General features: G+C 72.5%; 45 protein-coding genes, 3 tRNA genes and 2 pseudogenes (2 of these 50 only partly in view). 25 read left to right on the top strand and 25 right to left on the bottom strand.

Going from position 1 to position 56,997, the window contains the following annotated elements:
- The 4 genes from ACFYXA_RS16130 to ACFYXA_RS16115 form a co-directional block, all read right to left on the bottom strand.
- Positions 1 to 412, bottom strand: partial view of an NAD(P)/FAD-dependent oxidoreductase gene (locus tag ACFYXA_RS16130; RefSeq protein WP_389032999.1) — the beginning only. Its footprint begins 800 nt before the window's first position; 412 of the gene's 1,212 nt are visible here — the first part of the coding sequence; the start codon lies at positions 410 to 412; the stop codon falls past the left edge of the window.
- A gap of 138 nt (positions 413 to 550) precedes the next feature.
- Complete coding sequence (locus tag ACFYXA_RS16125) at positions 551 to 1,189, bottom strand: class F sortase (RefSeq protein ID WP_352245034.1); 639 nt, start codon at positions 1,187 to 1,189, stop codon at positions 551 to 553.
- A 114-nt stretch (positions 1,190 to 1,303) separates the two neighbouring features.
- The gene (locus ACFYXA_RS16120; protein WP_351335260.1) at positions 1,304 to 1,828 is read right to left on the bottom strand and encodes a hypothetical protein; all 525 of its coding nucleotides are present in this window, start codon (positions 1,826 to 1,828) and stop codon (positions 1,304 to 1,306) included.
- Between the two features lie 272 nt (positions 1,829 to 2,100).
- Complete coding sequence (locus ACFYXA_RS16115; RefSeq protein ID WP_389032994.1) at positions 2,101 to 2,568, bottom strand: gamma-glutamylcyclotransferase family protein; 468 nt, start codon at positions 2,566 to 2,568, stop codon at positions 2,101 to 2,103.
- Between the two features lie 172 nt (positions 2,569 to 2,740).
- Between ACFYXA_RS16115 and ACFYXA_RS16110 the strand changes: the two genes are divergently transcribed.
- Positions 2,741 to 4,387 carry a M4 family metallopeptidase gene (locus tag ACFYXA_RS16110; protein WP_389032991.1) on the top strand — a complete coding sequence of 549 codons (1,647 nt, stop codon included), beginning with the start codon at positions 2,741 to 2,743 and terminating at the stop codon, positions 4,385 to 4,387.
- Between the two features lie 135 nt (positions 4,388 to 4,522).
- Positions 4,523 to 5,239, top strand: coding sequence for a DUF6215 domain-containing protein (locus tag ACFYXA_RS16105; protein WP_389032988.1), 717 nt, complete (start codon positions 4,523 to 4,525; stop codon positions 5,237 to 5,239).
- Positions 5,240 to 5,344: 105 nt separating this feature from the next.
- Here ACFYXA_RS16105 and ACFYXA_RS16100 read toward each other — a convergent pair whose 3' ends face one another.
- A complete protein-coding gene (locus tag ACFYXA_RS16100; RefSeq protein WP_389032985.1) occupies positions 5,345 to 6,847 on the bottom strand; it encodes an MFS transporter in 1,503 nt (500 codons plus the stop codon).
- Between the two features lie 226 nt (positions 6,848 to 7,073).
- Here ACFYXA_RS16100 and ACFYXA_RS16095 point away from each other — a divergent pair, with 226 nt between their 5' ends.
- Entirely contained in the window at positions 7,074 to 7,802 is a 729-nt protein-coding gene (locus tag ACFYXA_RS16095; RefSeq protein ID WP_352245029.1) for a TetR/AcrR family transcriptional regulator C-terminal domain-containing protein, read from the top strand.
- A gap of 7 nt (positions 7,803 to 7,809) precedes the next feature.
- On the opposite strand, the gene ACFYXA_RS16090 is transcribed toward ACFYXA_RS16095, so the two are convergent.
- On the bottom strand, positions 7,810 to 9,906 hold the full coding sequence (locus ACFYXA_RS16090) for a molybdopterin oxidoreductase family protein (protein ID WP_389032981.1): 2,097 nt from the start codon (positions 9,904 to 9,906) through the stop codon (positions 7,810 to 7,812).
- Between the two features lie 334 nt (positions 9,907 to 10,240).
- Between ACFYXA_RS16090 and ACFYXA_RS16085 the strand changes: the two genes are divergently transcribed.
- The 3 genes from ACFYXA_RS16085 to ACFYXA_RS16075 are packed head-to-tail and all read left to right on the top strand — an operon-like array spanning position 10,241 to position 13,970.
- Entirely contained in the window at positions 10,241 to 11,758 is a 1,518-nt protein-coding gene (locus ACFYXA_RS16085) for an amino acid adenylation domain-containing protein (RefSeq protein WP_352245027.1), read from the top strand.
- Positions 11,755 to 13,185, top strand: a complete 1,431-nt coding sequence (locus ACFYXA_RS16080) for a hypothetical protein (RefSeq protein WP_389032977.1) — start codon at positions 11,755 to 11,757, stop codon at positions 13,183 to 13,185. The genes ACFYXA_RS16085 and ACFYXA_RS16080 overlap by 4 nt, the downstream gene beginning before the upstream one ends.
- A gap of 17 nt (positions 13,186 to 13,202) precedes the next feature.
- Entirely contained in the window at positions 13,203 to 13,970 is a 768-nt protein-coding gene (locus ACFYXA_RS16075; RefSeq protein WP_389032974.1) for an enoyl-CoA hydratase-related protein, read from the top strand.
- A 79-nt stretch (positions 13,971 to 14,049) separates the two neighbouring features.
- Here ACFYXA_RS16075 and ACFYXA_RS16070 read toward each other — a convergent pair whose 3' ends face one another.
- A complete protein-coding gene (locus ACFYXA_RS16070) occupies positions 14,050 to 14,727 on the bottom strand; it encodes a vancomycin high temperature exclusion protein (RefSeq protein WP_389032971.1) in 678 nt (225 codons plus the stop codon).
- Positions 14,728 to 14,929: 202 nt separating this feature from the next.
- Between ACFYXA_RS16070 and ACFYXA_RS16065 the strand changes: the two genes are divergently transcribed.
- The 5 genes and pseudogenes from ACFYXA_RS16065 to ACFYXA_RS16045 form a co-directional block, all read left to right on the top strand.
- Positions 14,930 to 15,763: a sirohydrochlorin chelatase gene (locus ACFYXA_RS16065; RefSeq protein WP_389032968.1), complete on the top strand. Its 834-nt coding sequence runs from the start codon at positions 14,930 to 14,932 to the stop codon at positions 15,761 to 15,763.
- Between the two features lie 57 nt (positions 15,764 to 15,820).
- Complete coding sequence (locus ACFYXA_RS16060) at positions 15,821 to 17,116, top strand: deoxyguanosinetriphosphate triphosphohydrolase (protein ID WP_389032965.1); 1,296 nt, start codon at positions 15,821 to 15,823, stop codon at positions 17,114 to 17,116.
- 149 nt (positions 17,117 to 17,265) lie between these two features.
- Entirely contained in the window at positions 17,266 to 18,531 is a 1,266-nt protein-coding gene (locus ACFYXA_RS16055) for an NAD(P)/FAD-dependent oxidoreductase (protein WP_389032962.1), read from the top strand.
- A gap of 55 nt (positions 18,532 to 18,586) precedes the next feature.
- Positions 18,587 to 20,491 carry a DNA primase gene (dnaG, locus tag ACFYXA_RS16050; RefSeq protein WP_352245020.1) on the top strand — a complete coding sequence of 635 codons (1,905 nt, stop codon included), beginning with the start codon at positions 18,587 to 18,589 and terminating at the stop codon, positions 20,489 to 20,491.
- Positions 20,492 to 20,634: 143 nt separating this feature from the next.
- Positions 20,635 to 21,836: pseudogene (locus ACFYXA_RS16045) on the top strand (RNA polymerase sigma factor); the annotation flags it as partial.
- Positions 21,837 to 22,344: 508 nt separating this feature from the next.
- On the opposite strand, the gene ACFYXA_RS16040 reads toward ACFYXA_RS16045, so the two are convergent.
- The 4 genes from ACFYXA_RS16040 to ACFYXA_RS16025 form a co-directional block, all read right to left on the bottom strand.
- On the bottom strand, positions 22,345 to 24,273 hold the full coding sequence (locus tag ACFYXA_RS16040; protein ID WP_352245019.1) for an ABC transporter ATP-binding protein: 1,929 nt from the start codon (positions 24,271 to 24,273) through the stop codon (positions 22,345 to 22,347).
- The gene (locus tag ACFYXA_RS16035; protein WP_389032957.1) at positions 24,273 to 26,006 is read right to left on the bottom strand and encodes an ABC transporter ATP-binding protein; all 1,734 of its coding nucleotides are present in this window, start codon (positions 26,004 to 26,006) and stop codon (positions 24,273 to 24,275) included. Before ACFYXA_RS16035 ends, ACFYXA_RS16040 begins: the two co-directional genes overlap by 1 nt.
- 128 nt (positions 26,007 to 26,134) lie before the next feature.
- Positions 26,135 to 27,586, bottom strand: a complete 1,452-nt coding sequence (locus ACFYXA_RS16030; RefSeq protein ID WP_352245017.1) for an FGGY family carbohydrate kinase — start codon at positions 27,584 to 27,586, stop codon at positions 26,135 to 26,137.
- 87 nt (positions 27,587 to 27,673) lie between these two features.
- Positions 27,674 to 27,979, bottom strand: a complete 306-nt coding sequence (locus ACFYXA_RS16025) for a YtxH domain-containing protein (protein ID WP_130436903.1) — start codon at positions 27,977 to 27,979, stop codon at positions 27,674 to 27,676.
- Between the two features lie 161 nt (positions 27,980 to 28,140).
- On the opposite strand from ACFYXA_RS16025, the gene ACFYXA_RS16020 reads away from it, so the two are divergent.
- The 3 genes from ACFYXA_RS16020 (at position 28,141) to ACFYXA_RS16010 (ending at position 28,569) form a co-directional block, all read left to right on the top strand.
- Positions 28,141 to 28,213 (top strand) — tRNA-Asn (locus tag ACFYXA_RS16020).
- A gap of 5 nt (positions 28,214 to 28,218) precedes the next feature.
- A tRNA-Asn gene (locus ACFYXA_RS16015) sits at positions 28,219 to 28,291 on the top strand.
- Positions 28,292 to 28,492: 201 nt separating this feature from the next.
- Positions 28,493 to 28,569: transfer RNA gene (locus tag ACFYXA_RS16010), tRNA-Ile, on the top strand.
- Positions 28,570 to 28,747: 178 nt separating this feature from the next.
- On the opposite strand, the gene ACFYXA_RS16005 is transcribed toward ACFYXA_RS16010, so the two are convergent.
- A complete protein-coding gene (locus ACFYXA_RS16005) occupies positions 28,748 to 30,667 on the bottom strand; it encodes a hypothetical protein (protein ID WP_389032952.1) in 1,920 nt (639 codons plus the stop codon).
- 253 nt (positions 30,668 to 30,920) lie between these two features.
- On the opposite strand from ACFYXA_RS16005, the gene ACFYXA_RS16000 reads away from it, so the two are divergent.
- On the top strand, positions 30,921 to 32,399 hold the full coding sequence (locus tag ACFYXA_RS16000) for a hypothetical protein (RefSeq protein ID WP_389032949.1): 1,479 nt from the start codon (positions 30,921 to 30,923) through the stop codon (positions 32,397 to 32,399).
- Here ACFYXA_RS16000 and ACFYXA_RS15995 read toward each other — a convergent pair.
- From ACFYXA_RS15995 to ACFYXA_RS15975, 5 genes are all read right to left on the bottom strand, one after another.
- Positions 32,349 to 33,875, bottom strand: a complete 1,527-nt coding sequence (locus tag ACFYXA_RS15995; RefSeq protein ID WP_389032946.1) for a hypothetical protein — start codon at positions 33,873 to 33,875, stop codon at positions 32,349 to 32,351. The two genes, ACFYXA_RS16000 and ACFYXA_RS15995, sit on opposite strands and share 51 nt — an antisense overlap.
- A 3-nt stretch (positions 33,876 to 33,878) precedes the next feature.
- The gene (locus ACFYXA_RS15990; protein WP_389032943.1) at positions 33,879 to 34,385 is read right to left on the bottom strand and encodes a hypothetical protein; all 507 of its coding nucleotides are present in this window, start codon (positions 34,383 to 34,385) and stop codon (positions 33,879 to 33,881) included.
- A gap of 12 nt (positions 34,386 to 34,397) precedes the next feature.
- Positions 34,398 to 35,627: a CHAT domain-containing protein gene (locus tag ACFYXA_RS15985; protein WP_352245012.1), complete on the bottom strand. Its 1,230-nt coding sequence runs from the start codon at positions 35,625 to 35,627 to the stop codon at positions 34,398 to 34,400.
- A 331-nt stretch (positions 35,628 to 35,958) separates the two neighbouring features.
- Positions 35,959 to 36,939, bottom strand: a complete 981-nt coding sequence (locus ACFYXA_RS15980) for a polyphosphate kinase 2 family protein (protein WP_389032939.1) — start codon at positions 36,937 to 36,939, stop codon at positions 35,959 to 35,961.
- 666 nt (positions 36,940 to 37,605) lie between these two features.
- Positions 37,606 to 38,484, bottom strand: coding sequence for a LysR family transcriptional regulator (locus ACFYXA_RS15975; protein WP_389032936.1), 879 nt, complete (start codon positions 38,482 to 38,484; stop codon positions 37,606 to 37,608).
- A gap of 130 nt (positions 38,485 to 38,614) precedes the next feature.
- Here ACFYXA_RS15975 and ACFYXA_RS15970 point away from each other — a divergent pair, with 130 nt between their 5' ends.
- The 3 genes from ACFYXA_RS15970 to ACFYXA_RS15960 all read left to right on the top strand — a co-directional run bounded on the left by ACFYXA_RS15970 (position 38,615) and on the right by ACFYXA_RS15960 (position 40,375).
- Positions 38,615 to 39,004, top strand: coding sequence for a VOC family protein (locus ACFYXA_RS15970; RefSeq protein WP_389032933.1), 390 nt, complete (start codon positions 38,615 to 38,617; stop codon positions 39,002 to 39,004).
- A 245-nt stretch (positions 39,005 to 39,249) separates the two neighbouring features.
- Positions 39,250 to 39,858, top strand: coding sequence for a hypothetical protein (locus ACFYXA_RS15965; RefSeq protein WP_389032930.1), 609 nt, complete (start codon positions 39,250 to 39,252; stop codon positions 39,856 to 39,858).
- 157 nt (positions 39,859 to 40,015) lie between these two features.
- Complete coding sequence (locus ACFYXA_RS15960) at positions 40,016 to 40,375, top strand: hypothetical protein (RefSeq protein ID WP_352245007.1); 360 nt, start codon at positions 40,016 to 40,018, stop codon at positions 40,373 to 40,375.
- 60 nt (positions 40,376 to 40,435) lie between these two features.
- On the opposite strand, the gene ACFYXA_RS15955 is transcribed toward ACFYXA_RS15960, so the two are convergent.
- From ACFYXA_RS15955 to ACFYXA_RS15935, 5 genes are all read right to left on the bottom strand, one after another.
- Entirely contained in the window at positions 40,436 to 41,401 is a 966-nt protein-coding gene (locus ACFYXA_RS15955) for a YihY/virulence factor BrkB family protein (RefSeq protein WP_389032926.1), read from the bottom strand.
- Positions 41,402 to 41,419: 18 nt separating this feature from the next.
- Positions 41,420 to 41,662 carry a DUF6411 family protein gene (locus tag ACFYXA_RS15950; protein ID WP_352245005.1) on the bottom strand — a complete coding sequence of 81 codons (243 nt, stop codon included), beginning with the start codon at positions 41,660 to 41,662 and terminating at the stop codon, positions 41,420 to 41,422.
- A 144-nt stretch (positions 41,663 to 41,806) separates the two neighbouring features.
- A complete protein-coding gene (locus tag ACFYXA_RS15945; protein ID WP_389032922.1) occupies positions 41,807 to 43,624 on the bottom strand; it encodes a protein kinase in 1,818 nt (605 codons plus the stop codon).
- A gap of 87 nt (positions 43,625 to 43,711) precedes the next feature.
- Positions 43,712 to 43,999, bottom strand: coding sequence for a DUF4190 domain-containing protein (locus tag ACFYXA_RS15940; RefSeq protein ID WP_130436918.1), 288 nt, complete (start codon positions 43,997 to 43,999; stop codon positions 43,712 to 43,714).
- Between the two features lie 166 nt (positions 44,000 to 44,165).
- Positions 44,166 to 45,251 carry a glycoside hydrolase family 5 protein gene (locus tag ACFYXA_RS15935; RefSeq protein WP_389032918.1) on the bottom strand — a complete coding sequence of 362 codons (1,086 nt, stop codon included), beginning with the start codon at positions 45,249 to 45,251 and terminating at the stop codon, positions 44,166 to 44,168.
- A 341-nt stretch (positions 45,252 to 45,592) separates the two neighbouring features.
- Between ACFYXA_RS15935 and ACFYXA_RS15930 the strand changes: the two genes are divergently transcribed.
- From ACFYXA_RS15930 to ACFYXA_RS15920, 3 genes are all read left to right on the top strand, one after another.
- The gene (locus ACFYXA_RS15930; RefSeq protein WP_389032915.1) at positions 45,593 to 46,213 is read left to right on the top strand and encodes a TetR/AcrR family transcriptional regulator; all 621 of its coding nucleotides are present in this window, start codon (positions 45,593 to 45,595) and stop codon (positions 46,211 to 46,213) included.
- 621 nt (positions 46,214 to 46,834) lie between these two features.
- Positions 46,835 to 48,514, top strand: a complete 1,680-nt coding sequence (locus tag ACFYXA_RS15925) for an MFS transporter (RefSeq protein ID WP_389032912.1) — start codon at positions 46,835 to 46,837, stop codon at positions 48,512 to 48,514.
- Positions 48,515 to 48,858: 344 nt separating this feature from the next.
- Positions 48,859 to 49,101, top strand: a complete 243-nt coding sequence (locus tag ACFYXA_RS15920) for a hypothetical protein (RefSeq protein WP_389032909.1) — start codon at positions 48,859 to 48,861, stop codon at positions 49,099 to 49,101.
- A 21-nt stretch (positions 49,102 to 49,122) separates the two neighbouring features.
- Here ACFYXA_RS15920 and ACFYXA_RS15915 read toward each other — a convergent pair whose 3' ends face one another.
- On the bottom strand, positions 49,123 to 49,704 hold the full coding sequence (locus ACFYXA_RS15915; protein WP_389032906.1) for a hypothetical protein: 582 nt from the start codon (positions 49,702 to 49,704) through the stop codon (positions 49,123 to 49,125).
- Positions 49,705 to 50,213: 509 nt separating this feature from the next.
- Here ACFYXA_RS15915 and ACFYXA_RS15910 point away from each other — a divergent pair.
- From ACFYXA_RS15910 to ACFYXA_RS15895, 4 genes and pseudogenes are all read left to right on the top strand, one after another.
- Positions 50,214 to 50,601, top strand: a pseudogene (locus ACFYXA_RS15910) (transposase); the annotation flags it as partial.
- An 11-nt stretch (positions 50,602 to 50,612) separates the two neighbouring features.
- Positions 50,613 to 51,344, top strand: coding sequence for a hypothetical protein (locus ACFYXA_RS15905; protein ID WP_389032903.1), 732 nt, complete (start codon positions 50,613 to 50,615; stop codon positions 51,342 to 51,344).
- Between the two features lie 140 nt (positions 51,345 to 51,484).
- Positions 51,485 to 51,991 carry a hypothetical protein gene (locus tag ACFYXA_RS15900; RefSeq protein WP_389032900.1) on the top strand — a complete coding sequence of 169 codons (507 nt, stop codon included), beginning with the start codon at positions 51,485 to 51,487 and terminating at the stop codon, positions 51,989 to 51,991.
- A gap of 133 nt (positions 51,992 to 52,124) precedes the next feature.
- The gene (locus ACFYXA_RS15895) at positions 52,125 to 52,583 is read left to right on the top strand and encodes a MarR family winged helix-turn-helix transcriptional regulator (RefSeq protein WP_389032897.1); all 459 of its coding nucleotides are present in this window, start codon (positions 52,125 to 52,127) and stop codon (positions 52,581 to 52,583) included.
- Between the two features lie 31 nt (positions 52,584 to 52,614).
- Here ACFYXA_RS15895 and ACFYXA_RS15890 read toward each other — a convergent pair whose 3' ends face one another.
- Positions 52,615 to 53,655 carry a rod shape-determining protein gene (locus ACFYXA_RS15890; protein WP_389032894.1) on the bottom strand — a complete coding sequence of 347 codons (1,041 nt, stop codon included), beginning with the start codon at positions 53,653 to 53,655 and terminating at the stop codon, positions 52,615 to 52,617.
- A gap of 216 nt (positions 53,656 to 53,871) precedes the next feature.
- Positions 53,872 to 56,997, bottom strand: the 3' portion of a protein-coding gene (locus ACFYXA_RS15885; protein ID WP_389032891.1) for an SAV_2336 N-terminal domain-related protein. It continues 792 nt past the right edge of the window; 3,126 of the gene's 3,918 nt are visible here — the last part of the coding sequence; its start codon lies off the right edge, out of view; it ends in the stop codon at positions 53,872 to 53,874.

Raw genomic sequence — 56,997 nt, 5'->3', positions numbered from 1 at the left:
CCGCCTCGGACAGTCCCAGGCAGTCGTCCATGGTCCGGAAGGCGTGGACGCCCGCGGGCAGGACGTGGTCGGGGGTGAACAGGCCGCGCAGCGGGGGCAGTACGGGGTTGGAGCCGGTGGCCAGGACCAGCGTGCCGTACGCGATCCGGGAGCCGTCCGCGCAGATCACGGCCCGCTGGTCGCGGTCGATGCCGGTCACCCGGGCGCGGACGGTCCGGGCGGGCGCGGGGGTTGCGATCACCTCGGGGGCGTACCGCCCGGCCAGCACCTCGGCGAGCAGGACCCGGTTGTACGGGGCGTGCTCCTCGTCGCCGACGAGCAGTGCGGGCGTGCCCAGCTCGCCGAGCCGGCGGGCGAGTCGTACGCCCGCGAGGCCGGCGCCGATCACCACCACACGCGAATTCGAGGTCATGACGTCGAGCGTGCGCCGCCGAGGTTTCCCGACCGCATCACGGTTGTTTCCCGCGGGGAACGCTGCCCTCAGCGGGGCGGTGCGGTGGGTGTGAGGGTTCCCGGGACCGGCGGACGGCCTCTGTGAGACCGGCTCAGGTCACCGGCGGGTGCCGGTGAGGTGGGCGAAGACGACCACGTTGCCCCGGTAGCCGGTCGAGCGGGAGTAGCCGCCGCCGCAGGTGATCACCCTGAGCTCGGGGCGGGGGGCGGCGCCGTACACCTTGCGGTCGGGGAAGGCGCTCGCCTCGTACACCTCGACCGCGTCGACCGTGAACACCGCGACGGCGCCGTCGCGCCGGTCCACCTCGATGGCGGCGCCCTTCTTCAGGCCGCCCAGGTCGTAGAAGACGGCGGGGCCGTCGGCGTTGTCCACGTGGCCGGCGACGATCGCGGTGCCCGTCTCGCCGGGGGTGACGCCGGCCTCGTACCAGCCGGCGAGGTTCTCGCGTGCGGGGTCCGGCACGTCGAGGCTGCCGGACTCGGTCAGGCCCAGCCCCGTCAGGGGGGCGTCCACGTGGATGGAGGGTATGCGGACGCGGTCGGGCGGGGAGGCCGGCAGCGCGGGCGCGGCGCGGACGTCGGCGCCGCCGGGGCGGGCCTCGGCCGCGGACGGCTGGGGCGGGGCGGGGCGGTCGGCCGCGCCGATCAGCAGCCACACGCCCGAGCAGAGCGCGACCCCGGTGACGACGGCTATCGCGGTGTTCGCGACCCCGCGGGGCCTGGGCCTTCTGCGCATCCGGCGATCCCCTCTCGGTGGTGGGCCCCATGCCCCCCTCCGGGCCGCGAGGGGCGTCGGGCCCGGAGGGGGAGGGACATGCGGTACCGGCGGACGGACAGCGGAGGGTGTCCGTCAGATCCCGTCGCCTCTCGCCCGGCGATGCAGGAGCCAGGTACCGCCCGCGGCGGCGACGGCGAGAGCCGCCACGCCGGCCGCGGTCTGCACGGGGTCGGGGCCCAGGGCGCCGCCGACCCCCGTCTTCACACTTCCGCGCGGATACACCTGCTCCCGCGCCGGACTCAGCGTCACCACCAGGTCCCCGGTGACCTTGTGTCCGTCGGAGGCGCACTCCGCGACGATCTCGTACGTCCCCGGATGCGCGCTCGGCGGCACCCGGAACCGGCCGATGGCGGCGCCGCCGTCCGTGCCGGGCGCCAGCGTGAACCGGCCGGCGCCGACCGCGCCCGCGTCGCCCGCCGCCGCGCCGCGGCCGCCGCAGGCCGCCGTGGTCACGGTGACGTCGCCGCCGGGCACGGCGGTGGCGGGGGCCACCACCAGCCGGCCGCCGCCCGCGCCGTACGCCGGCACGGCGACCGCGCCCGCGGCGGCGAGGGCGAGCGTTCCACCGGTCAGCAGACGGGCGGCCGTTCGTCGCATCGGTGCTCCTCGAAAACTCGTCCAGGACCACGGCCCGCGGCACCCCCATGTGCCGCTGCGTCGGTCGCGCCCTGCCCTACCGAGCAAAGGGCCGGCGGCGCGAGCGCGCTTCCTGAGAACGCGTCAGAAAGAGGGTGAACGGGTGTCAGGCGGACGCCACGAGGCCCCTCTGCCCCGGTGTTTCACCAGGTCACCGCCGTCCGGCGGCCGCCGTCGGGAAAACCCCCGGAGAAGCGTGTGAACGGGTGACCGCACGGCCCCTCGGCCCCGGCTCAGCCCTCTTCGCCCCTCGCGCCCCGCCCGCGCCAGTCCCCGCTCTCGATGCGGCCGCCGCGTGTCCGCAGTCGCGCAGCGACGGGGGGCGCGGCCAGGTACAGCCAGGCCCGGACCCGGCGTCCGTCGCCGCTGAGGACCACCTCGCGGGCCACCCGCTCGTACAGGTTGCGCGGATCGCCCGGCCGGTACTCCTCCAGCCGGTCCAGCTCGGCGAGCAGGGATCCGTAGGCCTCCGGCAGGGCGGTGACGAGGTCGCCGGTCACGACGCCGCCGGGTTCCTCCACGGCGTACGGGTAGCCCGGCCCGTCGTACAGCACGGCGTCGCCGAGGCGGGCCGGCTCCTCGCGGCGGGTGCGGCCGCGCAGGAAGAGCGCGTGGTTGGGCTCGCCGGGGCGGAGGGTGCCGTAGACGAAGAACGGGAGCTCCGGCGCGGGCCCTGTGCTCACGGCGGTCGTGGTGGTCACGGAACCGATTCTCTCCTCTCACCGCACCCGCACGCGGCGCTATGGACATGACATGTCATGACCTCTTAAATCTCAGGACGACCTCAGCGCCACCCCCACGCGCCGCACGGCGCAGCACGCCTTCCCGAACGCGCCCTTGTCGCGCGCGTTCCCGAGGACACCGAGGAGACAGATGAGTCGGATACGGCAGCACGCCCGAGGCTCCCGACTGGCCACGGCCGGCATCGCCGCCACCACGGCCACCCTCATGGCCGCCGTACTCACCCCGGCCGCCGACGCGGCCGACTGGCCCACCCGGGCCGTCGCACTGGACAACGCGGCCACCGCGCTCGCCGATCACGCGGCGAGCCTGGGGCTGACCGAGGCCCAGGGCACCGCCGTCCGCGACGTGATCGTCGACAAGGACGGCGTCCAGCACATCCGCTACGACCGCACCTACCGCCAACTCCCGGTGTTGGGTGGTGACTTCGTGGTCCACCTGGCCCCCGACGGCGCCTACCGAGGAGCGGACCGCGCCACCCGCGCCGAGATCGCGCTGCCGGGCATCATCCCCACGCTGACCGCCCCGAAGGCCGCCGACACCGCCGCGAACGCCCTGCGGGCCCGCCACCTCGGCCAGCCGCTGAAGAAGGTGACCGCCAAGCCGAGACTGGTCGTCGACGCGCTGCACGGCGCACCGAAGCTCGCCTGGCAGACGAACGTCGCCGCCCTGGACGCCCGGGGCAACCCGGTCGCCCGCGCCGTCCTCACCGACGCCCGCACCGGCGCCCAGATCGACGCCTGGGACACCCTGGAGACCGCTACCGGCGACGGCAAGTCCCTCTACGGCGGCACGGTCCCGCTGGAGACCACCGCCTCGGGCTCGGCGTACCAGCTCAAGGACCCCACCCGCGGCAACACCTACACCGGCGACGCGGCCAACAAGACCGACCTGTGCATCTTCGGCATCTGCATCAGCCGCGCCCCCGCCACCCTCTTCAACGACACCGACAACCACTGGGGCACCGGCGCGAGCGCCGACCGCGCAACGGCCGCCGTGGACGCCCAGTACGGCACCGACGTGACCTGGGACTACTACAAGAACGTCCACGGCCGCAACGGCATCGCCGGCGACGGCAAGGGCTCCTACAACCGCGTCCACTACGGCACCCGGTACAACAACGCCTTCTGGGACGACAGCTGCTTCTGCATGACCTACGGCGACGGTGACGGCACCCAGCTCGGCCCGCTGGTCTCCCTGGACGTGGCCGGCCACGAGATGTCCCACGGCGTGACCTCCAAGACGGCCAACCTGACCTACTCGGGCGAGTCCGGCGGCCTCAACGAGGCGACCTCCGACATCTTCGGCGCCCTCGTGGAGTTCCACGCGGGCAACTCCTCCGACGTCGGCGACTACCTGATCGGCGAGAAGATCGTCCGCTCCGGCTTCGGCCGGGACGCCCTGCGCTACATGGACAAGCCCAGCAAGGACGGCAGCTCCGCCGACTACTGGAGCAGCTCGGTCGGCGGCCTCGACGTCCACTACTCCTCCGGCGTCGCCAACCACTTCGCCTACCTCCTCGCGGAGGGCAGCGGCGCCAAGACCGTCAACGGCGTCAGCTACAACTCCCCGACGTCCAACGGCTCCACGGTGACGGGCATCGGCCGGGACAAGCTCGGCAAGATCTGGTACCGCGCCCTGACCGTCTACATGACCTCCTCCACCAACTACGCGGGGGCGCGCACGGCGACCCTGAACGCCGCCCGTGACCTCTACGGCGCCGGCAGCACGGAGTACAAGGCGGTGGCCGCCGCCTGGAGCGCGGTGAACGTGAACTGACCGCGCCTGACCGGCACTGCCGGGCGGAAACCGCTTCCCCGGATCCAGTCGACCCGTTAGGCTCCCCCGGCGCGCGCGAGAGGTGCGCGCCGGGGGAGTCAGGGGACACAGGATGACCAGGGGGTACCGGCGGTAATGGCGGACGTTTCGGGAAGACCGGAGGGCCCCGGGGGCCCGTCGAACGCGTGGGGCCAGGCCATCGCGGCGTTCGTGGTGGTGGGGGCGCTCGGCGGCGGGCTGTGGGTGATGCAGCAGTCGTCCTCGGAGAGCAGCGCGAGCACGCTCACCTGCTCGACGTCGACGCCGTCCGCGTCGGCCACCGCCTCCGCGCCCGCCGCCGGCAAGAAGAAGGCCGACCACCTCACCGGGAACCAGCTCTGCCGGGTGCTGAACCGCCCGGACCTGCCGGCGCTGCTCGGCACGCCGGGGGAGAAGCCCACCTCGCTCGGCAGCGCCGACGACGGCATATCGCTCGGCGACGGGCCGAACCCCGAGGCGAAGGTCGGGCTGAGCACGTACACCGTGCAACTGTCGGCGTCCTACGACGACTACCCGGTGTCCGGGATGGCCGGCCTGCTCGGCGGCGGCGCCCGGGAGCAGACCGTCCTCGGGCGTCCGGCGGTCCTCTACTCGAACCGGACCATGGCGTTCAGGATCCGCGGCGACAAGAGCGAGAGCGCCCCCAGCCATGTGGCCCGCTGTCTGGTGGTCGCCCGGGATCCCAAGGACGGCGGGGGCTCCTACGAGGTGGCCATCTGGCGCGAGGACTCCGGCACGCCCGACGACGCGGCGCTCCTGCGCGTCGCGCAGACGGTGCTCCCCACGATCCCCGGCTGGCAGCCCGCCCTCTGACGGCTCGCCCGCGACGCTTGCCGCGCGGAAACGGCCGGAAGGCCGGCCCCCTGACGGGGTGCCGGCCTTCCGCGCGTGGGAAGCCGTGGCGGCGGGGCGTGCGGTTCAGGCGGCCAGTTCGGCGTCCTGAGGCGTGTCCTGCGTCCGCGGCGCCGGCTTCTTGTCGCGCATCACCAGCGTCGCCAGGACCGCGGCCGCCAGCACGCCCACCGCGCTGACGGTGAAGGTCGTGGTCATCGAGGAGGTGAACGCCTCGCGGGCGGCCTGCGCCAGGCTGGCGTCGTCGCCCGCCGTCGCGAGGGCGCCGACGATGGAGTGGCGGGCCTGCTCGGGGGCGTCGGCCGGCATCTCGGCCCGGTAGCCGTGGGTGAGCAGCGAGCCCAGGATGGCGATGCCGAGGGCGGTGCCGGCCTGCTGGACGGTGTCGTTGAGGGCCGAGCCGACGCCCGCCTTGTCCTCGGGGATGGTGCCCATCAGGGCGGCGACGGCCGCCGGCATCGCCAGTCCGGCGCCGAGGCCGAGCAGGGCGAGGCCCACCGCGGGGACCGTGAAGCCGCCGTCCGCCTCGACGGTCGTCAGCAGGGCGAACGAGGCCGCCATCACCAGCATGCCGGCGAGGATCACGAAGCGGTCGCCGATCTTCGCGGCGAGCTTGACTCCGCCGCCGTTGCCGATGAGCGCGGTGACGGCGAGGGGCAGGAAGGCGAGGCCGGCCTTGAGGGCGGAGTAGCCGAGGACGAACTGCAGGTACTGGGTGAGGACGAGCAGCAGGCCGCCGTTGCCGATCTGCACCAGGGTCAGCGAGAGGGAACCGCCGCTGAAGTTGCGCTGCTTGAACAGGACCAGCGGGACCATGGGGGAGGGGGTGACGTTCTCCCAGATCACGAAGCCCGCGAGCAGGACGACCGCGGCCGCGAAGGTGACGCCGCCCCAGCCGGTGAACGCGCCGTGCTGCGGGATCTCGATGATCCACCAGACCAGCGCGGTCATGCCCGCCGCCGACAGCATCGCGCCCAGCGGGTCCGCCTTCTGGTACGGGCCCTTCGACTCCGGCATGAGGGTGACGCCGGCGATGACGGCCAGGGCGACGACGGGGACGTTGATCAGGAAGATCGACTGCCAGGAGAAGTGGTCGATCAGCAGTCCGCCGAGCACCGGGCTGCCGACCAGGCCGAGCATCGACACCGAGCCCCAGGCCGCCATGGCCTTGCCGCGCTCCTCCTCCTCGAAGACGGTGATGAGGATGGACAGCGTGGACGGCATGATCAGCGCTCCGCCGACGCCCATCGCGACACGGGAGGCGATCACCTCACCGGGGGTGGTGCAGAAGGTCGCCGCCAGCGAGGCGGCTCCGAAGAGCAGCAGCCCGACCAGCATCACCTTCCGGCGGCCGAACCGGTCGCCCAGGCTGCCGGAGGTCAGCAGCAGACCCACGAAGACCAGGATGTAGGAGTCCAGGATCCACTGGGTGTCCTGGGCGCTCGCTCCGAGCTCCCCGGTCATCGACGGCACCGCCACGGTCAGCGCCATGCTGTCGATGACCAGCACCAGCGTGCTGAGGCAGAGCACGACGAGGATCCACCAGCGGCGTGGATTGCGGGTTTCCATGGGGCTTCCCTTCGCTCCCTGACCGGCGCTGCGAACGCCGTTCCTTCGGTGCGAACACTGTACGCACGGAGGAACAGTGTGCGCAAGACTTGATTTCTGTACGCTGGCTGCGAACGTTGTACGCAGGAGCTGTCCGCGGGAGTGTGCGCCGCGGGGCGCGCTGTCCCCTCCGTGTCAGGACCCCACAGGCCGGCGTAACCGTGAACGAGCACAAGGAGCCGATGTCGTGGCCGCCAAGGCGAACCCGAACCCCATCCCGTCCGTCTGGGCCCGCCGGCGCCGGGAGCCCGAACAGCCCGCGCTCAGCCGGGACGCGATCGTGCGGGAGGCGATCGCGATGCTGGACTCCGACGGTGTGGAGGCCCTGAGCATGCGCAAGCTCGGCGCCCGCCTGAACGCCGGCGCGACCTCCCTCTACCGGCACGTCGCCACCAAGGACGAGCTGATGGAGCTGGCCGTGGACGCGGTCGCCGCCGAGATCCACGTACCGCCCGCCGGGTCCGACTGGCGCGCCGCGGTCACCGGGGCGGCGTCCTCGTTCCGGGCGACCGCCCTGCGCCATCCCTGGCTCTCCTCGGTCCTCGGCCAGGCGGGCCTGGCCTACCTGGGCCCCAACCTCATGGCGTACTCGGAGCGCCTCGCCGCCCTCTTCGCCGACGCGGGCTTCCCCGAGCCGAACGGCGCGATCGACACCGTCCTGTCGTACGTCATCGGGATGAGCACCACCGAGGGCGCCTGGCTGATCACGGTCGCCCGCTCCGGGCAGACCGAGGCCGAGTTCATCGCCCGCCTCATGCCCGCCGCCCAGGAGGCCGCCGCGGGACACGACCACCTCGCCGCCTCCTACGCCGACGCCGGGCCCGCCACCGCCGACCCGGCCGCCCTGCGCGACGCCAAGTTCGCCTACGGCCTGGAGGTCGTCCTCGACGGGCTCGCGCTGCGGCTGGCCCGCTGACGGGTGCTCACGAGGTCACGGCCTCCAGCCGCACCGCGCACACCTTGAACTCCGGCATCCGCGAGGTCGGGTCCAGCGCGGGGTTGGTGAGCGTGTTGGCGCGGCCCTCGCCCGGCCAGTGGAAGGGCATGAAGACGGTGTCGGGCCGGATGCCGGCGGTGATCCTGGCCGGCGCCACCGCCCGGCCCCGCCGGGAGACCACGGCGACCGGGTCGCCCTCGGCCGCCCCGAGCCGCGCCGCCAGCCGGGGGTGCAGCTCGACGAACGGGCCGGGCGCGGCGGCGTTCAGCTCGTCCACGCGGCGGGTCTGGGCGCCGGACTGGTACTGCGCCAGGACCCGCCCGGTGGTCAGCAGCACCGGGTACTCGGCGTCGGGCTCCTCCGCGGCCGCCCGGTGCGACACCGGCACGAACCGGGCCCGCCCGTCGGGGGTGGCGAACCGGTCGAGGAACAGGCGGGGCGTGCCGGGGTGCACCGGCGGTGCGTCGGAAGCGTCCGCGTCCGCCGGGCACGGCCAGAACACTCCGTCCTCCTCCGCCAGCCGTCGGTAGGTGATCCCGGAGTAGTCCGCCGGGCCGCCCGCGCTCGCCCGGCGCAGTTCCTCGAAGACCTCCTCGGGGTCGGTCGGGAAGCCCTTCTCCACCCCGAGCCGCGCCGCCAGTCCGTGCAGGACCTCGAGGTCGCTGCGCACGCCCTCCGGCGGGCTGACCGCCTGCCGCCGCAGCAGCACCCTGCCCTCCAGGCTGGTCGTGGTGCCGCTCTCCTCCGCCCACTGGGTGACGGGCAGCACCACGTCGGCGAGGGCGGCCGTCTCCGACAGCACCACGTCGCAGACGGCGAGGAAGTCGAGCGACTTCAGCCGCTCCTCGACGTGCGCCGCGCGCGGCGCGGACACCACCGGGTTCGACCCCATCAGCAGCAGCGACCGCACGTCCCGCCCCAGGGCGTCCAGGAGTTCGTACGCGCTGCGCCCCGGCCCGGGCAGCGAGGCGGGGTCCACGCCCCACACGTCGGCCACGTGCCGCCGCGCCGCCGGGTCGTCCAGCTTGCGGTAGCCGGGCAACTGGTCGGCCTTCTGGCCATGTTCGCGCCCGCCCTGCCCGTTGCCCTGCCCGGTCAGACAGCCGTACCCGGACAGCGGGCGCCCGGCCCGGCCGGTGGCCAGGCACAGGTTGATCCACGCGCCGACCGTGTCGGTGCCCTTGGCCTGCTGCTCGGGGCCGCGGGCGGTGAGCACCATCGCCGCCTCCGGCTCGCAGAACAGCCGTACGGCCTCCCGGAGTTGTGGAACGGACACCCCCGTGATCCGTTCCACGTACTCCGGCCAGTGGGCCATCGCGGCGGCCCGCGCGTCCTCCCAGCCGGACGTCCGCTCGCGGACGAAACCCTCGTCGACCCGCCCTTCGGCGACGACGAGGTGCAACAGCCCGAGCGCGAGCGCCAGATCGGTCCCCGGCCGGGGCGCCAGATGCAGGTCGGCCTGTTCGGCGGTCCGGGTGCGGCGCGGGTCGACGACGATCAACGTGCCGCCGTTCTCGCGCAGTTCACGGAAGAACCGCAGCGCCGGCGGCATGGTCTCGGCGAGGTTGGACCCGACGAGGATCACGCACCCGGTCCGCGGGATGTCCTCCAGCGGGAACGGCAGCCCGCGGTCCAGGCCGAAGGCCTTGATCCCGCCGGCCGCCGCGGACGACATGCAGAAGCGCCCGTTGTAGTCGATCTGCGAGGTGCCGAGCACGACCCGCGCGAACTTGCCGAGGGCGTAGGCCTTCTCGTTGGTCAGCCCGCCCCCGCCGAACACCCCGAGCGCGTCCGGACCGTGCTCCGTGCGGATCCTGCCCAGCTCGCCGGCGATCAGGTCGAGCGCCTCGTCCCAGCCGGCGGGCGCCAGCTCGCCGTTCCGGCGCACCAGGGGGGTGGTCAGCCGCAGCCGGGACGACAGGAGCGCCGGCGCCGTACGGCCCTTGCCGCACAGCGCGCCCCGGTTCACCGGGAAGCCGGGCCGCTCTGTCACCTCGACGCCCCCCGTGGGCAGGGGCGACAGGGCCATCCCGCACTGCAGGGCGCAGTACGGGCAGTGGGTGGGCGTCGAGGCGGTCTCCATACGCCCCAGCGTGCGTCGGCCGTGTTACGCGTCATGAGGCGTCCTGTTACGGCGGTGTGGTGGTGCCCTCCCCGGCGCCGGCCGCCCGGCGTGAGGCGTGGCCCGGGCCCACCTGTGGGTTGCCGCCATACACCTCCGGAGTTGCCACTGTTGCGAGAGTCGGCACAAGTGGCTCATTTCGTAGCAAAATTGGCCGGTAGAACCTAGTTGAGGGTTGAACCGCCGCCACTACAGTCGTTCGGCGCAAGGCACTCGCACGGCTTTCGACACCACGGGCATGCCGCCGTCCCCCGGCCATGTCACCGACTCTCGAAGCAGCCTGGAGGTCCGCCCCATGCCTCTGCGTCACCTCACCCCCCACGACCGGCGGCTCTTCCGCCGTTACGGCCACGGCCCCGTCGTCCCCGTCCCCGACCCGCTGATCCACCGCGCCGTCGAACGGCACGCCCGCACCGCGCCCCACGCCGTCGCCGCCGAACACCGAGGCGCGCTGCTCACCTACGGCGAGCTGAACCGCCGGGCCGACGCCCTCGCCGCCCGCCTCGTCCGCGAGGGCGTCCGCCCCGGCGACCACGTCGGCCTCTTCGTACGCCGCTCTCTGCCGATGCTGGTCGGCCTGCTCGGCGTCCTGAAGGCGGGCGCCGCCTACGTCCCCCAGGACATCGGCCTCGCGCCCGCCGCCCAGCTCGCCCACGTGGTCCGCGCCGCCGCCCTCCGGATCGTCCTCACCCGGGCCGAACACGCCCAGCGGGTGCCGAAGGGCCCGCGGGCGATCGACCTCGACGAGCCGCTGCCGTACGAACCCGCCGCCCCGCTCCCCACACCCTCGCCCGACGACGGCTGCTACGTCCTGTTCACCTCCGGCACCACCGGCCGCCCCAACGGAGTGAAGGTCACCCACCGCAACGTCGCCAACATCCTGCTCACCCAACCCGGCGCCCTCGGCATCCGCCCCGGCGACCGTGTGGCCCAACTCCTCAACGTGGCCTTCGACATGGCCGCCTGGGAGATCCTCGGCTGCCTCGCCCACGGCGCCACCCTCGTCGTCCGCGGCGAGGACATCCCCGCCGCCGCCCGCACCGCCACCGTCCTGATCGCCACCCCGACCGTGCTGTCCGGCATCGACCCGGCGGCCTGCCCCCGGGTGCGCGCGGTGGCCGTCGCCGGTGAGCCCTGCCCCCGCCCGCTCGCGGACACGTGGGCGCGCCGGGCGGCCTTCCACAACTGCTGCGGCCCGACGGAGACGACCATCGTCAACACGATGAGCCGCCACGACCCCTCCGCGCCGCTCCTGACGATCGGCCGCCCCACCCCCAACAACACCGTGTACGTCCTGGACGCCGACCGCCGGCCCCTGCCCATCGGCGAGACCGGCGAGATGTGGGCGGGCGGCGACTGCGTCTCGGCCGGCTACCTCGGCGACGACGCGCTCAACGCCGAGCGCTACGCCCCCGACCCCTTCCTCGGCGGCGGCCGCCGGATGTTCCGCACCCGCGACCTCGGCCGCTGGACCCCCGACGGACAGCTCGAACACCTCGGCCGCACCGACGACCAGGTCAAGGTGCGCGGCTTCCGCGTCGAACTCGACTCCGTCTCCGCCGTCCTGGAGCGGCTGCCCGGCTGCGCCCGCGCGGTCACGCTCAAGCGCGACGACCGCAGCCTGGTCTCCTTCGTCAGCCCGGCCGGCGTCGACCCCGACGCGGCCCGCCGCGCGGTCGCCGAGGCGCTGCCCTACTACTGCGTGCCCGAGGATGTCATGCCCCTGCCATTCCTGCCGGAGACGGACCGGGGGAAGATCGACAAGCAGTCACTGCTGCACCTGGCCCGGGAGCGCACGGCGGTGACCCGATGACCACAGCCCACGACCGCCGCCCGACGACCGCCGCGACCGCCACGACCGGCGCGACCGCCGCGACCACCACGACCGCCGCGTCCGGCGCGTCCACCACGACCGCCGCGTCCGGCGCGACCACCCCGACCGCCGCGTCCGCCGCGCCCGCCGCGTCCGGCGCGCCCGCCGCGCCCGGCGGCACCGTGGCGGAATCCGTCGCGCTCCCCCCGCTCACGTCCCGGGCGCGCCGCCTCCTCAAGCACCCCCGCCTGATGCACCACAACCGCCTGGCGGCCCTGGTCCTCCTCGTCAACGCCGCCTTCGCGTGGGCAGCCTGGCCGCTCACCGACCGCACCCTCGCCCACGCGGCCCTCGCCGACCTGGCGCTCGCCGTCCTCGTCCGCCAGCAGTACGTCGTCAACCTGTTCTTCCGGCTGGCGACCGCCGCCCCCACGACCTGGCCGCTGCGCCTGCGCTGGACCCTCGGCAAGGTCTACCACTTCGGCGGACTGCACGTCGGCGGGGCGCTCGCCGGGACGGCCTGGTTCCTCGCCCTCACCGTCAGGTCCGGCGCGGACGGCTCCCCGCGGCCCGAGACGTACGTCGGCTGGACGCTGGTCGCCCTCCTCGCCGTCATCGTCGCCACCGCCCTGCCGCCCTTCCGCTCCCGCCACCACGACCACTTCGAGAAGATCCACCGCTTCGGCGGCTGGAGCGCCCTCGCCCTCTTCTGGACCCACACCCTGCTGACCGACGCCGGCCCGGTGCCGGTGACCGTCCTCGCGCTCGTCACCTTCAGCGTCGCCCTGCCCTGGCTGCGGCTGCGCAAGGTCGACGTCCGCGTCGAACGCCCCTCGGCCCATGTGGCGCTGGCCCGCTTCGACTACGGCGAGACCCCCTTCGCCGGCTCCTCCACCGCCATCAGCCGCAGCCCCTGGACGGAGTGGCACTCCTTCGCCAACGTCCCGGAGCCCGGCCGGACCGGCTTCCGGCTCACCGTCTCCCGCGCCGGCGACTGGACCGGCGCCTTCATCGACGACCTGCCCTCCCGCGTCTGGGTCAAGGGCATCACCACCGCCGGGGTCGCCAACATCGAGGTCCTCTTCAAAAGGGTCGTCTACGTGGCGACCGGCAGCGGCATCGGCCCCTGCCTGCCCCATCTGCTCGCCGCCGAGGTCCCCTCCCGCCTGGTCTGGGCGACCCGCGACCCACGCACCACCTACGGCGACGCCCTCGTCGAGGAGATCCTCGCCGTCCAGCCGGACGCCGTCGTCTGGGACACCTCCCGGCACGGCAAACCCGACATGGTGCGCCTCGCCTACGCCGCCTACCGGGACTTCGGCGCGGAGGCCGTGATCTGCATCTCCAACAAGAAGCTGACCTGGCAGGTCGTGCACGGCCTGGAACGGCGGGGCATCCCCGCGTACGGCGCGATCTGGGACTCGTAGACCCACAGGAGGTCGACATGAACAACCTCAAGCTCGAACGCCACGGCGCGGTCGTGACCGTCCGGCTGCACCGCCCGCACGTCCGCAACGCGCTCAGCGGCGACCTGCTCGCCGAACTCCTCGACGCGCTGCGCCCGTTGGAGCGGGACCCCGGCGTCGGATGCCTCGTCGTCACCGGCTCCGAGCAGGCCTTCGCGGCCGGCGCCGACATCAGGGAGATGGCCGGCAGGACGGCCGTGGAGATGGCGGCGGAGGACTACTTCGCCGCCTGGGAGGAGTTCGCCGACCTGCGCCTCCCGAAGATCGCGGCCGTGAACGGCGTGGCGCTCGGCGGCGGCTGCGAACTGGCCATGATGTGCGACCTGGTGATCGCCGGGGAGTCCGCGGTGTTCGGCCAGCCGGAGATCAAGCTCGGGGTCATCCCGGGCATCGGCGGCACCCAGCGCCTGACCCGGCTCGTCGGCCGCGCCAAGGCGATGGACCTGATCCTCACCGGCCGCACCATGAGCGCCCGCGAGGCGGGGGAGTGCGGGCTCGTCTCCCGGGTCGTGCCGGACGACCGGGTCCTGCCCGAGGCCCTCGAAGCGGCCCGGACCGTCGCCTCCTACGGCCGCGCGGCGGTGCGCGCCGCCCGCGAGTGCGTCGACCGGGCCCTGGAGAGCGGTCTGCGCGACGGCATCCGATTCGAACGCCGCTCCTTCCACGCCCTGTTCGCGACGGAGGACCAGAAGGAGGGCATGACCGCGTTCCTGGAGAAACGGGCGCCGGCCTTCCGGGGGAGGTGACGGACGGCGGGACGGGGCGTCGGCGCAGCTCGCCGCAGGCCGGCGGCCGGGAGGGCGCCGCCGCTGCCGTCCCGCCCGGCTACCCCGCCGAGGCCAGGGCCCGCGCCACTCCCGGTTCCCGCGGGCCGAGGAACCGGGGGTCCGGTTCGAACAGGGCGTCCAGCGCCGCCTTGCCCGCCGCGAAGATCTCCCGGGTGCCGCCGTAGTACCAGGTGACGTCGTGCTCGTCGCTCACGCCGATGCCGTACGACGCCACGCCCGCCTCCCGGCACAGCGCGACCGCCCGCCGGATGTGGAAACCCTGGCTGATGAGGACGGCCCGGTCCACGCCGAAGATCTTCTTGGCGCGCACACAGGAGTCCCAGGTGTCGAAGCCGGCGTAGTCGCTGACGATCCGGGCGTCCGGGACGCCGTGCCGCGTCAGGTACGTCCGCATCGCGTCGGGCTCGTCGTAGTCCTCCCGGCTGTTGTCGCCGGTGACGAGGACGACCTTCACCCGCCCGTCCCGGTACAGCTCGGCCGCCGCGTCCAGCCGGCGCGCGAGGTACGGCGACGGCCCGCCCCGCCACAGGCCCGCGCCGAACACGACCGCGACGTCGGTGCGCGGCGCGTCGGCCGTCGTGCGCAGCTGGTCCGCCGTCGACACGTGCAGCCAGGTCGACGGCAGCAGCCCGAGCACGCACGCGGCCATCACGCCCTGCACCAGCCGCCGTCGGCCCGCACGAGTGCGCGGCAGCCTCGGCCGACGCAACCTCATCCCTGCCCCCCGTCCCCGATCCCGGACCCGGCGCCCGGCGATCGCCCCTCACCTGGGAGGACGCGCCCCGCCCCGCTCCGGTTCACTCCGCCCGCCGTCCTCGCGCTTCCTCACACCGTCCGCGCCCCCGCCGTGAAGTGCCGGAAAACACCCGTGACGGTCAGGCAACGGAACCGCAATCCCGCACCGCGAGGATCGGTCCATGAACCGGATCAGCTCCCAGTCCGCCGCCCGGATCGGCGTCGTGCGGCCGGCGCCCCGGCCGGGGACGGACGGCCGCCGCCGGCCCGGCCCGCCCGCGCTCGTCGCCGTCGCCCACGGCAGCCGTGACCCGCGCGCCCTGAGCACCGTCCACGCGCTCCTCGACCGCGTCCGCGCCCTGCGCCCGGAGCTGCCCGTCCACCTCGGGCACATCGAGCTGAACGAGCCCCTGCTGACCGACACCCTCGCCCGGCTCGACGCGACGGACACCGCCGACGCCGTCCTCGTCCCCCTGCTGCTCAGCCGCGGCTACCACGTCAAGCGCGACATCCCCGAGACGGCCGCGGCCGCTCGCGTACGCACGCGCGTGGCCGCGCCGCTCGGCCCGCACCCCCTCCTCGTGGACGCCCTCCACGCCCGCCTCACCGAGGCCGGCTGGCGCGCCCCGACGACCGACGCCGAGCGCCGCACGAGCGCCGTGGTCCTCGCCGCGGCCGGCTCCCGCGACCCCGACGCGGCCGTCGACACCGGCCGCACCGCCCGGCTGCTGTCCGCCCGCCTCGGCGTCCCCGTCGTCCCCGCCTACGCCACCACCTCGGCCCCCACCGTCCCCCTCGCGGTAGAGGCCCTGACCGCGCGGGGCCGCCACCGCGTCGCCGTCGCCTCCTACTTCACGGCTCCCGGCCGCTTCGCCACGGAGTCCGCCGCGGCCGCCCCCGGCCCGGCCGCGGCCCCCCTCGGCCCCCACGAGGCGATGGCCCGCCTCGTCCTGCACCGCTACGACCAGGCGACCGCCGCCCCGGCCCGCACCACCCCCCACCTGGCCTCCGCCTGAGACCAGCGCGCGCCCCACGCCCCCCGGCCGTCACCGGCTGCCTCTACTGTTCAGGGCATGGAAGGCACCGCAGGCACCACGCCCCCCACCTCGCCCGGCTCCTACGACCCCACGTCAGTGGCCCGCTGGGCGGCCGAGCCCGACAAACGCCCGGGCCGCACGGCCTTCCAGCGCGACCGCGCCCGCATCCTGCACTCCTCCGCGCTGCGCAGGCTCGCCGGCAAGACGCAGGTCGTCACCCCCGGGGCCGCCGGCAGCCCCGCCTGGGACGCCACACCGCGCACCCGCCTCACCCACTCCCTGGAGTGCGCCCAGGTCGGCCGTGAACTCGGCGCGGCCCTCGGCTGCGACCCCGACCTCGTCGAAGCGGCCTGCCTCTCCCACGACCTCGGGCACCCTCCGTTCGGCCACAACGGCGAACAGGCCCTGAACGACTACGCCCACGACTGCGGCGGCTTCGAGGGCAACGCCCAGTCCCTGCGGCTCCTCACCCGCATCGAGCCCAAACGGTTCACCGCCGAGGGCTCCGTCGGCCTCAACCTCACCCGCGCCACCCTCGACGCCGCCACCAAGTACCCCTGGCCGCGCGGCGCCCACCCCACCGACCCGGCCTCCCCGAAGTTCGGCGTGTACGAGGACGACCGGCCCGTGTTCGACTGGGTCCGCGAGCACGCCCCCGGCACCCGCACCTGCTTCGAGGCCCAGGTCATGGACTGGTCCGACGACGTCGCCTACTCGGTGCACGACATCGAGGACGGCCTGCACGCCGGCCACGTCGACCCCGCCAGCCTGCACGCCGAACCGGAACGCCAGGAGGTCTTCCGCGTCGCGGTGGGCCGCTACGTCCCCGCCGGCACCGACCCGGCCGAACTCGCCGCCGCCCTCGACCGGCTCCAGGCCCAGGAGTGGTGGCCGCACGGCTACGACGGCACCGCCGTCGCCCAGGCCCGGCTCAAGGACGCCACCAGCCAGCTCATCGGCCGCTTCTGCCTCGCCGCCGAGACCGCCACCCGCGCGCGCCACGGCCACGGGCGCCTCACCCGCTACGGCGCCGAACTCGTCGTACCGCACGAGACCCGGCTGGAGTGCGCGGTGCTCAAGGCCGTAGCCGACCGGTACGTGATGCAGCGCGCCGAACAGGAACTGCTCCGCGCCGACCAGCGCGTCGTCATCACCGAGCTCGCCGAGGCGCTCACCGCCCGCGCCCCCCACGACCTCGACCCCCAGTTCCGCGCCCTGTTCGAGCAGGCGCCCGACGACCGCGCCCGCAAGCGGGTGATCGTCGACCAGGTCGCCTCCCTCACCGACGCCTCCGCCCGCTCCTTGCACGCGCGGCTCACCACCCGCACCTGAAAACGCCGGATCTGACTCGTAAGTGACCCAACGTGGCCTGATCGGGCCACTCCCTCTTCCCCCCTCACCCTCCGTGCGGGAGGCTCGTGTGGCGGAACGAGCAGTGTTCACTGGAGGGCCACCCCTCTGACCCCCGTAGGAGGCATCACGTGGTCGACGCGGATCAGACATTCGTCATCGTCGGAGGAGGCCTGGCCGGCGCCAAGGCGGCCGAGACGCTCCGGACGGAGGGCTTCACCGGCCGGGTGATACTGATCTGCGACGAACGGGACCACCCCTACGAGCGGCCACCGCTGTCCAAGGGCTACCTCCTCGGCAAGGAACCCCGCGAGAGCGTCTTCGTGCACGAGCCCGCCTGGTACGCGCAGAACAACGTCGAGCTCCACCTCGGCCAGACCGTCGACGCCGTCGACCGCGCCGCCAGGACCGTCCGCTTCGGTGACGACGGCACCCTCGTCCACTACGACAAGCTGCTCCTGGCCACCGGCGCCGAGCCGCGCCGCCTGGACATCCCCGGCACCGATCTCGCCGGCGTCCACCATCTGCGCCGCATCGCCCACGCCGAACGCCTCAAGGGCGTCCTCGCCGCCCTCGGCCGCGACAACGGCCACATCGTGATCGCCGGCGCGGGCTGGATCGGCCTGGAGATCGCCGCGGCGGCCCGCGAGTACGGCGCCGAGGTCACCGTCGTGGAGCCGGAACCCACCCCGCTGCACGGCGTCCTCGGCCCCGAGCTCGGCAACGTCTTCGCCGAGCTGCACCGCGACCACGGGGTCCGCTTCCGCTTCGGCGTCCGGCTGACCGAGATCGTCGGCCAGGACGGCATGGTCCTCGCGGCCCGCACCGACGACGGCGAGGAGCACCCCGCGCACGACGTGCTCGCCGCGATCGGAGCCGCCCCCCGCACCGCGCTGGCCGAGGCGGCCGGGCTGCGGCTAGCCGACCGGGCCCACGGGGGCGGCGTCGCCGTGGACGCGAGCCTGCGCACCTCCGACCCCCACATCTTCGCCGCCGGCGACGTCGCGTCCTTCCCGCTCGGCCTCTTCGACACCACGCTGCGCGTGGAGCACTGGGCCAACGCCCTCAACGGCGGCCCGGTCGCCGCCCGCGCGATGCTCGGCCAGGACGTGGCCTACGACCGCGTGCCCTACTTCTTCACCGACCAGTACGACCTGGGCATGGAGTACAGCGGCTGGGCGCCGCCGGGGACCTACGACGAGGTGGTCATCCGGGGGGACGCGGGCAAGCGCGAGTTCATCGCGTTCTGGCTCCGCGAGGGGCGGGTGCTGGCCGGGATGAACGTCAACGTGTGGGACGTCACAGAGGCGATCCAGAAGCTGATCCGCTCGGGGGCCCGCGTGGACGCGGACGCCCTGGCCGACCCCCACGTCCCGCTGGACGGCCTCGCGCCCTGACCGCCGCAGCGGCGGCGCGCCCGATGAGACCGGCCCGGCCCCGTAGAATTCACGCGTGGCTGGGCGGATCAATGATGAGGATGTGAAGGCGGTACGGGACGCGGTCCCGATCGACGCCGTCGTGTCCGAGTACCTCCAGCTGCGCAACGCGGGCGGCGGCAACCTCAAGGGGCTGTGCCCGTTCCACGACGAGAAGTCGCCGTCCTTCCAGGTCAGCCCCAGCAAGGGGCTCTTCCACTGCTTCGGCTGCCAGGAGGGCGGCGACACCATCACGTTCGTGATGAAGGTCGACCACCTCACCTTCTCCGAGGCCGTCGAGCGCCTCGCCGCCCAGGCCGGCGTCACCCTGCGCTACGAGGAGGGCGGCTACAACCCCTCCCACCAGCGCGGCGAACGCATCCGCCTGGTCGAGGCCCACAAGATCGCCGCCGACTGGTACGCGGAGCAGCTCGCCCTCAGCCCCGAGGCCGACACCGGCCGGATCTTCCTCGCCGAGCGCGGCTTCGACCAGGCCGCCGCCGTCCACTTCGGCGTCGGCTACAGCCCCCAGGGCTGGGACCACCTCACCCGCTTCCTGCGCGGCAAGGGCTTCAGCGACAAGGAGCTGATCCTCTCCGGCCTCGCCCAGGAGGGCCGCCGCGGACCCATCGACCGCTTCCGGGGCCGGCTGATGTGGCCCATCCGCGACATCGGCGGCGACGTCGTCGGCTTCGGCGCCCGCAAGCTCTACGAGGCGGACAACGGGCCCAAGTACCTCAACACGCCCGATACGGCGATCTACAGGAAGTCCCAGGTCCTCTACGGCATCGACCTCGCGAAGAAGGACATCGCCAAGTCCTCCCGCGCCGTGGTCGTCGAGGGCTACACCGACGTCATGGCCTGCCACCTCGCCGGGGTGACAACGGCCATCGCGACCTGCGGCACCGCCTTCGGCAGCGAGCACATCAAGATCCTGCGCCGGCTGCTCATGGACAACGGCTCCGCCCGCGTCATCTTCACCTTCGACGGCGACGCCGCCGGCCAGAAGGCCGCCCTGCGGGCCTTCGAGGACGATCAGAAGTTCGCCGCCGAGACCTACATCGCCATCGCCCCCGACGGCATGGACCCCTGCGACCTGCGCCTGACCAAGGGCGACGACGCCGTCGCCGACCTGGTCCAACCCCGCACCCCGCTCTTCGAGTTCGCGCTGCGCCAGATCGTCGTCCGCTACGACCTCGACACCCCCGCCGGCCGCGCCGCCGCCCTCGACGAGGCCGCGCCCATCGTCGCCCGCATCAAGAACAGCGGCGCCCAGCACGAGGTCGCCGTGCAGCTCGCCGGCATGCTCGGCATCCTGGACACCCAGTTCGTGGTCAAGCGCGTCGCCCAGCTGGCCCGTTGGGCCCGCGAGCGCGGCGGCAAGGGCGGTCCCGCACCGGCCGGCCGCGGCCCCCAGCGGTACGAGGCCGCCCCCCGCCCCGCTGTGACCGGCCCCGCCCTCACCCTGCGCAACCCCGTCTACGCCACCGAGCGCGAACTCCTCAAACTCGCCCTGCAGCGACCCGAGTTGGTCTCCCCGGCCTTCGACGCCTACGGCGCGGACGAGTTCACCGCCGCCCCCTACGCCGCCGTACGCCAGGCCATCGCGGACGCGGGCGGCGCCGAGTACGGCACCCAGGATCCGCAGGACTACCTGGTCCGCGTCCGCGAGGCCGCCCCCGACGACGCCGTCCGCGCGATGGTCACCGAGCTCGCGGTGGAGGCGATCATGCGCAAGACGGTGGACGAGGTGTACGCCGGCGCCCAGCTGGTCACCGTCCGCCGCCGGGCCGTGGAGCGGCGCGTGCGCGACGTCCAGTCCCAGCTGGCCCGGCTGGCCGCCGGCGGCGATCCGGCCCAACTGGCCGCCGTGCAGAACGAACTGTGGATCCTTCAGCAGTACGACCAGTCGCTGCGCGAACACGGGGCCGCGGCGCTCTGATCCTCGCGGGACGCAAAAAGTCCTCGCACGCCCCTCGTGGCGGCGATGTGTCGTACCCCACACTGGGTTGCGGTGCCTGAGTCCTCGGAGCGCGGCCGGTCCGTCCCCCCACAGGTCCCACACCCCGCGGTTCCGCTCACCGCGTACGGGACGGACAGCGGCGAGGCCGCCGACTCCGCCCCCGAAGCCGCTGTCGCGCATTCCGGCAGCGAAAATCCTGGAGGTCGCCCCCGTGCAGACCCAGACCCTCACCCACACCGGGACGCGCACCGACGCGTCCACCGACGGCACGGAACCGGAAGCCGAGACGGACGTCCTGGCCGCCCTGGAGGCCCCCGAGGACGGCACAACCCCCGAGGGCACCGAGGCCGCCGCCCCCGAGGCCGCGCCCGAACCCGCCGAGGCGCCCGCTCCCCGCGCCGCGGACGGCGCCGGCCCGTCCTCCGACCTGTTCCGCCAGTACCTGCGCGAGATCGGCCGGATCCCGCTGCTCACCGCCGCCGAGGAGGTCGAGCTCGCCCGCCGCGTCGAAGCCGGCCTGTTCGCCGAGGAGAAGCTGGCCGGCACCCCCGACCTGGACAGCGACCTCGCGCTCGACCTCGACCGGCTCGTCGTCATGGGCCGGATGGCCAAGCGCCGCCTGATCGAGGCGAACCTGCGGCTCGTGGTGTCGGTGGCGAAACGGTACGTCGGCCGTGGCCTGACCATGCTCGACCTCGTCCAGGAGGGCAACCTGGGCCTGATCCGGGCGGTCGAGAAGTTCGACTACGCGCGCGGCTACAAGTTCTCCACGTACGCCACCTGGTGGATCCGGCAGGCCATGTCCCGGGCCCTCGCGGACCAGGCGCGCACCATACGGGTGCCCGTGCACGTGGTGGAGCTGATCAACCGGGTCGTGCGGGTGCAGCGGCGCATGCTGCAGGAGCGGGGGTGCGAGCCGACCGCCGACGAGGTCGCCGCCCACCTCGACCTCGCGCCGGAGCGGGTCGGCGAGGTGCTGCGGCTGGCCCAGGAGCCGGTGTCGCTGCACGCGCCGGTGGGCGAGGAGGACGACGTGGCCCTCGGCGACCTCATCGAGGACGGGGACGCGGCGAGCCCCGTGGAGTCGGCGGCGTTCCTGCTGCTGCGGCAGCACCTGGAGGCGGTGCTGTCCACGCTCGGCGAGCGTGAGCGCAAGGTCGTCCAGCTCCGCTACGGTCTCGCCGACGGCCGCCCGCGCACCCTGGAGGAGATCGGCGGGATCTTCGGCGTCACCCGGGAGCGGATACGCCAGATCGAGTCCAAGACCCTCGGCAAACTCCGCGACCACGCCTACGCCGACCAACTCCGCGGCTACCTCGACTGACCGCCCCCCTGTCGACCCTCTGGGGGCTGCCGCCCCGGACCCCGGCTGCCGGCCCTCTGGGGGCTGCCGCCCCGGACCCCGGCTGCCGGCCCTCTGGGGGCTGCCGCCCCCAGACCCCCGCTGTCGGCCCTGAACGGGCCTCGTCCTCAAACTCCCCCAGAGGGGGGACCCCCAGACGGGCTATAACCCTGCCCCCCCAGCCAGGCGACCGGAGTCGATCCTGCCCACCCAGCCCCAACCGAGCCGGCCCGGCCCACATCTCCCGACCGAGTCGGGTTCGCACCCCTCTCCCGACCGAGTCGGGCCCGGCCCACCCCTCCCGACCGAGCCGGGCCAGTCCACCCCCTCGCGACCGAGTCGGGCCGGCCCCCTCCCGACCGAGTCGGGTTCGCCCGCCCCTCTCCCGACCGAGTCGGGTGGTGGGTGGGCGTAGGGCGGGGGTCTGGGGGCGGCAGCCCCCAGGGGTGGACGCCGGGGGCATCCCAGGGGCGGGACCGGACACCCGCGGTCAGTCCACCTCGGCCACCGCCTGCGCGAACTGGGCCTCGTACAGTCGCGCGTACGCCCCGCCGGAGGCGAGCAGCTCGGTGTGCGAACCCTGTTCCACGATCGAGCCGTTCTCCATCACGAGGATCGTGTCCGCGTCCCGGATCGTCGACAGCCGGTGCGCGATCACGAACGCCGTCCGCCCGTGCGCCAGCTTCGCCATCGCCTTCTGGATCAGCACCTCCGTACGGGTGTCCACCGACGACGTCGCCTCGTCGAGCACCAGGATCACCGGGTCCGACAGGAACGCCCGAGCGATGGTGATCAACTGCTTCTCACCCGCGCTGACCCCGCTCCCCTCGTCGTCGATGACGGTGTCGTACCCGTCGGGCAGCGTCCGCACGAACCGGTCCGCGTGGGCCGCCCGCGCCGCCTCCTCGATCTCGCCCCGGGTGACCTCCCGGGACGCCCCGTACGCGATGTTCTCCGCGATGGTCCCGCCGAACAGCCAGGTGTCCTGCAGCACCATGCCGATCCCGGCCCGCAGCTCGTCCCGCGACATCGCGGCGATGTCGACGCCGTCGAGGGTGATGCGCCCGCCGGAGACGTCGTAGAACCGCATCAGCAGGTTGACCAGCGTGGTCTTGCCCGCCCCCGTCGGACCGACGATCGCGACCGTGTGCCCGGGCTCGACGACCAGCGACAGATCCTCGATCAGCGGCTTCTCGGGGTCGTACCGGAAGGACACGCCCTCCAGCGCCACCCGCCCCCGCAGCTCCTCGGGCCGCACGCCGGCCACCGGGTCCGGCGACTGCTCCTCGGCGTCGAGCAGTTCGAAGACCCGCTCGGCGGAGGCGACGCCCGACTGCACGAGGTTCGCCATCGACGCCACCTGCGTCAGCGGCATCGAGAACTGGCGCGAGTACTGGATGAAGGCCTGCACATCGCCGATGGACAGCGCGCCCGAGGCCACGCGCAGCCCGCCCACCACCGCCACCAGCACATAGTTGATGTTCGACACGAAGAACATCAGCGGCTGCATGATCCCGCTGTTGAACTGCGCCCGGAACCCGGCCTCGTACAGCGCGTCGTTCTGCTCGGCGAACTGCCGCGCCGACTCCTCCTGACGGCCGAACACCTTCACCAGGGTGTGCCCGGTGTACATCTCCTCGATGTGGGCGTTCAGCTTGCCCGTGGAGCGCCACTGCTGCACGAAGTGCGGCTGCGACCGCTTGCCGACCCGCGCCGCGACGACCGCCGACAGCGGCACGGTGACCAGCGCGACCAGCGCGAGGATCCACGACACCCAGAACATCATCGCCAGCACGCCGATGATGGTGAGCAGCGAGTTGATGAGCTGGCCCATCGACTGCTGGAGGGTCTGCCCGATGTTGTCGATGTCGTTCGTCGCCCGGGACAGCACCTCGCCGCGCTGCCGCTTGTCGAAGTACGACAGCGGCAGCCGCGACAGCTTCGTCTGCACGTCCTCGCGCATCCGGAACATCGTGCGGTTGACGGCCGCGTTGACCAGCCGCGTCGCCACCGCCATCAGCAGGCCGGCGACGAGGAACACCCCGAGCGCGAACAGCAGGACCCGGCCGACGGCGTCGAAGTCGATGCCCTGGCCGGGGGTGAAGTCGGTGCTGCGGAGCATGTCGGCGACCGCGCCGTCACCGCGCTGCCGCATCGAGTCCAGGACCTGCTCCTTGTCGGCCCCCGCCGGCATCTGCCGCCCGACGATGCCCGCGAAGACCAGGTCGGTGGCCTTGCCGAGGATCTTCGGCCCGACCACGTTCAGGCCCACGCTCAGCACGACGCAGGACAGCATCGCGTAGAGGGTGAGCCGTTCGGCCTTGAACCGGCCGAGGAGCCGCCGTCCGGACACCTTGAAGTCCAGCGAGCGGTTCTCCGGACCCTGCCCCGCCATCATGCGCCCCATGGGCCCGGCCATCAGGCAGCCTCCGCTTCCGTCAGCTGGGAGAGCACGATCTCCCGGTAGGTCTCGTTGTCCGCCATCAGCTCGGTGTGCGTACCCGCCCCGACGACCCGGCCCTCGTCCAGGACGACGATCCGGTCGGCGTCCCGGATGGTCGCCACCCGCTGGGCGACGATCACCACGGTCGCCTCGGCGGTCTCCCGGCCGAGCGCCGCCCGCAGCGCCGCGTCCGTGGCGTAGTCGAGGGCGGAGAAGGAGTCGTCGAAGAGGTAGATCTCCGGCCGCTGCACGAGCGTGCGCGCGATCGCGAGCCGCTGCCGCTGGCCGCCGGAGACGTTGGTGCCGCCCTGCGCGATGGGCGAGTCCAGCCCGCTGTCCAGCCCCCGCACGAACCTCGCGGCCTGCGCCACCTCCAGCGCGTGCCACAGCTCCTCGTCGGTGGCGTCCGGGTTGCCGTAGCGCAGGTTGCTCGCGACGGTCCCCGCGAAGAGGTACGGCCGCTGCGGCACCAGCCCCACGGTCCGCGCCAGCAGCTCCGGGTCGATGTCGGCGACGGGCACCCCGTCGACGAGGACCTCGCCGTCGGTGGCGTCGAACAGCCGCGGGACCAGCCCGAGCAGCGTCGACTTGCCGCTGCCGGTCGAGCCGATCACGGCGGTCACCTCGCCCGGCCGGGCCACCAGGTCGACCGCCTTGAGCACCGGCTCCTCGGCGCCCGGGTAGCGGAAGCCGGCCGCGCGCAGCTCCAGATGGCCGTGCCGGCGCAGCTCGCGCACCGGCGACGACGGCGGCACGACGCTCGACTCGGTGCCCAGGACCTCCTGGATGCGCTCGGCGCACACCTCCGCGCGCGGCACCATCATGAACATGAACGTGGCCATCATCACGGACATGACGATCTGCATGAGGTAGGCGAGGAAGGCCGTCAGGTCGCCGATCTGCATCCCGCCGCTGTCGATGCGGTGCGCGCCGAACCACACCACGGCGATCGACGACAGGTTGACGGTGGTCATGACCACCGGGAACATCAGCGCGAGCAGGTTGCCGGTGCGCAGCGAGATGTCGGTGAGGTCGGTGTTGGCCTTCCGGAAGCGCTGCTCCTCGTACTCGTCGCGGACGAAGGCGCGGATGACGCGGTTGCCGGTGATCTGCTCGCGCAGCACCCGGTTCACCGTGTCCAGCCGCTCCTGCATGGACCGGAACAGCGGCCGCAGCCGCCGTACGATCAGCGTCACGCAGACGCCCAGCGTGGGCACCACGGCCACCAGCACCCCGGACAGCGGCACGTCCAGGCCGAGCGCCATGACGATGCCGCCCACGCACATGATCGGCGCCGACACCATCAGTGTGAACGTCATCAGGGCGAGCATCTGGATCTGCTGGACGTCGTTCGTCGTCCGCGTGATCAGCGAGGGCGCGCCGAACTGGCCGACCTCGCGGGCGGAGAAGGCCTGCACCCGGTCGAAGACCCCGGCGCGCAGGTCCCGGCCGAGCGCGGAGGCGGTCCGCGCGCCGTAGTACACGGCGCCGATGTTGCACAGCACCTGCACCAGCGAGATGCCGATCATCAGCCCGCCGTAGGACAGGATCGCTCCGGTGTCCCCGTCGACGACGCCGTCGTCGATGATGTCGGCGTTGAGGGTGGGCAGGTAGAGGGTGGCGCAGGTCTGCAGGAACTGCAGCACCACCAGCAGGGCGATGGGTTTCTTGTAGGGCCTGAGACAGGTCCGCAGAAGTCGTATGAGCACGCTACGTCTCTCGGAGTCGGCGAGGCGGGGCAGTTGGTTGCCCGTGGCCCCTATCGTCGGACACGCGACCGGCGTTACCTCAACTGAATATCGAGGCAACGCCGTGCTATACGCCACCTCCTGCGGGCCTACCGGAACGCCCCCGGGTGGGTCTGCTCGCGCACCGACACGTACTGCTGGCGGACGGCCTGGCCGACGGCGAGGTCGTCGCCCGGTTCCAGGACCTGGGCCGCCGCGCCGTTCCAACGCGGCGGGTTGCGGGGGTCGAGGGTGCCCTGGGAGACGCCGAGCGCCCAGGCGGCCTGCCGGGCGGCGCCTATCGCCGCGTAGTCGGCCGGCTGCGGTACGACGACCTGCGCCCCGAACAGCGCCGGCGCCGCCGCCTGCACGGCCGGCAGCTCGGCCGCCGCCCCCAGCAGGAACACCCGCCGCACCTCCACGCCCCGGCCGCGCAGCACGTCCAGCGCGTCCGCGAGCCCGCACAGCATGCCCTCGAAGGCGGCCCGCGCGAAGTGCTCCGGCTTCATCGACTCGCGCCGCAGCCCGGTCAGCGTGCCCGCCGTGTGCGGAAGGTTCGGCGTGCGCTCGCCCTCCAGATAGGGCAGCAGCACCAGCCCGTGCGATCCCGGCGTCGACTTCATCGCCAGCTCCGACAGGCTCTCCAGGTCCGGCACGCCGAGCAGTTCGACGGCCCCGCGCAGGGTCCGTACGGCGTTCAGGGTGGTGACGACGGGCAGGTGCATGCCCGTCGCGTCGGCGAGCGAGGTGATCATCCCGCTCGGGTCGACGAGGGCCTCGGGATGCACGGCCATCACCGAGCCGGACGCGCCCAGCGACACGACGGCGTCGCCGAGGCCGATGCCGAGCCCGAACGCGGCGGCCATGGTCTCACCGGTGCCGACGGAGATCAGCAGGCCCTCCGGGGTGGTGCCGGCCGCGTCGGCCGGGCCGATCACCTCGGGCAGCATGGCCTGGTGACCGAGCGCCAGCTCGACGAGGTCGGGGCGGTAGCCGCCGGTGGCGGCCGACCAGTAGCCGGTGCCGGAGGCGCCGCCCCGGTCGGTGGTCCGGCGCACGGGCCGCCCGAGCAGCTGCCACACCAGCCAGTCGTGGGCCTGCATGAGCATCGCGGAGCGCAGGGCGGCGTCGGGCTCGTTCTTCGCCAGCCAGCGCAGCTTGGTGACGGGATGCGCGGCCTGCGGCACGGACCCCACGGCCTGCGCCCAGGCCTGGCGGCCGCCGAGCGCGTCGATCAGGTCGGCCGCCGCGACCTGCGCCCGCTTGTCGGCGCCGACCATCGCCGGGCGCACGGTGTTGCCCTGCGAGTCCAGTGGCACGACCGCGTTCTGCTGCGCGGACACACCGATGGCCTGCACCCCTTCGAGGAGTCCGCCGCCGGCCGCCTCCCCGAGGGAGAGCAGCCAGGCCTGCGGATCGACGTCGGAGGGACGGCCGCCACCCTCGGCGCCCTCCAGCGGATGCGGCGCGTACCCCTGCCGGAGCACGGCCCCGTTGTCCGCGTCGCAGACCACGATGCGAGTGAAATCGGGTGAACTGTCCAACCCGGCGACTATCCCCATGGCGAAAATTCTGCCGCACGGCGGGGGGTGACCGTGTCGGCTCGGGTGGTCCAGGGGTCGATCGGGTCTCTCGGGGTGCTGCGGGCGTCAGGTGTTGCTGGTGCCCCAGTCGTCGGAACCGTTGCTGTGCACGGACCGTTCCCGCAGCGAGCGCACCCGGTCGGCGACGGAGTCGGGCATCCGGTCACCGACCTTGTCGCTCACCACGTGGTAGGCCCGGCCCGCGAACTGGCGGCTCTGCTGGGCCGCCGTCTCCGCGGTGTTGCGCACGGCGGGGTTCTGCGCGATCTGCCGGGCGGACTTCTTGAGCTGTTCGTAGCGCTCGCGCCCGGCCCGTGTGCCCAGCACGTAGCCCAGGGCGAGTCCGACGACGAACGTGAGCCGGTAGCGCATGGCGGCCACCCTTCCCTCGTGTAGGTCTGCAAGGTGCGGCATCGGTGCCGGAAGGGAACCGATTGGCGGAGCACCCCCCTGCTTGCGCTAATGTATGTGTCGCAGCGAGCGCCCGCCCCCTGGCGAATACCCAGGTCGGCACGTTCGATGCGACGAGGCATTCCTCCGTAGCTCAATTGGCAGAGCAGCCGGCTGTTAACCGGCAGGTTACTGGTTCGAGTCCAGTCGGGGGAGCTCGGTCCTCCGTAGCTCAATTGGCAGAGCAGCCGGCTGTTAACCGGCAGGTTACTGGTTCGAGTCCAGTCGGGGGAGCATCGTGATCGAGGACCCCGCAGGGGTCCTTTTTCATGTCGGCTCCGGCCGCGCCTACGCCTTCGGCGCCGCCGGGAACGCCGCAGGTCGCGGCACGGCCCCCGAGGCCGCGTGCGACGGCGGACCAGCCGAAGCGTGAGATCGTATGAGCGGCTATGCTGCGGCAGACGGCGCGCACACATGTACGCGACACGCCGCTATGGGGCGGTAGCTCAGCCGGTTAGAGCAGCGGACTCATAATCCGCCGGCCGTGGGTTCGAGTCCCACCCGCCCCACCAAAGAAGTGTCCTGACCTGCGGACACGTCCCTCGCAAGGTGGCGGATCGTCAACTTCGCCTCAACGCCCCGAATCCGCTGCTCGCGCCTTCGGAGCGAGGTGCGGCTCATGCTCTCTCGCGGAGCGGGCGACGCGCTGACTTCCAGGAAGCTGACCAGCGGAGCTTGGGTTGACGAGTCTCAGGCTTTCGGCGCGTCCGTGAGGTCGGGCGTGGTGCTGGCCTCGGCCAGGAGGGCGCGCAGGGCTGGGTAGGTGACGGGGCGGGTGGCGCCGGTACCCAGTTGGTCGAGGAGGACGCGGGAGCGGGAGAGCTCGGCGAGATCGAAGATGGTCAGGGCCGGCGGGGCGGGAGCGGGGAGGGTGCGCAGCAGGAGGTCTGTGAGGGCGCGGGTGAGATGTTCGGTGGTGGCGCCGGTGGCGAGGCGGAGATCGGTGTTGGCGAGGCCCGCGCGCAGGCGCTGCTGGAGATGGAGGGCTCGGGCAAGGGTGTCGTAGGCGGCGGCCGGGTCGACAGCGCGCTGAGCGGTGCCGACCTCAAGGAGGACGTTGAACGCGTCGGCGAGAAAGCCGTCGCGTTGGAGGAGGTCCGCTGCTTCGCTCAGCGGGCTGGCCGCCTGGGCCGGTTTGCCGTCCAGCCATAACCGCATCCCGGCCGCTGCTCGGGCTCCGGCGCCGCCAGGCAGGTTGGACAAGATGATCCTCGGCGGACGGGTGGCGTCGTCCGGTGCCGGGCCGGCCCCCCGGGTCCGGGCGTCCAGCGCCTCGAGAGAGGCGAGGGACAGGCGGTACCGAACGGGCTTGAAGGCGGGCATCCCAGCGGCACGCTGCTCGCGGTTGAGGATACGGAAGTCCGACCGGCGGATGACCTGCTGATGCCGGCGTTCCCGCAGCTCCACCGCGCGTGCGAGATCGCCGGTCAAGGTGGCGTACTCGGCGGCCAGCAGGAGCAGTGAGCAGCGGACGTACGGCAGCAGTCCGGGCTGGTCGAGATGCTGCTCCAACTCGGCGAGGGCCTTTTCGGGCACCACGGGTTTGGTTCCGTCGGCGCGGGCACCGGTGAGCTCGACGCAGAGGTTGTTGGCGCTGAGGTTGTGCAGGCCGTGGCGAGTCCACAGGTCACGGACCTTGCGCTGGTCCTTGAGCGCCCGCTCTTGACGTCCCAGGCTCACGTCGAGATGGACACGGAACCGGATGAGGTGGGCCTCCGCGAGGTCCAGGGCGCGTCGCTGGGCGGGTTCGGGGTCGGGAAGCGCGCGCCTCGCCTGCGTCAGCAGCTCCGAGGCCGCGGCCAGCCAGGACTTGGCGGCCTGTCCTGGATGTCTCTCGGCTTTGAGGTAGCGCGCCATGGCGGGATGCGGGTTGTTGTCCTGGGCGGCGTGCATGGCCTCGTCGCAGAGCGTGTGTACGAGGTCGAGGCGTGGAGACCTTTTCCCGCGCACGTCCTCCTCGACCCACAAGTCGGCGACCTTGCGCCGGTGGTCGGAGGTGCCTGCGAAGTAGTGATGCGCCTCGATCCTGCGAAAGACCGCGAGCGGCTGCTCCGTACTGACGAACAGTTGGTGGAGCTGGACGAGGAGTTCGAAGACGACCAGCCAGGCTGCGAACTCCGCGATGCCGCGGTCTCCCGAGGAGAGCCCGGCGAGGAACGCCGTCATCCCCTTCCGGACGAAGATCATGTCGAGGACGGCGAGGAGGTTCTTGAGCACCGTGATGCGGTCCGCGGCGGCGAACCCCGGCAGGTAGTTGTACGTGGCCAGCAGCAAGGCGATCGCGATCTCGTACCGTCCCGGCCAGGGGTGGCGGTGCCAGAATCCGACGACCGACGGCATGAGCCCGACCACATGGGCGTACAGCACGACGAAGAAGGCGAAGGCCACGCCCCTGCCGTCGAGCCAGCACAGCTTGCGGGCCCGTTCCAGAGGGCTCAGCACCCCCGCCGACCAGACATCGAGCTGGATCATGAGCCCGATCAGTACCGCCGGGCCGATCAGGAGCGCGGAGGGGATGGCTGAGCCGTCCCTGACCACCCCGACCGCCACGAGGACGACGAGGGAGGTGAACCAGGGATAGACCACGAGCGGCAGGCGTAACAGACCCATCGGGACATCGTGGAGCAGAGCTGTGGGAAGTGGCCGAGGTTTCTCAAATTCGGTCAACGAGACGTGTCCGTGCGTGTGTGAAGCCAGACTGTGCGGGGTGTGGATATCGACGGGCCAGCTGGGCCTCGGGATCGCCGTGCTCGGATACGTCTGCTGGAAGGCGGAGCGACGCGTCCGCCGGCGCAGGCGTGGGAGCGTGCAGGCGGCGTACGAGGAGCTCGCCGCGGTTCCCGCCGGCCGTGACGTACGTCTGATGGCCGGTTCCCTGGTGCACGTTGTCGCAGGAGTGTCTCTCGTGTGGCTGGGGCGCGACCTGTCTGGGCCGGCGCTTGCCGCGCTCGGCCTGGCCCTGGGGCTGGTCGGCTGGCCGGAGGCGGCGTGCGGCGTGGCGGTCGCGGGCGTCCTCCTGGGTTCCGGCCCGGAGCCACTGGCCTGGGCCGCGCTGCCCGTGCTGGTCGGCTACGGGATACGCCTGTCGCATCTTCTGCCGGAGCGGTGGCGATCCCCTGAGGCGGCACTCGTCCGGATCTCCCGCTTCGGCCCGTACATCCGGCCGCTGTTGCCGGTCGACCGCTTCTGGGCCGGTGCCATGCTGCTCACCGTCATTGCGCCGATGGTCGCCGTGGCCGGGCAGGACCGTGGCGGCCTGGTCCTCGTGGCGTGCGCCGCGGCGCTCGCCACACAGATGACGCTGCTCGACAAGGCCGTGGAGCACGAGCATCGCTGGGGGGTTCGCAGCCACCGGATCATCATGACGTTCGGCAACGCGGTGGCGGCACTGTCGGCGGCCGGACCTGCGGGCGGCTGGTTCGTCTCCCGGTGGTCGCAGAGCGGGCTTCTCACGGGCTGGCTCGGCGGCGCGCTGATCTGCGGGGTCGTGTCCGTAGCCCGCCTGGTCCGGCCCGGGCGGCTGCGGGCCATGACTGTCCTTTGGCTGTTCCCGTTCTGGGCGGTCGCGGTGTTCCACCCCGCGCCGGGAACGGCGGTCGCTCTGCTGCCGCTGTTGCTGGCCGAGACGGCCGTCGTGTGCTGCGTCGACCGGCCGGCGCCGGGCCGGATCGTCGACCGTTTCACGGCGTTCATGATCCAGGAGGAGTCGGAGCGTCGGATGAGCTTCCTGGGCCCGTGGCTGTACGACGGGTTTCTGCGCTCGCCCGGTACGACGGATTTCCGGCTCGTGCGACGGTATCTCGGTATGGCCGTCCACGCGGCGCGCGGCGGTTTCGTGCCGGGCCAGAGCTCGATCGTCAACAAGGACCCGGTGCTGAGACAGCCGCTGACCGGTCTGGCGGCGCTGCGCTGGACCGCGCTGGCCACCCAGGCGCTCACGCTGGTGGACGAGGAAGTCACTCCCCGTGTCCCCGCGGAAACGCGGCAATCGCTGGCGCGGGCCCGGTCGACGGTGGAGGCCGAACTCGTCCTTGCGAAGGCGCTGGTGCTGACCTTTGCCGAGGCATGGGACGACGCCTTGCGTGGGTGGCGTGAGGCCACCCTCCGCTACAAGGCGCTCGGTCTGCGCGCGGAGGAGGCCGCGTGCCGTGCCGCGACGGCCGATGTGCTGGAGCGCGGGCTCGGGCGTTGCGAGGACGCTCGGCGGGAACGCGCGCGCATCCCGTCCGATCTGCCGGAGCCCGCCTGGGACTCACTGGACGACCGGGTCCGCGACGGCCTCAGCGCCCTGTCAGCTGACCGGCAGCACCAAACGGACCGGTCCCGCGTCGAGGCCGCGTGACAACGCGTCGAGATCGGTGGAGGGCACGGCGACGATGAGGGAGTTCTTGGCCGGCACTTCCAGCGCGATCAGTCCGCCGAAGGTACCTTTCGGGGTCCGGAGGCTCACGGCCTGCCCGCGACGCACACGTTGGGCGTCGACCGACACCGTCAGAGCCAGCCGGCCTGCCAGCGCCGTCCCGAGCGGGGGGCCGAGCTCGGACGGCCGCAGCGACGCGCCCTTCCCCACCGGTTTGACGGTGTAGCGCCCGCTGAGCCGTCCCGCTCGCTCACCTTTCAGGTCGGCCGGAGCCAGTACATGGAACGCTGGAAGATCACGCGTCGCGTGGATCTCCTCGTCGGTCCCCCGTTGCGGCCCCATGCCCGCCGCGGCCACTCCGGCGAGGGTGATCGCGGCCGCCAGCAGCGATCGAACCGGTCTCGCCCGTCCTGCAAGCGCCGCGCTTGGCGCGACGGGTCTGGCCTCGGGATCGGGACCGGACGGGGCAGGTGGGCCGGAAGGGAGCCCGGCGGGATCCGGGTCCGGCGGCGAGGCGGTTGCCGGATCGGCCGGGACGGGTACCAGGTCGCCCGGGGTGGGTTCGGACGAAGACTCAGGGGGTGTCGGGTAGCGGAGGGCCGAGATCCGGTCGTAATCGGGAGCGCCTCGGTACCAGAGCTTGGTGAGCTGCTCCCATTGGGCGCGTTCCTGGGCAGGGCTGGTGGGCAGGCGCAGCCGCATCGCCTCGATCAGCAGGAACCGGTGTACGTCGAAGGCGGCACGGATGAGCTGGGCGTAGGGCCCGGCGGCCCGGACCGCCGCGCGATAGCCGAGGACCGCGACCAGGGCGCCGCCCCAGACGCAGCACGCGGCCCCGGCACCCGGCAGGACCAGAACGGCCAGCGTCCCGCCCGCGACAGTGAACGCCGCGCCCAGGAAGCTGACCATCACCCCCGTCTGCATGGCCGTCGCGGCCTGGGCGAACGACACGAGGAAAGGATCCGGCAGAACGGTGTAGAGCCGCGGCCACACGGTCATCGCGTCCAGCCCGTACCGGTCGCCGTGCTCCTCGGCGGCGCGCAGTACGTTGCCGAGCCGGGTCGGCAGGGTCCGCCGTGCCGTGCGCGGATATGTGAGGAACAGCTCCGGGTTTCCCGCGCGGGCACGCTGCGCGGCGAGATGACGGGCGAGCAGTGCCGCACGCAGCGGACGCAGCACGCGCAGATCCGGCCAGTGGCCCGCGTAGCAGTGGACCAGGCCGGGGCGCGCGACGGTAAGGAGCTGCCCCGCCAGCACGGTGACCAGCACAAGCCCGAGAACGACGAGAATCCGGGTCTCCCCGGCGAGCCCGTTCCACCGGGTCAGCGCCCTTCCCCAACCCACCCCCGCTGCGGCGACCGTGGCCAGCGCGGCGAGGAACGCCGTCAACGGCATCCACACCGATGTGAGCTGCCGCCGGTCGAGAAAAGCGATGACGCCGTCGATGAGCCCGCCCATCCGTCATCCCGTCCGGGAATCGACGAGCAGATGACCCGGATCACCAGGACACGGAACCTCGGAAATCGGGAACTCGTCCACTTCGGCGACGGTTCCGCAGACCTGGCACCTGACCCGGACGAGCCCGACCGGCGCCACGGGTGCCCCGTACAGCTGCCAATCACCGTCCAGGACTGTGCCGATGGCGTCGCCGTCCGCCTCCAGGGCCCGCAAGAGCTCGGCCTTGATCAGCGAGGCGTCCAGCAGACCGATCAGTCGTTCCTCCTCGACGATGAGCACGGCCGGCAGGCCGTCGTTGATCAGTTCGAGTACGCCGGGCAGCGCGGAGAGTCCGCTGACGGGGGTGTCAGGACTGATCTCGACAGCGATGCCGTAGCCGGCGGGACCCACCACCCAGCGGGGACGTCCCGCGTCGTCGAGCACGACGACTGTCTCGTCCGCGCTGCCGGGGGCCTGCTCCACCGTCGTCGTCCTGCAGTCGGTGGCCATGAGCTCCGCCGCGGTCCTCATGCCGTTCCTTTCCTAGTGCCAGTCGCCGATGAGCACGAAAGCGGCCCAGTAGTACGGATGGGCGTAGACAGGACGGTCGAGGTTCGGCGACGCCTGGCCGTCGTGCAGCAACGCCCGCTGCCTGATCGTCTGTGCGTTCCTCCGTGCGGTGGGCTCGTGGATCGTCTTGAGAGCTGTTTCACAGGCGGCGACTGCCCCGGCGAAGTCGGCGGCCATCAGGCGGATCCGGGCCTCGGCGACCCGGAGCCGGGCCGCAGCCCGGCTGGTCACCAGCGGCGCTACCGACGCGAGGTAGGACAGAACATCTCCCGCGGTTGTCACCCGGAGCCGGTCCTGGGCTGAGCGGAGCGCGTCGATGGCGTGCTCGCCCGAAGCCAGACGCTCGTAGAAGTGACCGAACAGGATCGTGGTCGCCAGCTCGTCGACTGTCCAAAGGCTGACCAGGACGGCGGGTGCACCCGCATGCAGCACCGAGCGGACGAGGCCGAGCAGCTCGTCGCCCGGCCGGACCGCAGCGACGCCTGTTCGGCACGCCGCCAGCACGACAAGGGTCCCGGACAGCTTGAGCTTGAGGAAACGCTCGGCCGTGAACAACCCGTCGGCGAGTATCACGCCCGAGCGCATCGGAGCGGTCGCGTCGAAGACACCGTGCGCGCTGACGTGGAGGATGTCGGCCGAGCTGACTTGGCGGACCAGCGCGCCGCTGACGGCGTCCTTGCCGGTAAGGGTCTCGGTCTTGAACAGGCCGGTGAGCAGTTCCGCCTGCGCGGGACCGACCGTCAGCTCGGGCCCGCCGGGCGGGTCGGCGACGACCAGGGCCCGCCGCCGCCCGCCGCCCCGGTTGTTCCGGCAGTGCCGCAGTACTGAGGCGCTCGGTGCGTAGGCGACGGAATGCCCTGCCAGCCCGGAGCCGACAGCGTGCAGCGGGACCCGGTGCAGGGCGTCGTGCGGGACCAGCCAGACCCGGTCGCCCGGGGCCAGCCGGTCGGCGACCGGCTCAACCAGGTCGGCGAGCAGGGGATCGGCCAGCAGCTCCGTGGCCCGCTCCAGCGCCTCTGCCCGCCGGGGCGCCGACTCGAGTGTCCCGGTGAGCTCAGCCACAAGAGCCCGCACCTGGGCCAGCGTGTGCGGCACGGTCACCAGTTCGGGTTCCGAATCGTCAGGACCAGCGATCATGATGACGGCCTGACTGTCGGTCAGGAAGTACTCCGCCAAGAGCATCCTGCCCCCTGCTTCGGTCACGTCCGTGCCCCCCACGTCGTTCACTCGACGGAACGCGCGCACCCGACCGCGGAACGCGTCTCCCCATCATTCCGACGCTCGGCCCGTCATGCGGGCACTTCTCCGGATCAACAGGTCTCGTGAAGACGGGAGCGCAGGCGAGGAGCACGAAATCGCCGGCTCGGCGTTTGTACCGAACCCGTGCACAGCGGGTCGCAGCGCACAGCTTCGGGCCAGCAGATCCCACTCGGGACGCGTTGGGGACGCACTCGCGGGTTCAACGGCGCTATGCCGATCCCTAGTTGAGTCCGCGGGGGATCGTGCGTTGCCCGCAGGACACCGCCGACCGACGCTACTTCCCCGCCCGCCTCCCGGGCGTCCGCTCGTCCCGTGCCGACGAGTGCCGGGCCGTGTACGGATCGGCCGGCAGGCCGACGGGCGCCTCCCGTTCCAGGTCCCGTTTGGCGACGAGCAGCTCCTTCCGGTCGGCCTCCGGCAGCTGCGGGTACTGCGGGTCGATGTCCATCAGGGTGTGCACGAGGATCGCCGCCGTGCAGAGCCGCGCGAACCACTTCCGGTCCGCCGGGACCACGTACCAGGGCGCCCACTGCGTACTCGTGGCCGACAGCATCTTGGAGAACGCCCTCTGGTAGTCGTCCCAGTGCCGGCGCTCCCGGATGTCGGCGGCGGAGAACTTCCAGTTCTTCTCCGGCAGGTCGATCCGCTTGAGGAAGCGGACGCGCTGCTCCTCCTTCGACAGGTTCAGGAGGATCTTCACCACCTTGAACCCGCTGTCCTCGAGATGACGTTCCCAGTCGTTGATCTCCCGGTACCGCCGCTTCCACACGCCCGGTCCGCGTGCGCTCTCGGGCAGTCTCTGCCGGGCGAGGAGTTCGGGGTGGACGCGTACGACGAGCACCTCCTCGTAGTGGGAGCGGTTGAAGATGGCGATCTCGCCGCGCGCGGGAAGCCGTTGCGCGTAACGCCACAGGTAGTCGTGGCCCAGCTCCTCGTCGGAGGGCACCTTGAAGCTGCTCACTCGCACGCCCTGCGGATTGACGCCGCTCATCACATGGCGGATCGTCCCGTCCTTGCCACCGGCGTCGAGCGCCTGCAGGCACAGCAGCACGCCGTACGTGTTCTGGGCCGCCAGCCGTTCCTGGTACTCCGCCAGCAGGTCCACCCCGGTCCTGAGCAGTCCGGCCGCATCCCGCTTCTTCAGGCCGGCCTTGTGGCGGGGGTCGAAGTCACGGTCCAGCCGAACCTTCGACCCCGGGGTCACCCTCAACGCCTCGATGAAGCCCGCGATGCGTTCGGCTCTGTCGTCCGACATCACCCATCAGTTCCTCTCCCGTCGTCGTCACAAGCAGGCGGCGTGCCGCCGGAGACCGAACCGGAGGCCCCGCGGGCCCGGCGATCGACCGGAATCGGGATGCGGGCCCTGACCTTCGCCCGGCGGAAAGAGCCGTATGCGGTTCCGGCCGCGGGCTCGACGGCCGCCCCGTCGACCGCGCACCGAGCAGGCGGGACTCCGCCGCGCCGCCCTGTCGCGGACGGCCGGGGCCTCCTGCCCCGAGCCGGATGCCGGCGGATCCGGCGGATAGACCGGCCCGGTGTTTCCGCCCGGCCGGGGGAGCGGCTGCCGGCGTCGCCCGACGCCGGCACGAAGACCTCCGGACCGCACGCGTCACCCGCTCAGGTGCTGTCGTCGGCGAACGGCTGCTTCCCCTCATTCTCGGGTCGACCGAACAAGATCGCCTCCTCGGAATGCCGGAGCATGCGAGCGCCGGTGGCCGACGGCACGTGGCCGCCGGACCTGGGGCATGCGACTCGAGCCGGCCGTGCTGCTGCCGCTGCCGTCGAGGGGGGTGCCGGTGCCGCGATTGACGATCCGGTAGCGGGTGCCGCCGGGGCTGGAGGCGACGTCGCCCCCGCCGTGGCGGTTGTGTGGCAGTCGTCCGGAGTTCCGGATCGGCCCTCTGCCCGGATGCCGGGACCTCTACTCGTCCCCGCGCACACCCAGCAGGGAGAGGAACGCTGCGGCCGCCGGGGGTGGGGTGGAGTGGCTCCAGATGAGGCGTTCCACCCGGATCGGGCCGTCGGTGATCGGTACGCAGTGCAGGCCGTGCAGTTCGGGGGTGAAGGTCGCGGGCAGCAGGGCGATGCCCAGGCCGTGGCGGACCATCCGGACCATCAGCTCGACGCCGGACACCTCGAACGCGACCTCGCGCCGCAGGCCCGCCGCCGCGAACGCCCGGTCCGACTGGGCACGGGCGGCGCTGCCGTCGGCGAAGTCCACGAACACCTCGTCGGCGAGGAGGCGCAGGTCCACCTCGTCGTGCGAGGCCAGCGGGTGGTCCGGGGCGACCACCGCGACATGCCGGCCCTGGCCGAGTTCCCTGTCGTGGACGCCCCGTGGGACGAACCCGGGCTGTACGCCGAGGAACGCCGCGTCCAGTGCGCCTTCGCGTACCTGCTCGACGAGTCGCTCGCTGGAGCCCGCCCGAAGACTGAACCGGACGTGCGGGTAGCGCCGGCGGTAGTTCCGGATCACATCCGGCAGGTCGACGGCCGCCACGGTGGGGATCGACCCGACGGTCAGCCTGCCGCGTATCTCGCCGGTGGCCGCCGCCACCTCCGCCCGGGCCCGCTCGGCCGCCTCCAGGGCCTGGCGGGCGGCGGGCAGGAACGCCTCCCCGGCGGGGGTCAGCCGCACCCGGCGGCTGGTCCGCTCGAACAGCCTGGCCCCCAACTCCTTTTCCAGCCGGGCCACTTGGTGGCTGAGCGCGGACTGGACGACGTGGCACCGCTCGGCGGCGCGGGTGAAGTTGGCGGTCTCCGCCACCGCGAGGACGTAGCGCATCTGCTGGAGATCCATGGATCCATCGTGGAACGCGATGAATCGCATGACAAACATGCGTTGGACTCATGGATGCCTGCCCGGGGATGCTCGAAGCAGGAGGCGCCGCCCGAGCCCGGCGGCGACCGGACCCCCTGAGGAGACCCCCATGCGCGTGATCGCCTTCGACCATCTCGTCCTCAACGTCGCGGACATCGAGCGCTCGCTCGCCTTCTACACCGGCCCTCTCGGCCTGGAGCCGGTGCGGGTGGATGAGTGGCGGGACGGCAAGGCCCCGTTCCCGTCCGTGCGGGTGAGCCCCACGACGATCATCGACCTGGTCGAGGCGCCGGCCGGGCAGGCGGAGGGCCTCAACGTCGATCACATCTGCCTGGTCGTCGAGCCGCTCGACTGGCAGGACGTCATCGACTCCGGCGTCTTCACCGTGCTCGACGGCCCCGGCAAGCGCTTCGGCGCCCGGGGCACCGCGATCTCCCTCTACGTCCAGGACCCGGACGGCAACACCGTCGAACTGCGCTGGTACCCGCCGGAGGCCTGAAAGGCGGACACGACAGGCCTCGCTCTGGCGCCCGCCCCGGTCCTCTGCCACCCTTGAGGCCGAATCGGTCGGTGTGCGGGGGGATGCCTGTGCCGAACGGACCCACGTGCACCGCGCGTGATCTCGACAACGCCGCTCTGGAACTTCTGCGTGCCGCCCGAGACGCGCGCAAAGCCCGCCGCGACGAGCCGACGCGGGTCGAGTCCGGCCGGCGTCCTCCGCAAAGAGGCCGGCGGCGCATCGTCGTGAAGCGTGCGCGGGGCCGGCTGGAGGAGGCCGTCGAAGGCCTCATGCGCTGCCTCGGCTCCCCGCCGAGCAGTCAGCCCCGTCAGACCGGTCCGTCCAGTCCGCCCGATCCGTCCAGTCCGTCCAGTCCGTCCGGCGCCGCCGACGACCGCACGGTGGCCGAGGAAGGCCCGGATCGCGACCGCCTGATTGACGACTGCGTGCGCCTGGCCGTCCGCCTGCGCTCCGGCGTGTGGCGGTTCGCATATCCCGAGGGCGACCCCGGCCCACTCCGAGACGCCGGAGAGCCCCTGGCGTCGGACGAGGACCTCCCCGCCGCCCGTCACGAGCTGAAGGCCTGGGGCTATACAGGCCATCACTTGGAGAATCTCGCCCTGCACGTGGTGGCCGGGCACGGCGTTCCCGGCCTCGGCGCACTGACCGGCATGCTGGCCGAAGGCGTCCTCAAGAGCCGGCAGGAAGAGGTCGACTCCCTGCTGGCGACTGTCCGTCGAGGATTCGGATGGGCGGCCCCCGCTCGCCTGGACGGAGATGTCGGCTCTCCTCGCCCCGGCCTTCCGCGTACGGGGAAGCCGATCCTGGGGCGTCCCGGCGACCTCGGCACCTGAGCGGAGGCGAGGGCGCAGGGTGGCGTCTGGTGGCTGACCAGGTCGTCGTCCCCGTTTCGTCGGCGGCAAGGTGCCCCTTTTACATCGTGCGCGGGCGCGTGAGGTGAGGTCTGGGGCCGCGGGGGGCGGGTAGACGGGTCGCGGATGAGGAGGTCTCGTGAATCTGGCACGGGGATCGGGCGACGACAGCGGCAGCCTGCTCTGGGGGCTGGCCGCCATCGCGCTCTACGCGCTGATCAGTTACGGCTTGGACTACCGGGCACGCGCCCGGCGCGGCTCCCGGCATCCGGCGCGCGACGCGCTGCACGACCTCAAGGACCGCGAGGAGCCGCAGTCGCCGCGGCACCGGCTCGTCAGCCGCGTGATCATGATCGGCGGAGGGGTGCTCACCGGCCTCGTCGCCTACACGACCAGCGGGACCCTGAGGGCCGTGGCGGCCGGGCTGACCGCCGTGGTGGCGGTGACGGCGTGGGCATACTACGACCACCGCACGGAGATACGCGACTCGGCCGGGTGAGGACAGCGGCGGCAACGGCGGTTCCCGTCAGCGCAGTCGGCGGGCGCCGCCGTACGCCCCTCAGTCGCCGGGGCCCGGGTCGGGATGCACGGCCTCGGCGATCCCGGCGCGGGCCGCCTCCAGTTGGGCGGCGAACGCGATGCCGAGGAACAGGGCCACACCCGTCAGGTTGGCCCACAGCAGCAGTGCGACGAAGGCCGTCAGCGGCCCGTACACCGCGCCGAACGCCCCGCTCTCCGCGACGTACAGCGCCAGCAGCCAGGTGGCCGCGACCCAGAGCACCAGATGCACCGCCGAGCCGAACGCCAGCCACGTGTAACCGGGTTGGTCCCGGCGCGGGGCCCAGCGGAAGATCACCGCGGAGCCGACCCAGGCGAGCAGCACACCGAGCGGGACCCTCAGCGCACCCCACCAGTCGAGGTGGGAACGCGACAGCCGGAGCGCCTCGACGACCGCGTTCCCGACGGCGTCCCCCGCGACGAGGACCAGGAAACCGGCGACCGTCGGCATGCCCGCGGCCAGTGAAAGCAGCAGGGAGCGGCCGTACTTGGCGAGGAGCGGACGGTCGCGCTCGATGCCGTAGATACGGTTCGCGCCCCGCTCCACCTGCCCCATCGCCGAGGCCAGGTTCAGCAGGGCGAAGCCCAGCCCCAGCCACATCGCGACGGCGCTGCCGACGCCCGAGCCGGCGCTGTGCGCGGCGGTGCCGAGCGCCTCCTCGACCAGCCGGGAGCTCGCGCCCGGGACGATCCGGCCGAGGGTGAGTTCGACGATCCGGCCCACGCTCTCGGTGTGCGCGGCGGTCGCCACGCCGACCAGCGCGATGGTGAACGGCACCATGCCCAGGACCACTTGGAACGCGAGCGAGCGGGAGCTGCTGAAGCCGTCGGCGTAACGGAAGCGAGCGAACGCGTCCAGCAGCAGCCGGCGGCCGCCGTAGCGCCGGAGGGCGGTGAGCGCCTCGTCACCGGAGAGTTCCTCCCCGATCATGTCCCGCGTCTGCGGGACATGCACAACGGTCCCCATACCGCCCCCGTCCGGTTCCTAGAACGGCATGCGGCCGCGCGCGCGGCGACCGGCCGACCCGCTGCGGCTCACCGCGCGGGAGCTGCTGTGGAACGGCTTGCTGAACAGTTTGCCCAGGACACCCGGCGCCTTGCCGCCGGCGCGCGCGCCGAGGCCGAGGGAGCGCTGCGTGCCGCGCTCGGGGTGGCGCGACAGGCGCGGGACGAGGAAGGCCAGCACGGCCAGGACCACACAGACGCCGATGACGACGGCGACCACCATGAGTCGGCTCCTTCGTACGAGGGGATTGCACGGTCACCGACACGTGTGCCCCGTCTCCTCGCACCTAAGGACCCCTGAGGACCTCTAAGGACCCCTAAGGACTCCGGCCGCCTGGAAGAACTCGGGGTGCCGCTCCCGTCCGCGTCACACCGTGTCGCGGAGCGCGCCCCAGGTCTCGCGGCCCACGACGCCGTCGGCCTCCAGTCCCCGGTCGCCCTGGAAGCCGCGCACCGCGCTCTCCGTGCCGGGGCCGAAGACGCCGTCCGTGCCGTCGCCGCCGACGTCGTAGCCGCGCCGGATGAGCATGCACTGCACTTGGACCACGCGTTTGCCGCTGTCCCCCCGGCCGGTGCGCTTCTTGCCCGCGTAGTGGGTGCAGTCGGAGATCCAGGGCGGAGCCGTCGGCCCGGGGGCGGTGCTGCTCGGGGAGGGCTCGGCGGAGCCGCTCGGCTCGGCGGAAGCGCCCGGCCGGCCGGCAGGGGCGGAGGGATCCGCAGGGCGGTCGTCGCCGGCGGGGACGGAGCTCACGGGCGGCGCGGCGCCGGGCCCAGCGGGGCCGCCCGCGTTCCCGCGGGCCGCGCCCTCGGCGGACACCCCGGGCGACGGAACGGCCCGCGGAGAGGCGGGGGCCTTGTCGACGACGGTCCCGGAGGAACCGGAGGAATCGGAGGAGCGTGAGGAGGCGGACGGGCCCGATCCCGGGCGATGGGCGGTGGTGGAGGCGTCCTGGCGGGTGAGGACGAAGGCTCCCGTGGCCACGACGCACAGCGTGACGCCGACGGCCGTGGCCAGTAACGGCTTCCGCCGTGTCCAGGCGGGGGCGCCCGCCGGGCGTAAGCGGGGCGCGGGCGCGGCGGGCGTCTGTGCCCGCGGTGCGTCCTGCCGGGCGGCTTCCCGGTCCTCCGGTACGGCCGGTGTGCTCGCCGGCGTCACCGTCGCGGCGGCGGTGGCGGGAGCCGTCCGGTGGAGGCCGGTCCGCCGTTCGGCGGCGAGGCGGTGCAGCGTCTCGTAGGCGCGCTGCCGGGCGAGCACCCGGCCGGCCAGCGGCTCGGGCCAGTCCGGCGCACCGGTGTGCGCTGCGGCCGCCTCGACCAGTTGCCGCGGAGTGGGGCGCCGCTCGGGCTCCTTGGCCAGGCACGCGGTCAGCAGCGCGCCGAGCGCCGCGTCCGCCGAGGCGATGGCGCCGATCAGCTTCGGGTCCGGCTCCTCGAACGCCACCCGGTGCATCACGTCGACGCCCGTGCCGTCGCCGAACGGGGCGTGCCCGGCCGCCGCGTAGACCAGGGTCCCGGCCAGGGAGAACACGTCCGACGCGGTGTCCGACCGGCCCGTCCTGAGGTGTTCCGGGGACATGTAGGCGGGGGTGCCCACCCGGTTGCCCGTGCCGGTGATCGAACTCGCGTCCACGGCCCTGGAGATGCCGAAGTCGATCACATGCGCGCCGCGGACGGACAGCAGCACGTTGGACGGTTTCAGATCCCGGTGCACGATCCCGGCGGCGGCGAGGTCGGCGAGCGCGCGCCCCAGCTCGGCGGTCAGCCGCCAGACCGTCGCAGGGGCGAGGGCGCCGTGCTCGCGCACGACGTCCGCGAGGTCGGGCCCGGGGACGTACTCGGTGGCCATCCACAACAGTTCGTCGCGGAAACCCGTGCCGCACAGCCTCGGCGTGTGCGGGGTGCGCAGCCGTGCGTGCACCGAGGCCTCGCGCTCGAACCGGCGCCGGAACCTGACGTCCTCGGCGTACTCCGGCCTGATCACCTTCACGGCCACCAGGCCGGGGCTGTCGTCCAGGGGACGGGCCAGATAGACCCGTCCCATGCCGCCGCTGCCGAGCAGGGCCAGCGGAACGAAGGGGCCCACCTCGGCGGGGTCGCCGACGCGCAGGGGGGAGGCGCCGGTCTCTCGCAGGGCGGCGGCCTCGACCGTCGCCGGTTCCGGCGGCGCCGGCCGTCGTTCTGACACGGAACCCCCGAAGTGACCCGAAGTGATGTGCGCCGTACGCCAGTTCGCTCTGAAGGTGACGAGGCTAACCCAGCGCCGGCGCCGGCGTCAGCCGCCCACGTACCAGCTGAATCCGCCGTTGCTGGCGGCGACGGCCAGCAGCACCAGCCAGAGGACCACGTCGACGACGCCCAGGACGATGCCGGCCTTCGCCATCCCGGCGCCGTTGCGCGTGCCGGCCTGCCGCATGGCGACCGAGCCGAAGACGATGGCCAGCGGGCCCAGGACGATGTTGAGCAGGAACAGGCCGACGATGCCGCAGCACAGGCTCGCGATCGCCATGCCGTTGGTGCGCGATCCGGAGGACGCGGTGGAGGAACTTCCGTAACTCGACATTGCATACTCCCGATTGACGGTGGCGCGGCCCGAACCGGCCGCGCTGTATTTACTTTTCGCTGACGCTCCGAATGCCCCTTTGGTGCCGGGCCATGTCAACGCACCGTCAGATCACGTGCTTTGGTCGAGCGCTGGAGCCGCGCGCCCTCCGGGAGCGCGGGTGCGGCTACTTGCCGACGGGCTTGCCGCCTCCCCACGCCCAGGCGAGCCGGTCGGCGCCGGACTGGTTGGTGGTCTCCAGCCAGGGGCGCGACGGGGGGCCGACCAGCTTCTGGATCGAGTAGATGTCGTCGGTGCGCAGGCCCGGCCAGTAGACGGAGCCCATCTTCAGCTCGCGGAAGGTGTCGGTGACGGCCTGGATGAAGTTGACGTAATTGTCGTCCGGGGTGGCCTTGTTGTAGTTCAGGCCGGTGGTCATCGGGGCCCCGAACTCGTCCGCGACCGTGCGGTTCGCGCAGTCGCCGATGCGCACCTTGAGGTCGGCCACCCACTGGTCGTAGGTGGCGTAGTCCTTCCAGAAGCCGTAGTGGTGCAGCGACAGGTAGGTGCCCTTGAGGCGCGGGTCGGCGCAGACGGTGGTGACGTGGTCGTTGTAGCCGGCGCCGCTGACGAACACCCGGTTGCGCGGCACGGACTTGTAGGTGTCGAGCCACTTCGCGGCGATGTCCGCCCACTGGGCGTCGGTGTAGCCGTGCGGCTCGTTCATCGGCTCGAAGTAGACGCGATTGTCGTCCTTGTACTCCTTGACGACGGTCTTCCACATCGGCCAGTACGTCGCCTCGTCGTCGATGAAGCCGTCCTTGCGGGGGCCGGTGCCCTCCCAGTAGGACACGATCACCTTGAAGCCCTGGTCGGACGCCGCGTCGATGACACCGCGGTACGACTTCCAGTACGCGCCGTTCACCGTGTACGGGTTGATCGGCAGCCGCACGGTGTTGGCGCCCAGGTTGGCGCGGAACGCGGCGATGACGCGGGTCGCCTTGGCGTAGGTCTGACGGTAGGTGTCGGTCGTCGACAGGCCGGAGAGCTGGAGCAGGTCGTCGGCGAAGTTGTCCCGGGGGTCGGCCCAGTTGACGCCCTTGAACTGGGTGGTGTCCTGGGCGGGCCGGGCGGCGGCGGAGGCGGGCGCGCCGGCGAGCACGCTGCCGCCGACCGCGGCCAGGGCGACGGCGACGAGGGCGGCTCTGGTACGCGGAGCGCGGGAGGGGGCGGCGGGGGTGGGGGTGGGACGAACCGCGGGGGGAGTGCGCATCAGCTGGGCCTTCCGGGAGCTGGGGCTGGGGGAGGGGGAGGGGGAGGGGGAGGGGGAGGGGGGCGTATTCGGGAGCGGGGAGAGCGGGCGGATCTGGAGCCGAGGGGCACGGAGTGGGGGAAGCTGGCCGTGGGGGAGCGGACAGATCCGGCATGTTTACGTGAACATTGCGATGCGGGGGCCGGATGTTTACGTAAACATCGCGGCGCCGGAATCGTGGCACCCGCCCGGGTGATCGTCAAGGTTTCCCGCACGTAACATCCGCCCCGGCAGTGTCCGGCGCGGGAGTGCCAGAATGGACCCGCCGATTTGTCGATCCATCGATCCACCCGGGGTTTCTCGTGTCGAAGTCCGTGGCCCGCGAGCCGTTGCGGAGCAACGCGCGGTCCAACCGGGCGCGCATTCTCGCCACCGCCCGCCGGGAGCTCGGCCGCGATCCGGACGTCACCCTGGAAGAACTCGCGAAGGCCGCCGGCGTCGTACGGCGGACCCTGTTCGGGCACTTCCCCGGGCGGGCCGCGCTGCTGGAGGCGCTCGCGGAGGAGGCCGCCGAGACCCTGCGGAGCACGGTGGCGGCGGCGTCACGGCCGACCGAGCCCGCCGACCGGGCGCTGGCGTACTTCGCGTTCTCGATGTGGCCGGTGGGCGACCGCTACCGGATGCTCCTGGCGCTCGCCCGGCGCGACCTGGGCGCGGAGCGGGTGGCGGAGATCCTCGCGGTGGCCCGCGACGAGGTCACCGCCGTCCTGGAGCGCGGCCAGCGGGACGGCGTCTTCCCGGCGCACCTCCCGGCACCCGTGCTGAGCGCGGGCCTGGAGGCGATGAGCGTCGCCCTGCTGGAGCAGGTCAACACGGGCGCCTGGGAGGACGACGGCACCCGCCTCGCGGTGGCGACGCTGGTGGCGGCGGGGGTGCCGGAGGAGCGGGCGGCGAGGGTGGTGGCGGAGGTCGTCTCCGCGTAGCACGAGGGCGGGCGCTGCCGGTTGATGTGACGCCGGGTGCCCTTGCCGGGCGGGGCCCTTGTCGGGCGGGTCCCTGCGCCGGCGGTTCCCTGACCTTCCTGGCGCACCCCCTGAGGCGTCACCCCCCCCACGCACCGGCGCACCCTCTGAGGCGTCACCCCCCCCACGCACCGGCGCACCCCCTGAGGCGTCACCCCCCCCACGCACCGGCGCACGCCCTGAGGCGTCACCGCCTTCCACGCACCTGCACACGCCCTGAGGCGTCACCGCCTTCCACGCACCGGCGCACGCCCCCCGCCCGGTGTCCATCACTCCTGCCCACCCGACACCCGACACCCGACACCCGACACCCGACACCCGACACCCGACACCCGACACCCGACACCCGACACCCGTCTCCACCTCCTCTTCTCCCATCTCCGCTCGCGCGGCGGGGTGTTGAGACCCCCAGGTGTCACCGTCGCCTCGCCCGGCCGTCCGTTGTCGAGCGGGGTGTCCGGGGCCGGGTGGGGCACACGGGTCATGGCCACGGAAGCTCGAGTCGGCCTTATTTGCACATGAGTGAGCAAGAACCTAAGCTGCACACCGATGGGCAATTAACTCGTTCGCTAGGAGCACCTCATGCCCTCCCTCGCCGGCACACCCGAAGAGAAGACGACCCACCCGTACCCCCGCCGCTGGTGGGCCCTGCTCGTGCTCTGCCTGAGCCTGCTGATCGTGGTCATGGCGAACACCTCGCTGATCGTGGCCGCCCCCGCGATGACCGCCGACCTGGGCCTGAGCAGCAGCGACCTGCAGTGGGTCATCGACGGCTACACCGTCCCGTACGCCGCGCTGATGCTGGTGCTGGGGGCGATCGGCGACAAGTACAGCCGCCGGGGCGCGCTGGTCACGGGGCTCGTGCTGTTCGCCGGCGGGTCGGTCATGGGCAGCCTGGTGGACCGCACGGAGCTGGTCATAGCGGCCCGCGCCGTCATGGGCGTCGGCGCGGCCGTGGTGATGCCGGCGACGCTGTCCCTGCTCGTGGCGATCTTCCCCCGCGAGGAGCGGGCCAGGGCCATCACCGCCTGGACGGCGACCTCCGGTCTCGCCATCGCCGTGGGACCGCTCGTCGCGGGCTGGCTGCTGAAGGACCACGCCTGGGGATCGACCTTCCTGATCAACGTGCCGATCGCCGTGGTCGCCGTGCTGGGCGCGCTGACGCTGGTCCCGCCGTCCAAGGCGGCCGGCATGGGCCGTATCGACTATGTCGGCGGCCTGCTGTCCATCGTCTCCGTCGGCTCCCTCGTCTACGCGACCATCGAGGGCCCGCACTTCGGCTGGGGCGTCGGCCCGGTCACCGCCGCGGTCGTCGCCGGCGTGGGTCTCGCGGCCTTCGTGGCCTGGGAGTTGCGCCACCCGCGGCCCATGCTGGACGTGCGCAGGTTCGCACAGCGTCCCTTCAGCGGCTCGATGCTCGCCGTGCTGTTCTTCTTCTTCGGCACCTTCGGCGCGATCTACTACTCGACGCAGTTCCTGCAGTTCGTCCTCGGCTACGACGCCCTGGAGACCGGCGTCCGGCTGCTGCCGCTGGCCGGTGCTGTCTTCGCCGGAGCCGTCGCCACCGGGCGGCTGACGCCGAAGCTGGGTGTGAAGGCGATGGTCGGCTCCGGCATGGTCATCGGCACCGTCGGCGTCCTGCTGCTCACCCGGATCGACACGGGCTCCGCGTACACCGACTTCCTGGCGCCGATGCTGCTGCTGGGCTTCGCCATCGGGCTGAGCGTGTCCCCGGCGACGGACACCATCATGGGCTCCTTCCCGGAGAGCGAACTCGGCGTCGGCGGCGGCGCGAACGACACCGCGCTGGAACTCGGCGGCTCGCTCGGCATCGCCGTACTGGGCTCGCTGCTCGGCACGGCCTACCGGGACGAACTGACCGACCTCGTCGGAGGCAGGCTCCCGGCGGCGGCGCTGCAGGCGGCGCAGGACTCGGTCGGCGGCGGTCTCGCGGTCGCCCAGAGGATCGCCCAGGACCCCTCCGGCGGCCCCCGCCAGGCCCAGGCCCTCGCGGACGCCGTCCACCAGGCCTTCGCCCACGGCGTCGCCCAGACCAGCCTGATCGGCGGCGTCATCATGGCCGCCGGCACCCTGATCGTCCTGGCCGTACTGCCCGGCCACCGCGCAACGGCCGCGGCTCGCCCGGCACCGGACGCGAGTGAAACCACCGGCGAGGCCGCCGCAGACAACGTGGATCCCGCGAACCGGGCCGAGCCGAACGAGGCCGAGACGACCCCGGCCGGGTCGACGCGGCGGCGCTAGGTATATCGACTACCAGCGTTGGAGGAAAGACCTCCGTGGCCATGTGCTGCGGCGGAAGTTCGGTGCCGAATTGCAGCCCAGGGCCGCTACTGGGCGAAAAAGGGACGGTTCGCCGGCGGGGCAAGGGCGGCGGTCTTATCCACTTGGGCGGCAGGAACGGTTCGCTCACCTTCGGCTGGCCGACGTCTTTGCCCGTGCCGACCCTGTCGGGGAACACGGCAACGTACCCCCGAGGTCAATCAAGGCGTGGACTTGCGCCTTACCGCCACTGCGATCGCGTTCACGACAAGGAGGAGCCGACTGGTCGGGGCCGGGACGTGCGGGGCCAGATGTACTCGTGGTCGGTGGGGTCAGAGGAAGGCGAGCGGGACGTCCTTCTCTACGCACAGCCGCAGGACGTCGGCCAGTTGGCGGGCGTCCTCCATGTGCTGCTGGAGGAGCTGGTCGCTGTCCTCGCCTGCCCACTGGTCGGTGATCGCCTCCAGCCGTTTCAGAATCGATGCGCACTCGGCAGGCGAGAGGTCGTCACCGCCGTCATCCGGTGGAAGCTGGTGACGGACGCAGCCGAGGTGGCCCGTCGATCGTGAGCTGCCCGCTATCGGCCGCTATCAGGCTTCGATGCGAAGCCACGTGTCGCCAGCGCGAAGCCATAGAAGACCGTCGCGACCCTGACCGCAGCGCATGACCACCCGTCCGGGCACTCGAATCTTGCGTCGCTCGGTCACACCCCAGGTATCACTATCCAGCTCGGCTCGCACCACTTCGGTTGACCGCTGGTTGTGAACGCGCTTGGTCAAGACCGCTCGATGGTCGCGCACGGCGAACCCGTCCGGGTCACGTACGGGGCTGGGCCAACTGGTCACCTCACCGGTCGACGGGGTGATCCGCGTCAAGAACGTGCCTCCCCGCCGACTGCCGGAATACCAGACCAGCCAGACCCGGTCCTCCTCGGTGGCAGCGGTGCATCCCTCCAAAGGCACGTCAGGAAGGCGACCTCCCGGAGCCCAGGTTGCCCGACCATCGGCACTCCAGCCGGCAAGACCGGCTGCAGACTCCGGATGCCCTCCGTAGATGCCTTCGTCTCCGTAAGCCGTCCAGATCGATCCCCCGCGATCGGTCACCAGAGCAGGGATGTCGTCGCCGATGCAGAAGGTGGCCTCTTGGTCACCACTTTCCAGCGAGAACACCACGGCGTTCGGGCTCCAAGCTCCCGACTCCTCCTTGCCCGCTCGACCGCCTGCGACGAGAAGTCGGGCCTCCGGGAGGAGAGCGATGTGGCTCGGCCTGACCGGGACGTCCTTGATCGGTCGCCGTTGAAGCGACCCGTCAGCCTGGCGAATCACGAGCACCGCATCGAATGGGACCTGCGGGCCCCAGCCCACCCACCCCTTCACGTAACGGCTTCGGTGTAGGAACTGCCGATGGACGAGCAGAACAGCCAGCTCCCCCGTCGGGCCAACGGTCCACCACAGAGGGCGTCGTCCCGCCCAGAGTTCCGCTACGGACGGCTTCCAGACCCTCTGCGCGTCGACCGTCGACACCACATCCCCCCTGCTTTCGGCTGCAGCACCCGAACGTGAGCGCTGACGAGAGGAGTCTATTGATGCCAGAACAAGGCACCGCCCCTGCGTCGTTCGACTGTCCCGCGGTGATCTCACGCACGCTATTCCGTACAGTCGAATATCCGAACCTGCCGATAGTCACGCTCACCGGCGGCGACCGGCACGATGTCACCCAGCCCCTGCCCTTGTTGGACGCGGTCCCATCCATTCGGGGTTCTGCGGGGACGCCCTCGCCGCAAGCCTCGGCGACTGTACGCGGACCGGGCCTACGACTTCGACAAGTACCGCCGGCTGCTGTGGAAGCGTGGCATCAAACCCGTGATCGCCCGACGCGGTGTCGCCCACGGCTCCGGACGGGGCAAGGTCCGGTGGGTGGTCGAGCGTACCTTCGCCTGGCTCCACCAGTTCAAACGACTCTGCGCCCGCTACGAGCGACGCGCCGACCTCCATCAAGGCATGCTCGAACTCGTCTGCGGGATCATCTGCCTCCGACGGCTTCTGAAGGCGGTCGACGTGCAGCAGTAGGCTCCTGACGCGTGACCTCTTCTCCTCACGGCGTACCTGCGCCACTCCGCCATGGGCCCAGCCCGGAGACCAGGCAAGAGGCGGACGACGACGCGTTGATCAAAGCTCTGCAGGCTCGCGCATGGGATCCGGGCCTGCGATTCGACCGCGCGGACGTCCCTGTCGCGTGGATCATCGAGCGTTATGGCAAGCCCCGATTGGAGCGGATACGAGACGACATAGTTTCGTATGGCAGTGACGGGACGGTTGAGCTCAAGGCCGAGACGGAGGAGGCGACCGACTACTACGCCGACGCCCCTCGTGGGCCGCTGTTCCCTCCGATCTCCCTGTCAGACGTCGAGAAGGCAGAGCACAGAATCGGACGCCGTCTTCCCGAGCTGCTTCGGCGCCTCTACACCGAGGTCGCCGACGGAGGATTCGGACCCGATGGCGGGCTTGCCTCCCTGACCGACGGCAACCGGACCCCAGGGCACGTGCGCGACTGGCCGTGCGCGGCCGGCGTCCATGAACGCAACCTGTCAGAGGGCATGCCGCCATCGTGGCTCTTTCTCACCTACGGCGGCTGCACGATGGAATGGCATGTCTCATTGAGCGCAGTCGACAACCCAGTGCTTCTCTACGACACCGACGGTTACACCTTCGGGGAAGGCCCTCATGACGGCCTTCGCCATGCGACCGCCTCACTACGGAAATGGCTGTGGACCTGGGCTGACGGCGGTGACGTCTGGGATGAAGTCCTGTGACTGCTCTTACGAGCAGGCGTAATGCCGCATCCCACGTCCAGCTCATTCTGAAACGGTCAGTTAGGGAACTCTGGCGAGGCATACGAGGAGGTGGCACATCTCCGTACGACGGGATTCGCGCAGGAGATGAGAGGCATGCCATGAGCTATCGACCAGGGCTGGCGATGCGACGTGCCGGGCGTTCGGCGGGCGTGGCGGTCGTGCTGCTTGCGGTGCTTTCGGCGTGCGGGCCTGGATTCGAGGAACCGACGAGCACCACTTCGATCTCCCCGGATCAGGCGGGCACGCCGTCCGTCAACCTCTTGCGAAAGTACGGCGTTTCCTTGCCGGGAGAGGCAACCTCGGTTCACTACCGAGAGGTTGTGCCGCGATCAGGCGGGACACTGTATGTGCGGATGCGTCTGCCGGACGAGGCCGCCAGGGGGTGGATGACGGATTTGGGCGGAAGCGCCTCGGATCTGACGAAAGGATGGAGCCCGGTCAGTTCCCATGAGTTGCGGGAATCCGGCTGGCACATCGAGAAGTCGGACGAAGTGTTCGGCGCTATGATCCCCATCCCGGAATCGGGGCCCGAAACCAGCAAGGATGTCCTCATCGTGGAGGACACGAGCGAAACTGCTTGGGTCTATCTGGTTGCGAACCTCTAGCGCGGAGTCTCACGCCGTCTAGTGCGACGATCCGGTCGGCGAGTTGGCCGGATCGCCCTTGACCTCAAGTTCAGTTGAGTTCCTACGGTCGGTCTTGTCGAACCGACTCCGACCGACGACAGGGATTCCGGCCATGGAGTACTCGCACAGCGATGCCGACCTGATCAAGCAGCCCATCGGCTACTGGAGTTGGGCGGCCTACAAGGCCGTCGTCGCCCGTACCCGGGCCGCCCTCGCCGGGATCGGTACCACCCAGCCGCAGTGGTGGGTTCTCGCCCAATTGGCGAGCGCCGACACCGTGAAGACCCGGGATGAAGTGTCCCGACTCCTTGGGAACTATCTCGACGTCGGCTCGGAAACCATGGAGTCGGAGATCGACACGATCATCGCCCAGGGCTGGATCACCGAGGACGCCGAGGGACGCCTGGGCCTCACGGCCGAGGGCAGGGCGCTCTACGACAAGGCCGCGGCCCTGCAGCGCGAGCTCTGGGCGGAACGGCATGCGGGTGTCTCCGACGAGGAGTACCTGATCACCCTCAAGGTGTTGCAGCGGTTCATCCACAACACGGGCGGCCGGGCTTGGCACCACTAGGTGTACGGAGCCGGCAGGCGTCCCGTCTGGTTCAGTCGGTTGCCAGTGGGGCCAGGGTCAAGGGGGCGATTCTGCCCTCCAGCATTGCGCCCAGGCCCTGGGCCGCGCAGATGTCGGGCTGTTCGGCGATGTGGACCGGCATTCCGGTGGCGCGGCGGAGCATCTGGTCGAAGCCGGGGAGCAGCGCCGAGCCGCCGACCATCATGATGCCGCGGTCCGCGAGGTCGGCGACCAGGTCCGGCGGGCATTCGCGGAGCACCCGGCCGATGCCGTCGAGGACCGCCGTCAGCGGCGTCTCGATCGCGTCCCGTACGGCCGCGGTGTCGACCTGGACGGTGCGGGCGAGTCCGGTGGCGACGTCGCGGCCGTGGATCTCCGTGCGGGCCGGTCCGTGCGCGGTGAGACCGTTGCCGGACAGGGCGAGCTGAAGCGGCCGTACGGACTGGCTCGGCAGCATCAACTCGTGTTCGTGCCGCAGGTGCTGGACGATCGCGTGGTCCACGGCCTCCCCGCCGACCGGGATCCGCTCGGCGGTGACGAGCGAGCCCAGGGAGAGGACCGCGACCTGCGTGGCGGCCGCCCCGCACACCATGATCATGGTGGCTTCCGGCTGCTCCACGGGCAGCCCGCAGCCGACGGCGGCGGCGATCAGTGTGTCCACCAGCTCCACCCGGCGGGCGCCGAGGCCGACGAGCGTCTCGACGGTCGCGCGCTGGGCGAGTGGGCCGGCGTCGTGCGGGGTGCAGGCGGCGGCCCGCAGGAAGGGCCTGCGGCGCAGTTGCCGGCGCAGCTTGTCGCCGATCAGGTGCCGCAGCATGCGCTGCGCCATCTCGATGTCGATGACCGTGCCGCCGGACACCGGGCGCACGACACGGATGTAGTGCGGGGTGCGGCCCGTCATCTTCTCGGCGAAATCCCCGACCGCGATCAGCGCGCCGGTGCGGGTGTTCACGGCCGCGGCGGACGGCTGGTCGACGACGAGCCCGGCCCCCTTCACCCACACTCGGGTGCGGGCCGCGCCCAGGTCGACTGCGAAGTGGCAGCGGCGCAAGTGCTCCAGACTGGCGGTCATGGCGGGTCCTCCCGAGAGCGCAGACCATGGCGGCCGCCGGGGCCGGCGGGCCTTCGTGCGTGGGCCGCCGGGCGGTGGCCTCCTACGCCATCGTGCGGGCGGGGGAGGACGTGCGCCCGCTGGAGGGGTCCGGGCGGGGTGCGGCCGAACGGGTGAAAACGGTCTTCAGTGCGCGGCGCGATCTGAGTGGGTATCAGGGAAACGGCCGCCTGGGCGCTACAGTGCCCGCGCCGCGTCGAGTACCGGCGTGAGCGACCGCACGGTCACCTCGCAGCCCGCCCCCCTGAGCTCCTGCTCGACGGTCGGATTGCGGGCGAGACCCAGGAAGCGCAGGCCGATCCGCTGGGCGGCGGTCAGCTCGGCCACCGTCGATCCGATGACGAGGCTCTTGGAGTGCGGGGCTCCCGGGGCGGACGGCCGCCCCGGCGCGGGCAGCGCGGGCAGCGCTTGCAGTGCGCGCAGCAGGACGTCCGGGTTCGGGGTGAGCAGTGCGAGGTCCGGGGCGCGGCCGTGGATCCCGACCAGCGGCAGCCGGTACGGCTCCACGTACTGGCGGACGGCCTGTTCGCACACGTCCGTCACCAGCGCCACCCGCCGTCCCGAGGCGTGCAACGCCCTCACCAGAGCGATGGAGTTGTGGGTCGTGGGCGCGTTCGGGACGGCTTCCAGCTCCAGGGCGTCCAGCCTGTCCCGCAGAAGGGGGCTCAGCCGATCCCGGGCGAAGACGCGCAGCACGTCGAGTGGGTGCGTGAGCGCGGGGTCGAGGGTGCGGCCGGAGGCGCGCGGTGCGGCGTCGCCTCGCCGGTCGTCGCGGGGGGCGGATGCGAGGGCCAGCAGTTCCAGCGCGGCCTCGCGGGCGGTCGTCGCCGTGAACAGGCGGGTGAGGGGGCCGTCGAATCCGAGCAGGACGGTCTCGGCCCGCGCGAGGAGCCCGGCGGGCGTCGCCTCGCCGGACCGCTCCTCGTGGTGCTCGCCCTGCTGCTCCCCGGGGCGCTCGCCGGACGGGGGCGCCGACGTGGAGGCCGTCCGGGGTGCGGGCGCGGGCGCCCACGCCGGCGCGAGCCGCACCTCGCACGTCACCGTCAGCCCCGGCACCGGCCATCTGCCCAGCCCGGCGTTGACCGCGCGCTGGGCGCCGACCGCGCGGCGCAGGGCCTGATGGCGGGTGACGCGGGAGGCGGCCTCCGTCAGATGGGCCAGCAGCCGCTCCGGTACGCGCGTCACCTCGGCCCGTACGAACGCCACCGGGTCCGAGACACGCCAGGTCAGCTCGGCCGTGGCCGCGAAGTCGCCCTTGCTGGAGCTGGGCAGGGACAGCCGGTGCACGGCGTGCTGGGGGGTGAGGTCCACCTCGTAGTACGTGGTCAGCCGGGGCGGGCGGATGCCGTGCGGCCGGGCGGGGTCGAGGAGGGTGAGCGGGCCGCCGGCCTGGGTGTGCACCACGGCGGTGCGGCCGTGCGCGGGCACGCCCAGCTGCCGCAGGTCCGGTGTGACGAAGGGGCCGCGCACCAGGTCCCGGCTCGCGTCCTGGTCCTCGCCTCGGGGGGCGGGCAGCGGGCAGTACCAGGCGAGCGGGGGCCCGTCGGCCGCGTCGCCGTACAGCGGGCGGAAGCGGTGCGGGCCGGAGGCGGCGGAGCTGTCGGCGAAGGACTCGTAGAGGTCCGGCGGGACGAACACCAGGACGGGGGAGGCGGTGTGCGCGGGCTCGGGCAGCCGCGGCCCGGGTCCGAACGTCACCCGCAGGCGCGGCGGTTCGGCCGGCTCGGCGAAGGGGCCGGGCAGCCAGCGCAGGGCCGCCGCGAGGACGGGGAGGAGGTAGGCGTCCGCGTCGACGCCGACGTCGTAGCCGTCGGGGCGCACCCGGACGTCGTACTGGTGAGGGGCGAGATCGCCGCGTTCGAGGACCTGGTGCACCGCGTACTCGAGCGAGATGCGCGCCTCGGGACGGGCACCGAGATCGACGTCGGTCTCGAAGCGGAGGGTGCGGCGGCCGGTGCCCGTGCCGGGGTCCGCTGTGTCGGGGTCGGTTGTGTCGCCGGGGCCGGGGTCCGCCGTGCCGGGGTCGGTTGTGTCGCCGGGGCCGGGGTCCGCCGTGCCGGGGTCCGTCGTGCCGCCGATGCCGGTGTCAACGCCGGGGTCCGTCGTGCCGCCGGGGCCGGCATCTGCCGTGCCGGCATCCGTCGTGCCGCCGATACCGGGGTCCGCCGTGCCGGCATCCGCCGTGTCGCCGGAGCCGGGGTCCGCCGTGCCGGCATCCGCCGTGTCGCCGGAGCCGGGGTCCGCCGTGCCGACATCCGCCGTGTCGCCGAGGCCGGCATCCGCCCTGCCGCCGGAGCCGGAGTCCGCCGTGCCGGGGCCGTCACCGTTCGCGTCGCGGTCCTCGCGCTCGCCCGCGCCCCTCTCCGCGCCGAGTCGGCGTACCGTCTCCGTGCTCACCATCGCGAACGCCGGGGCGTCGGCGGGTGCCGCGTCGCCGGGGCTCGTCTCGGCGCGGAAGCCGCCCGCCGTCAGACCCGCCCGCTCGTCGATCAACGCGCCTACACGGTCGAGGAGTTCGCGGGCCCGGCCGCGTGCCGTGCGGGGCAGGGTGCGCAGCAGCAGGTCGCGTACGCCGGGGCGGAAGGCGTACGAGCCGGGCGGGCCGGGGACGGCGGCGAGCATGCCGCTGAGGATCACCTCGGCCAGGTGCTGCGGGCGCGGATCACGTTCCACCGCGCGCTGCACGAGCCGCATCACCGGTATCGAGGGCTGGGCCAGGGCCAGGTGCCCGGCGAGGCGGAACGCCTCCGGTGAGGCGGTGGCGCGGAAGCGGAGGACGAGGTCCTTTGCGGGGAGCGAGGCGAGGCCGGGAGCCGGATCGGCGAAGGCCGGGGCGGAGGGGCGTGGGGTGAGCCAGGCTGCCGCGCCGGGCGTGCGGCCGCCGCCGGGGGCGGCCAGCAGTGCCGCCCAGTGGGTGAGCCAGGGGACTCCGGCCTCCAGGACCGGCAGGGGGGCGGCGGCGGGGTGAGGGGGCGGTGCGTCCCGGTCGTGGGGGGTGAAGGCCCAGGCGGTGAGCGGAGCCGCCGCGCCGGGGGAGGAGAGGACGCCCGGTTCGGCGGGCAGCGCCGTCGTCGCCCACAGGTGCTCCGGCAGCGGCTGGACGACGGCCAGCGGCATCCGGGCCGCCCAGTGGCGCAGGGCGCGGTGCCAGCGCTCGCCCGCGGGGCCGGGCCGCCACTGCGGGCCCATGCAGTCACTGACGATCAGGGCGACGGTCCGGCCGTCCCCGGGGTCCGGGACGTGCCGGGCGCGACCGTCGGGTCCCGCCGGGTGCAGGGTGACCGTCCGGAAGACGCCCGACTG

Source organism: Streptomyces sp. NPDC002566 (genome assembly GCF_042889585.1).
In the GTDB taxonomy this organism is placed as follows: domain Bacteria; phylum Actinomycetota; class Actinomycetes; order Streptomycetales; family Streptomycetaceae; genus Streptomyces.
This window is presented reverse-complemented; position numbering and strand designations above follow the sequence as displayed.

Bases quoted from the DNA above. Each gene is read 5' to 3' on its own strand.
- ACFYXA_RS15990 (WP_389032943.1), bottom strand. From the start codon at position 34,385: ATGAGGACCGCGGCGGAGCTCATGGCCACCGACTGCAGGACGACGACG.
- ACFYXA_RS16030 (WP_352245017.1), bottom strand. From the start codon at position 27,586: ATGGGGATAGTCGCCGGGTTGGACAGTTCACCCGATTTCACTCGCATC.
- ACFYXA_RS15995 (WP_389032946.1), bottom strand. From the start codon at position 33,875: ATGGGCGGGCTCATCGACGGCGTCATCGCTTTTCTCGACCGGCGGCAG.
- ACFYXA_RS16080 (WP_389032977.1), top strand. From the start codon at position 11,755: ATGACCACAGCCCACGACCGCCGCCCGACGACCGCCGCGACCGCCACG.
- ACFYXA_RS15955 (WP_389032926.1), bottom strand. From the start codon at position 41,401: ATGGGGACCGTTGTGCATGTCCCGCAGACGCGGGACATGATCGGGGAG.
- ACFYXA_RS16025 (WP_130436903.1), bottom strand. From the start codon at position 27,979: ATGCGCTACCGGCTCACGTTCGTCGTCGGACTCGCCCTGGGCTACGTG.
- ACFYXA_RS15970 (WP_389032933.1), top strand. From the start codon at position 38,615: ATGCGCGTGATCGCCTTCGACCATCTCGTCCTCAACGTCGCGGACATC.
- ACFYXA_RS16085 (WP_352245027.1), top strand. From the start codon at position 10,241: ATGCCTCTGCGTCACCTCACCCCCCACGACCGGCGGCTCTTCCGCCGT.
- ACFYXA_RS16060 (WP_389032965.1), top strand. From the start codon at position 15,821: ATGGAAGGCACCGCAGGCACCACGCCCCCCACCTCGCCCGGCTCCTAC.
- ACFYXA_RS15980 (WP_389032939.1), bottom strand. From the start codon at position 36,939: ATGTCGGACGACAGAGCCGAACGCATCGCGGGCTTCATCGAGGCGTTG.
- ACFYXA_RS16000 (WP_389032949.1), top strand. From the start codon at position 30,921: ATGGCCGGTTCCCTGGTGCACGTTGTCGCAGGAGTGTCTCTCGTGTGG.
- ACFYXA_RS16090 (WP_389032981.1), bottom strand. From the start codon at position 9,906: ATGGAGACCGCCTCGACGCCCACCCACTGCCCGTACTGCGCCCTGCAG.
- ACFYXA_RS15935 (WP_389032918.1), bottom strand. From the start codon at position 45,251: ATGCGCACTCCCCCCGCGGTTCGTCCCACCCCCACCCCCGCCGCCCCC.
- ACFYXA_RS16110 (WP_389032991.1), top strand. From the start codon at position 2,741: ATGAGTCGGATACGGCAGCACGCCCGAGGCTCCCGACTGGCCACGGCC.
- ACFYXA_RS16070 (WP_389032971.1), bottom strand. From the start codon at position 14,727: ATGAGGTTGCGTCGGCCGAGGCTGCCGCGCACTCGTGCGGGCCGACGG.
- ACFYXA_RS15940 (WP_130436918.1), bottom strand. From the start codon at position 43,999: ATGTCGAGTTACGGAAGTTCCTCCACCGCGTCCTCCGGATCGCGCACC.
- ACFYXA_RS16040 (WP_352245019.1), bottom strand. From the start codon at position 24,273: ATGGCCGGGCCCATGGGGCGCATGATGGCGGGGCAGGGTCCGGAGAAC.
- ACFYXA_RS15925 (WP_389032912.1), top strand. From the start codon at position 46,835: ATGCCCTCCCTCGCCGGCACACCCGAAGAGAAGACGACCCACCCGTAC.
- ACFYXA_RS16005 (WP_389032952.1), bottom strand. From the start codon at position 30,667: ATGGGTCTGTTACGCCTGCCGCTCGTGGTCTATCCCTGGTTCACCTCC.
- ACFYXA_RS16075 (WP_389032974.1), top strand. From the start codon at position 13,203: ATGAACAACCTCAAGCTCGAACGCCACGGCGCGGTCGTGACCGTCCGG.
- ACFYXA_RS15900 (WP_389032900.1), top strand. From the start codon at position 51,485: ATGAGCTATCGACCAGGGCTGGCGATGCGACGTGCCGGGCGTTCGGCG.
- ACFYXA_RS15895 (WP_389032897.1), top strand. From the start codon at position 52,125: ATGGAGTACTCGCACAGCGATGCCGACCTGATCAAGCAGCCCATCGGC.
- ACFYXA_RS16125 (WP_352245034.1), bottom strand. From the start codon at position 1,189: ATGCGCAGAAGGCCCAGGCCCCGCGGGGTCGCGAACACCGCGATAGCC.
- ACFYXA_RS15975 (WP_389032936.1), bottom strand. From the start codon at position 38,484: ATGGATCTCCAGCAGATGCGCTACGTCCTCGCGGTGGCGGAGACCGCC.
- ACFYXA_RS15950 (WP_352245005.1), bottom strand. From the start codon at position 41,662: ATGGTGGTCGCCGTCGTCATCGGCGTCTGTGTGGTCCTGGCCGTGCTG.
- ACFYXA_RS16120 (WP_351335260.1), bottom strand. From the start codon at position 1,828: ATGCGACGAACGGCCGCCCGTCTGCTGACCGGTGGAACGCTCGCCCTC.
- ACFYXA_RS16100 (WP_389032985.1), bottom strand. From the start codon at position 6,847: ATGGAAACCCGCAATCCACGCCGCTGGTGGATCCTCGTCGTGCTCTGC.
- ACFYXA_RS16105 (WP_389032988.1), top strand. From the start codon at position 4,523: ATGGCGGACGTTTCGGGAAGACCGGAGGGCCCCGGGGGCCCGTCGAAC.
- ACFYXA_RS16065 (WP_389032968.1), top strand. From the start codon at position 14,930: ATGAACCGGATCAGCTCCCAGTCCGCCGCCCGGATCGGCGTCGTGCGG.
- ACFYXA_RS15890 (WP_389032894.1), bottom strand. From the start codon at position 53,655: ATGACCGCCAGTCTGGAGCACTTGCGCCGCTGCCACTTCGCAGTCGAC.